The sequence below is a fragment of the Stutzerimonas nosocomialis genome, from assembly GCF_005876855.1.
Classification (GTDB): Bacteria; Pseudomonadota; Gammaproteobacteria; order Pseudomonadales; family Pseudomonadaceae; genus Stutzerimonas; species Stutzerimonas nosocomialis.
On the sequence record NZ_QLAE01000017.1, the window covers coordinates 1 to 57,671 of the forward strand.

A 57,671-nucleotide genomic window follows, 5' to 3' on the forward strand; every position below is an offset into this window, starting at 1 on the left:
GCTGCTGCTGTTGCTGGTCGGCCTGATGGCCTTGTCGCGTCGCAACGCGATGAAGGAAGCCGAGCTGCAGGACAGCTTCGCAGAAGACGAGCGTTCCAACTTCTACGCCTCCGAGCAGGCCTACCCGAACGGTAGCTTCGACAGCGTCGACGACCATGCGGCGCAGAAAGAGGCCGCCCCCGTTGCGCAAGCTTCCGAGCAGGTCACTGCGCAGACCGGCGATGCCCTCGGCGAGGCCGACATCTATATCGCCTACGGCCGCTTCAACCAGGCTGCCGAGCTGCTGCAGAACGCGCTGAACGACGAGCCGCATCGCAGTGAGCTGCGTCTGAAGCTGATGGAAGTCTATGCGGAGCTGGGCGATCGCGAAGGGTTCGCCCGTGAAGAAGCCGAGCTGCGTGAAATCGGTGGCGCCAATGCCGGTATCGAGCAGCTGAAGAGCAAGTACCCGACGATGGGCTTCGTTGCGCCTGCTGCCGCTGCTAGCGCCGGCTACGCCGCGGCGGCCTACCAGCAGAACGACCAGAACGACGATCTCGGTCTTGATGACCTGGACCTCGGCGAGCCCGCTGCGCAGTCCAATGCGACACTGGATACCGATGAGTTCGCATTGAGCCTGGACGAGCTGGATCTGGCCGACGAGCCCGTGAAGCAAGAGACCCAGGCGGCGCGTGCCGGCGATGAAATGGTCCTGGACAACGGCTCCTCCAGCCAGGAAGACGATTTCTCCTTCGACCTGGGGCTGAACGACGAGATCAAGCCGGCTGCCGCGTCGCAGGATGCCGGCTCCGACTTCTCGTTCGACCTGGAAGACGAACCCAAGGCCGCCGAGTCGACTTCGGGCGACGACTTCCTGCTCAGCCTCGACGACGACCTGAGCGAAGCGCCACAAACCAGCAAGGGTGCGGACGATTTCAGTTTCGATCTGCCGAAGACCGAGGCTGCGGATGCTTCGCTGCCGGATGACTTCGACCTGTCGCTGGACGATGAGCCGGCGGCCGAAGCCGCGTCGGAAGAAGATTTCGCAGCGCAGCTGGACGAGGTCGATGCCGAGCTCGACGCCCTGTCGCAGCGGATCGACGAATCCCGTAACGATGCGGCCGATCTGACGCCTGCTGCTGCGCCCGCCGTTGCGATGGACGATCTTGGCGAAGACTTCGACTTCCTGTCCGGAACCGACGAGACCTCGACCAAGCTCGATCTCGCCCGAGCCTACATCGACATGGGCGACGCCGAAGGTGCTCGTGACATTCTCGATGAAGTCATCGGTGAAGGTAATGACAGTCAGCAGCAAGAGGCGCGCGAAATGCTCGCCCGCCTGGCCTGATGTCTCAAGCAGTACCCGCAACGGCAGCCGATGAGGCTGCCGTTGGCGTTTCCAGAATCGCCCTCGGCGTCGAATACAAAGGCTCCCGTTATCGGGGATTCCAGCGGCAGCGAGCCGGTGTGCCTTCCATTCAGGAGTCGCTCGAGAAGGCCTTGTCGAAAGTCGCTGGCGGCCATCCCGTCGTGCTGAGCTGCGCGGGTCGAACCGATGCCCTGGTTCACGCCAGCGGCCAGGTGGTGCACTTCGACACGACGGTCGAGCGCAGCATGCACGCCTGGGTGATGGGGGCGAACATGAACCTGCCGCCCGATATCAGCGTCACCTGGGCGAAGGAGATGCCGGCCCATTTCGACGCACGCTTCAGTGCCATGGCGCGGCGATATCGGTACGTGATCTACAACGATCAGATCCGCCCAGCGCACATGGCCGAAGAAGTCACCTGGAATCATCGTCCTCTGGACGTGGCTCGCATGCAGGCGGCCGCGCATGCCTTGGTGGGAACCCATGATTTCAGTGCCTTCCGCGCACGGCAGTGCCAGGCGAAGTCGCCAATCAAGACGGTGCATCACCTCCAGCTGATGCAGTACGGGCGCTTCATCATCCTCGACATCCGCGCCAACGCCTTTCTGCATCACATGGTGCGCAATTTTGCCGGCGTGCTGATGACCATCGGCTGTGGCGAGCGTCCGATCGAATGGGCTGCCGAGGTGCTCGAGTCGCGGGTTCGGCGCACCGGAGGCGTGACGGCGCATCCTTATGGCCTTTATCTGGTGCAGGTCGAGTATCCGGCGGAGTTCGAATTGCCCGAGCGATACCTGGGTCCGCATTTCCTGTCCTGGCTACCTGATTGCGCCACTGATCGGTGATTTATGGCGCATGGGTTCCAGCGCCTGGAACTGGACCTTGCAGCGGGATGGTCTTTTGTTACCATCCGGTGCTTTGGTGCTCAGGTATCGGTTAATTGTCCATCGTTCGAAGCAAGATCTGCGGAATCACCCGCGTCGAAGATGCACTGGCGGCTGCCGACGCCGGTGCGGATGCCATCGGGCTGGTCTTCTATTCCAAGAGCCCGCGTGCCGTCGATATTCATCAGGCGCGGCGGATAATCGCCGCGCTCCCGCCGTTCGTCACCACCGTCGGGCTCTTCGTCAATGCCAGCCGTTGCGAACTCACCGAGATTCTCGAGGCCGTTCCGCTCGACGTGCTCCAGTTCCACGGGGACGAGGCGCCGCAGGCCTGTTCGGGTTTCCATCGCCCCTGGTACAAGGCCCTGCGAGTCGGTGCAGGGGAGGATCTGTCCGCGCAGATCGCCCAATACAGCGGCGCCAGCGCCATTCTGCTCGACACCTTCGTCGCCGGGGTGCCGGGCGGGACGGGCCAGGTGTTCGACTGGACACGCATTCCTTCGGATATGGACAAGCCCTTGATCCTGGCCGGTGGTTTGACGGTGGAGAACGTGGCTGACGCGGTCCGCCAGGTTCGACCTTACGCCGTCGATGTGAGCGGTGGCGTCGAAGAGTCCAAGGGGATCAAGGATGCCGAACGGGTCAGGGAATTTGTTCGGCGCGTACGTCAGGCATGTGACGACTGAGGTACGGCGACCGTCCAGTACGGGTCGTCGGAATGGACCGGCAGTTTTTTCGGCACCGCTCGGCGGTGCCGTTGATGCACTGCGCATGCAGTGCGCGAGCGGAAGGGTAATCCCGCCGCGACGAGAATCCGCTCTCGGGCCAAGGGGCTTCGAGTAGAAAGCATTTGGAGAACAAAAGCATGAGCAACTGGCTGGTAGACAAGCTGATCCCTTCGATCATGCGCTCCGAGGCGCAGAAAAGCTCCGTTCCCGAAGGGCTCTGGCACAAATGCCCGTCCTGCGAGGCGGTGCTGTACCGGCCGGAGCTGGAAAAGACGCTGGATGTCTGTCCGAAATGCCAGCATCACATGCGTATCGACGCGCGCACCCGTCTGGACATCTTCCTCGATGCCGAAGGGCGCGAGGAACTCGGCGTGGACCTGGAGCCGGTGGATCGACTCAAGTTCCGCGACAGCAAGAAGTACAAGGATCGCCTGGCTGGTGCGCAGAAGCAGACGGGTGAAAAGGATGCGCTGGTAGCGATGCGCGGCACGCTCACCGGCATGCCGGTGGTGGCTTGCGCGTTCGAGTTCTCCTTCATGGGCGGCTCGATGGGTGCGATCGTCGGCGAGCGCTTCGTGCGTGCCGCCAACGCCGCGCTGGAGCAGCGTTGCCCGCTGGTGTGTTTCTCCGCCTCGGGTGGTGCCCGCATGCAGGAAGCGTTGATCTCCCTGATGCAGATGGCCAAGACGTCGGCCGTCCTGGCGCGCATGCGCGAAGAGGGGCTGCCGTTCATCTCCGTGCTGACCGATCCGGTATACGGCGGCGTTTCCGCGAGCCTGGCGATGCTCGGCGACGTGATCGTTGCCGAGCCCAAGGCGCTGATCGGTTTCGCCGGTCCGCGGGTGATCGAGCAGACGGTTCGCGAAAAGCTGCCTGAAGGCTTCCAGCGCAGCGAATTCCTGCTGCAGCACGGCGCCATCGACATGATCATCCCGCGCACCGAGCTGCGTCCGCGTCTGTCCCGCCTGCTGGCGCAACTGCAGCAACTGCCGAGCCCGGCAGCCCCGGCGCAGGTCACGGCCAGCGCATGACCCGGAGGAGCCTCGGCCAATGGCTTGGCTACCTCGAACAGCTGCATCCCTCGGCCATCGACATGGGGCTGGACCGTGTCCGCACGGTGGCCGATGCGCTGGGCCTGACGAGGCCCGCGCCCCGGGTCGTCACGGTGACGGGCACCAACGGCAAGGGTTCGACCTGTGCATGCCTGGCCTCGTTGCTGGCTGCGCATGGTCTGAAGGTCGGGGTCTATAGCTCGCCGCACCTGCGTCGCTACAACGAACGTGTCCAGGTGTGCGGGGTCGAGGTCGAGGACGCCGCGCTCTGCGATGCCTTCGCTGCGGTCGAGGTGGCCAGGGGACCGGTTTCGCTGACCTATTTCGAGATGGGCACCCTTGCGGCCTTCTGGCTGTTCGAGCGCGCCGGGCTCGATGTCGCGGTGCTGGAAGTCGGTCTGGGCGGGCGGCTCGATGCGGTCAATCTGGTGGACGCCGATGTCGCGGTGGTCACCAACATCGGCCTGGACCACGCTGAGTGGCTCGGCGACAGCCGCGACAGCGTCGCGGTGGAAAAGGCGGGCATCTTCCGGGCTGGCCGGCCGGCCCTCTGCGGCGACCTCGAGCCCCCTCGGGCGCTGATCGACGCCGCGGTCGAGCGCCAGGCATCGCTTCTGCTGCGTGGGGTCGACTTCGATCTGCAGCAGGCGCCGTCGGGCTGGTCGTGGCGGGGCAGGTCTGCCGAGGGCCATTCGCTCAGCTTCGATCGTCTGCCTGCCTTGACCCTGCCTGTCGAAAACGCGGCGCTGGCGTTACAGGCCTTCATCCTGCTCGGGTTGCCGTGGCAGGCCGAGCGTATCGGGCCGGCGCTGGCCGCGGCCCGCGTCAGCGGGCGATTCGAACGCAGGCGCCTGTCCTGGAAGGGGCGTGCGCTGAGCCTGGTCCTGGATGTCGGACACAATCCCCACGCCGCTTCCTACCTGGCCACACGCCTTGCGCAAGAGCCGCTCGACGGGCGGCGCCTGGCCGTGTTCGGCCTGCTCGGCGACAAGGACCTTGTTGGTGTCGTTGATGCACTGCTACCCTCGGTCGACGCCTGGGCCGTGGCGCCGCTCGATTCGCCGAGATCGCGGCCCGCGGCGCAGTTGCAGGAAGAACTGCAGCGGCGCGGCGCCGAAGTCGAGTCATATCCGAGCGTCGCGGCGGCACTGGAGGCCCAGTGCGAGCGAGCCGAAGCAGCAGACGAGATTCTGCTGTTCGGATCTTTTTATTGTGTCGCCGAGGCGCTTGACTGGCTCGATCGGCACGCGGAATAGGAGGCATGGCTTTGCTGGACAAGGGGCTCAAGCAACGCATCATAGGCGCGCTGGTGCTGCTGGCACTGGCGGTGATATTCGTTCCGATGCTGTTCAACCGCGAGGAAAGTGGCAGGCAGGTCGCCGTCGAGGCACCGCCCATGCCGGAGACGCCCGCCGCGCCGACGATCGAGATGCAGCCCACGCCGGTCCCCGAGCCCGAGCCTGTGCCGGAGCACTACGAGATCATCGAAGAAGGAGCGTCGGACAGCACGCCGGTAATTGCCGAGACGCCCATCGCGCCGGCCGTCGAGCCACCCCCGCCGTCCGCTGCGGCACCCGCGCCGACCCCCACCCCAGCTCCGGCGGCACCCGCACCCGAGTCGGCCAAACCTGCGCCAGCCGAGCCGCGTCTGGATGCCAATTCGCTGCCGGTGAGCTGGTCGATCCAGCTGGCGAGCCTGTCCAGCCGTGAGAACGCCGAAGCCTTGCAGAAAAAACTGCGCTCGCAGGGCTACAACGCCTATATCCGCACTGCCGACGGCCTCAATCGCGTGTTCGTGGGGCCGCTGGTGGAGCGCAGCGAGGCGACACGCCTGCGCGATCAGTTGCACAACCAGCAGAAGCTCGACGGCTTCGTGGTGCGCTTCCAGCCGGAAAACGGCTGAGTCGATGTGCTTCATCCGGGGTGCGCAACGCGCGCTTACCGGCAGGGCGGCGCTCTGCTAAAATGCGCCGCCTTTCTTCTTTGCAGAACTTGACGTGACTTTCACCTGGGTCGATTGGGCCGCCATCGCCGTTATCGCCGTCTCCAGCCTGATCAGTCTGAGACGCGGCTTCGTCAAGGAAGCGTTGTCGCTGCTCACCTGGATCATCGCCGGAGTCATCGCCTGGATGTTCGGCGGCGCGCTTTCCCATTACCTGGCCGACTACATCAGTACGCCGTCTGCACGGGTCATCGCAGCCTGCGTGCTGTTGTTCGTGGCGACGCTGCTGGTCGGCGCGCTGGTCAATTTCCTGATCGGCGAGCTGATTCGCGTCACCGGTCTTTCCGGCACCGACCGCTTTCTCGGCATGGTCTTCGGCGCGGCGCGCGGCGGCCTGCTGGTGGTGATTGCGGTCGGGCTGTTGAGCCTGGCGCCGGTCCAGGAGGATATCTGGTGGCGGGAGTCGGTCCTGCTGCCGCATTTTCTGCTGGTCGCCGACTGGTCGAAGAATTTCATTCTCGGCTTAAGCGGCCAGTGGGGTTCAGGGACGCCTGGCGTCTCGGGTTGAGGGTCAAACGGGTCAGCGCTACGCGCCGCCCGGATCTGCCAGTAACATTTCAAGAGGTTGTCCTGCATGTGTGGCATCGTCGGCATCGTCGGTAAGTCGAACGTCAACCAGGCGCTTTATGATGCGCTTACCGTACTGCAACACCGCGGGCAGGATGCGGCCGGTATCGTCACCAGCCATGAAGGCCGGTTGTACCTGCGCAAGGACAACGGCCTGGTCCGTGATGTCTTCCAGCAGCGTCATATGCAGCGCCTGGTCGGCAACATGGGCATCGGTCATATCCGTTATCCCACGGCCGGCAGCTCCAGCTCCGCCGAGGCGCAGCCGTTCTACGTGAACTCGCCGTACGGCATCACCCTGGCGCACAACGGCAACCTGACCAACGTGGCGCAGCTGAACAAGGAAATCTACGAATCCGACCTGCGTCACGTGAACACCAGTTCCGACTCGGAAGTGCTGCTCAACGTGTTCGCCCATGAGCTGGCGGTGCTGGGCAAGCTGCAGCCCACCGAGGAGGACGTGTTCGCCGCCGTCACCAAGGTGCATGAGCGTTGCCGGGGCGGCTATGCGGTGGTGGCGATGATCACCGGCTATGGCATCGTCGGTTTCCGCGATCCCAACGCGATCCGCCCGATCGTCTTCGGTCAGCGTCATACCGACGAGGGCGTGGAGTACATGATCGCGTCCGAGAGCGTCTCGCTGGATGTGCTGGGCTTTACCCTGATCCGCGATCTCGCACCGGGCGAGGCGGTCTACATCACGTCCGACGGCAAGCTTTTCACCCGCCAGTGCGCGGCCAATCCCAAGTACGCGCCGTGCATTTTCGAGCACGTCTACCTGGCGCGCCCCGACTCGCTGATGGATGGCATTTCGGTCTACAAGGCCCGTCTGCGGATGGGCGAGAAGCTTGCCGACAAGATTCTGCGCGAGCGCCCGGATCACGACATCGACGTGATCATCCCTATCCCCGACACCAGCCGTACCGCGGCGCTGGAGCTGGCCAACCGGCTCGGGGTGAAGTTCCGTGAAGGGTTCGTCAAGAATCGCTACATCGGTCGGACCTTCATCATGCCCGGCCAGGCGGCGCGCAAGAAATCGGTGCGTCAGAAGCTCAACGCCATCGACCTGGAATTCCGCGGCAAGAACGTGATGCTGGTGGATGACTCCATCGTGCGTGGCACCACCTGCAAGCAGATCATCCAGATGGCGCGCGAAGCGGGCGCCAAGAGCGTCTACTTCTGTTCGGCGGCGCCGGCGGTGCGTTACCCGAATGTCTATGGCATCGACATGCCCAGCCCGCACGAGCTGATCGCCCACAACCGCACCACGGAAGAGGTGGCCAACCTGATCGGCGCCGACTGGTTGGTTTATCAGGACCTGCCGGACCTGATCGAGGCGGTCGGTGGTGGCAAGGTGAAGATCGACAACTTCGATTGCGCGGTGTTCGACGGCCAGTACGTCACCGGCGACGTGGACGCGGCGTACCTGAACAGCATCGAGCAGGCCCGCAACGACGCCAGCAAGAGCAAGGCGCAGGTGGTGAACGCGATCATCGACCTGTACAACGATTGAAACCCGGCCTGCCGGTCGGCAGGCGGGACCGCAGGGTGTGAACGACTATGACGATTGAATGGGATGCCGGACGGCTCGACAGTGATCTCGAAGGCGTAGGCCAGGACACCCTGGCGGTGCGCGCCGGCCAGCGTCGTTCGCCCGAGGGCGAGCACGGCGAAGCGCTGTTCTTCACCTCCAGTTACGTGTTCCGCACCGCGGCCGACGCCGCCGCCACGTTTGCCGGCGAGGTGCCCGGCAACGTCTACTCGCGTTACACCAATCCGACCGTGCGGGCGTTCGAAGAGCGCATCGCCGCGATGGAGGGCGCGGAGCAGGCCGTGGCCACGGCTTCCGGCATGTCCGCCATCCTGGCGACGGTGATGAGCCTCTGCTCGGCCGGCGACCACGTGCTGGTGTCGCGCAGCGTCTTCGGTGCGACCGTTTCGCTGTTCGAGAAGTACCTCAAGCGCTTCGGTCTCCAGGTCGACTATGTGCCTCTGACCGACTTTTCCGCCTGGCAGTCGGCGTTCCGTGACAACACCCGGCTGGTGTTCGTCGAGTCGCCTTCCAACCCGCTCGCCGAGCTGGTCGACATTCCGGCGCTGGCCGAGCTCTGTCATGCCAAGGGCGCGATGCTGGCGGTCGACAACTGTTTCTGCACACCGATCCTGCAACAGCCGCTGGCGCTGGGGGCGGACATCGTCATCCACTCGGCGACCAAGTACATCGATGGCCAGGGTCGTTGCCTCGGCGGCGTGGTTGCCGGGCGCAGCGAGCAGATGAAGGAAGTGGTCGGCTTTCTCAGGACGGCGGGCCCGACCCTGAGCCCGTTCAACGCCTGGGTGTTCCTCAAGGGCCTCGAAACCCTGCGCTTGCGCATGCAGGCCCACTGCGCCAGCGCCCAGCAGCTGGCCGAATGGCTGGAGCAGCAGCCGGGCGTGGAAAAGGTCCACTACGCGGGCCTGCAAAGCCACCCCCAGCACGAGCTGGCCCGGCGGCAACAGAAAGCCTATGGCGCGGTGGTGAGCTTCGAGGTGAAGGGGGGCAAGGAGGGTGCCTGGCGGTTCATCGATGCGACGCGCCTGATCTCGATCACCGCCAACCTGGGCGACAGCAAGACCACCATCACCCATCCCGCCTCCACGACCCACGGGCGTCTCTCTCCCGAGGAGCGGGCCAAGGCCGGAATCCGCGACAGCCTCGTTCGGGTGGCGGTTGGCCTGGAGGACATCGAGGATCTCAAGGCGGACCTCGGTCGAGGGCTCGGCGCGCTCTGATCGAAAGAACGAAAAGCCCGGAGCATGCTCCGGGCTTTTTTTTGCCTGCTTGAGGAGGTTACTGGCGCAGGTCGATCGCTGGCGCCGGCTCGCCTTGTCCGTCGAACAGCTGCTCGGGGTACGCCGGCAGGATGGTCGGGCTCTCCGAGGCGGTCTCGATGACGCGGATGTCGCTGTATTTCTTCCCGGAAAGCGCGGCGATACCGGCGCCGTCGCGTATCACCGTGGGACGCAGGAACACCATCAGGTTGCGTTTGGTGTGGGTTTCCTGCGTCGAGCGGAACAGCCCGCCGAGCACCGGAATGTCGCCGAGCAGCGGTACCTTGGATGCCGTGCGGGTCACGTCGTCCTGGATCAGGCCGCCCAGCACGATGACCTGGCCGTCCTGCGCGAGGATGGTGCTCTTGATGGAGCGCTTGTTGGTGATCAGATCGACGGCCTGGGCGGTGAGGGAGGCCGACGGCGCGATCGAGGAAATCTCCTGTTCGATCTTCAGGCGCAAGGTGGCGCCTTCGTTGATGTGCGGCGTCACTTTCAGGGTGACACCCACGTCCTGGCGCTCGATGGTGGTGAACGGGTTGCTCGCCCCGGTTCCGTCGGTGGTATAGGAGCCGGTCTGGAAGGGCACGTTCTGGCCCACCAGGATTTCCGCCTCCTGGTTGTCGAGGGTCAGCAGGCTCGGGGTGGACAGCAGGTTGCTCTTGCTGTTGGACGAAATGGCGGTGATCAGCGCGCCGAAGCTGCTGGTGCCCAGGCCGATGATCGCGCCATCGGGCAGGTTGGCCGGGATTTCGTTGTCGTTGATCGCGTTCAGCACGCTGCCGATGGAGAGCCCGGTGTTGCCGAAGCTGACGCCGCCGACACCACCTCGTCCGCCGCGCGCATCGACCGCCCACTGCACGCCCAGGGCGTCGGTGATATCGCCGGAGACTTCGACGATGGCCGCTTCGACCATCACCTGGGCGCGCGGGACGTCGAGCTGGCGGACGATGCTTTCCAGCGTCCCCACCAGCTCGGGGTCGGCCAGCAGGACCAGCGCATTGAGGCTTTCGTCAGCGCGGATCAGGATGTTCTGGGTGCGCGTGGTGGTGCCTTCGCCCTCGGGTGCCGCCAGCCCTTCGGAAATGTCGCCCAGCGTCTCGGCAAGCGCCTTGGCGTCGTTGTGGCGCAGGCGGATCACACGGGTGTTGGCCGAGCGAGTGGCCGGGGTATCGAGGCTCTGGGCCAGATGGGAAAGCTTGGTGCGGGCATCGGCGGGCCCCATGAAGATCAGCCGGTTGGTGCGCGAGTCGGCGATGATCTGGGTGCCGGTGGTGCCCTTGGCCTCGCCGCGCAGCATGGTGTTCCTCAGGACCTCGGCAATGTCCACGGCCCAGCCGTTCTTCAGTGGCAGCACGGTGTAGTCGTTGCTTTCGGCGCGATCGAGCTGGCGCACCAGATCCTGAATGCGGGCGATGTTGGCGCTGCGGTCGCTGATGATCAGCGCGTTGGCCGAGGTCACCGCGGCGAGATGGCCGTATTGCGGGACCAGGGGGCGGATCAGCGGAATGAGTTCAGCCGCCGAGCTGTGCTGGACCTGGATGACGCGGGTTTCGAGCTGGTCGCCCCCGGTCGGACCGCCACCCGCTTCGGCCTTGGCCTCGGCGTTGGGCACGATGCGGGCGACTCCGCCCTGGGTCAGCACGCTGAAGCCGTGGGTGGCCATCACCGACAGGAAGAGTTGATAGACCTCGTCGGTCGACAGCGTGGCGCTGGAGACGACGCTGACCTGGCCCTTCACACGCGGGTCGACGATGAAGGTCTGTCCGGTGAGCTGGCTGACCTGATCGACGAACGCGCGGACATCGGCATCCTTGAGGTTGATCGTCCAGCCATCGCCCTGTTGCGTGGCGGTGGGCTCGATACCCTGTTCCTGGGCGGCCAGCGGAAGAGGCGCGGAGGCGGCAAGGCCGACGGCGATCAGGGCAATGAGCGGGCGTGAGAAGAGCGGCGGCATCGTTCAGTTGTTTTCCATGGTCTGTTCGTCGGGAGGGCTGTTGTCGGCCTGGTTTACGGTCTCTTCCATTTGTTGGCGCAGGGCCTCCATCTGCTGCTGGAGCTGCGCTGCATCGGGTTCCTGGGGCTCCTGGGTGACACCAGGCTGTTCGGCGCCATAGTCGGGGTATTCGGGCTCGGGAATCGGCTCGGGCACGTAAGTGGAGGTGCGCACGCGGGGGAAGGTCAGTGATTCCAGCTGGCCGTCGCGCAGCACCTCGACTCGATCAGGATAGACCTGTTGCAGGCGGATGCCGGACGCCACCTCGGCACCGGCCTGGAACAGCTGTGGTGGGCTGCCCTCGCGCTGGATGATGGCGGTGGAACGCTGCGGATCGCGATGGACGAAGCTGCCGAGCAGGGTCAGCCCGAGCTGCTGACTGGGGGCGGAATTCGTCGCGACTGCGGGAGGTGGTCCGAACAGTGCTTCCATGCGGCGCATGTCCGGCGCGGTGGCGACCGTTGCGGCCTGGCCCTGCTGTCCGGTGACAGGGGCACGCTGCAGCTGGATCCACTCATTGATCTGCCAGGCGAGATAAAGGGCGAACAGGGCGATGAGGGCTGCGGCGGCAACCACCGGGAGGCGATGACGGTACTTTTTCAGGATACCTGGCGCAGGCAAGCGAGACACTCCGTGGTGCTTGTAGTTATGTCCGTGAGGTCTTTCACGATCATATCAGCATAAATCTGTGACACCGCAAGCCGGACGGGATGACCGATACCGCGAGGCGGGTTCGGTGAATGATCAAATTTGGCTGCGGCGGACAGGTGACCGCGTGCGGATGAATTAGTTGCCCTCAGGAGCGCAGGGGAGGGGATTTTCCGGCGAATGGCGGCTTCAACAAAAAAACTTCATATTTCTTATTGACTTGCCTCGGGTGCATCAGTAAATTGCGCGCCTCGCAAGGCGATCGGCTGATTAGCTCAGCTGGGAGAGCACCTGCATCACACGCAGGGGGTCGGCGGTTCGATCCCGTCATCAGCCACCAACCCTTGTGAATTCGGACGAAAGTCCGGCCGACGCGCAGCGGTAGTTCAGTCGGTTAGAATACCGGCCTGTCACGCCGGGGGTCGCGGGTTCGAGTCCCGTCCGCTGCGCCATATATCTCCACCTTCGCAAGAATGGATGGAACAAGGAAAGCTGCCTCGAGCAGCTTTTTTTGTGCCTGTCGAAAAGGCACCCGAAGCGCCTGGCTTGCTGGGACGGCAGCCGAGGGAGCCGGTGTGCTCGGGTCGATCGCTTGCCAGCGGTCGCTCGGCTAGCGGCCGTTCGCGGCTTCGAACGCCTCGAGGTAGGCCTGCAGGGCGCGCGGCATCTCGCCGGTCAGGATCGGCTCGCGCAGTGCTTCATCGCTTTCGAGCAACATCTCCTTGATCATCCCGAACGGCAGGCTGAACAGAGTTACGGCGTAGGCCTGTCGGGCCAGTTCGCTGGCGCCGGGCAGTCGCACGGCGATCACCCGTTCCATCAGCCCGAGCATCCGCGCCTTCAGTTCCCGGTGATCGGTGTCGGGCGTGGCGTGCGTCAGGTGCAGGAAATCCGGATGGCCCACGAAATAGTCCAGGAACGGGCATAGCAGGTGACGGACCACCTGCGCCGAGCTGAAGCCGGCCCATGCCGCATCGGAGATCGGCTCGATGCGTTCGAAGATCGTGCGGACCACGCCCAGGTGGCGATCGCCCAGTGCCTTAAGCACGCTCTGCTTGTCGGGAAAGAAGTGGTAGAGCGAACCGATGGACGTGCGGGCCTCGCGGGCGAGGCCGTGCATGGTCAGCGCGGCTTCGCCCTGGGCGCACAGCAGCCGCCCACAGGCATCGAGAATGGCATCGACGCGCTGCTGGCCGCGCGCCTGCTGTGGCGCGCGCGCGGCGCGTGAGGTACCGGCCAGGCCCGCATTCTGCGCGGCGTCTTCCGGTGTGTCGGGGGAAGCGATCATGGCGCCATCCTAGCAAACTGCGCCTGGCTTCACGCGATGCGCTCACGGCCGGGCCGGCTAGACCTGATTGCTCGGGGTGCCGGCCTGCCAGGCGGCCACGTTGCTCAGGGTGGTGGAGGCGATGGCGGCCAGCGCTTCCCGGGTGAGAAAGGCCTGATGCGCGGTGATGATGACGTTGGGGAAGGTCAGCAGTCGGGCCAGTACGTCGTCCTGCAACGGGCGCTCGGAATGGTCTTCGAAAAACAGCCCTGCCTCTTCCTCGTAGACATCCAGCGCCAGGTTCCCGAGGTGGCCGCTCTTGAGCGCCTCGATCAGCGCCGGCGTGTCGATCAGCGCGCCGCGCCCGGTGTTGATCAGCATCGCGCCGGGTTTCATCTTCGCCAGGCTGGTGCGGTTGATCAGGTGATGGGTGTCGGGTGTGAGCGGACAGTGAAGACTGATGATGTCGTTCTCGGCGAGCAGGCGATCGAGTTCGCAGAGTTCGACGCCGAGCGACCGCAGTTCTTCGCTGGGTTTTGGATCGTGCACCTGAACCTTGCAGCCGAAGCCGAGCATGATGCGGGCGAAGACGATGCCGATCTGGCCGCCGCCGACCACGCCCACATGCTTGCCGTGAACGTCGAAGCCCGTGAGCCCGTGCAGCGAGAAGTCGCCTTCGCGGGTGCGGTTGTAGGCCCGCGGCAGACGGCGGTTGAGTGCCAGCATCAGCGCGACCGTGTGCTCGGCGACCGCATGCGGCGAATAGGCGGGCACCCGCACCACGGGCAACCCCAGGCGGTGGGCGGCGACCAGGTCGACGTGGTTGTAACCCGCCGAGCGCAGCGCGATCAGCCGGGTTCCGCCCAGGTGCAGGCGCTCGAGCACCGGTGCGCTGAGGTCGTCGTTGACGAAGGCGCAGACGACCTCGCCTTCCTCGGCCAGCGCCGCGGTGTCGATGTCCAGGCGCGGTTCGAGAAAGTGCAGGTCGTAGCCTTGCCGCTGGTTGGCCAGCACGAAGCTGGCGCGGTCGTAGGGCTTGCTGCTGAACAGGGTGATGCGCATGAGGTCTCCTGGTGCAGTGGCGATACGGGCCTTGGCAGCTTAGACGGTGATCGCCGGGGCAGGGCATCCGTGCCGCTCGGCGGGTGGCCTGAGGTCGAGCTGAACCGCTGCGAAAGCTGTCCGGTCGGACATTGGGAAGCCCGTCGTAGCGCCGCTACGCATGGAAACCAGAGGGCCTTCGTCGCCCGTCGATTCCGGAGGACACCATGACCGATTACCCACGCCCACCCTTTCCCGAACAGCCCCAGGCCGTCCCCGGTTCGCAGCAGAAGATGGACCCGACGCCCGACTGCGGCGAGCAGAGCTACAAGGGCAGTGGCCGCCTGGCCGGAAAGGTCGCACTGATCACCGGCGGCGACAGCGGCATCGGGCGTGCCGTGGCCATCGCCTATGCCCGTGAAGGCGCCGATGTCGCGATCGGCTATCTGGACGAGCACGAGGATGCCAAGGAGACCGCGCGCTGGGTGGAAGAGGCCGGACGCAAGGTGCTGCTGTTGCCCGGCGATATCGCCCAGCGCCAGGTCTGTCTGGATCTGGTCAGCAAGACAGTGGAGGCGTTCGGCCGGATCGACATCCTGGTCAACAACGCCGCCTTCCAGATGAGCCACCCCACGTTCGAGGAAATCACCGACGAGGAGTGGTTGCGCACCTTCGATACCAACATCACCGCGATGTTCAGGATCTGCCAGGCGGCGCTGCCGCACATGCGCGCCGGCAGTTCGATCATCAACACCTCGTCGGTCAACTCCGACATGCCCAAGCCGACCCTGCTGCCCTATGCGACCACAAAGGGCGCGATCGCCAACTTCTCCGCCGGGCTTGCGCAGCTGCTGGGCGAGAAGGGCATCCGGGTCAACAGCGTCGCGCCGGGGCCGATCTGGACGCCGCTGATTCCCTCGACCATGCCGCCGGAGGAAGTCTCCGAGTTCGGCGGCAGCGTTCCGCTGGGGCGGCCGGGACAGCCTGTGGAACTCGCACCGGTCTACGTGATGCTGGCGTCGGACGAAGGCAGCTACATCAGCGGTGCGCGCATCGCTGTTACCGGCGGCAAGCCGATCCTGTGAGCCCACGAGGCATCCGGCCGCGGCCGGGTGCCTCAGACCACCAGCAGCACGATCGCGTAAGCGGTGGCGCCACCGATGAAGGCGCCGACGTGGCCGTTGTTTTCTTCCGGCAACTCTTCCTTCAGCACGTTCAGGATGATGCCTCCGGCGACGAACGCGGCCAGCGCGGCGACCGCGAGCTCCGAGACCTCGGTGGCGATGCCCAGCGCCCAGCCGACCAGCACGGAGGCGGCCAGCACCCAGCGGCCGCAGCGCCGGTAGAGCTTGTTGTGGGCGCTCTGCAGGGCGAAATCGTTGACCAGAAGGTGAAGTCCCATGGCGATGGTGAACCACACGAGTTCAAGGGCCGCCGGTGAGTCGCGATGCACGAGGAGGTAGCCGATCAGCGCGTTGTAGCCGGCAAAGGAGGCGACGTGCAGCCAGAACACGCCGCCATGGGATTCAGCCTGATCGGGTAGTCGGTCACGGTGCTTCTTGATCAGGCACTCCAGGCCGTAGAAACACATCAATCCGGCCAGTGCCAACAGGTAGGCGTGGTGCTCCAGGTAGTCGAGCAGATCGAACTCGGCGCTGCTCATCACATCCTGGCCGGCCGCCAGCAGGGGAAGCAGATGGATGAAGACGTAGGCGACCGATACGCCGCCGGCGGCCGAGAGCCAGCGCCTGCGTGGCAGGTCGTCGAGGACCTTCAGCCGACCGGTGAAGAAATGGACCGCCGCCAGCACCAGGGCGGCCAGCAGCGAAAGGATCATGGGGGCGATGCGTTCCGTTGGCGGCAAGGCTTCACTGGTCCGACTGCACCCTGGCGGGGTTCGTTCACACGGCGAGTGGCGGGCCTGTGACACTAGGCCCCAGGGCTCGCAGGCTGTTTGCGCTTCTAAGGGGGCACCCTTTCTGTTTTCCTGTTGTCCCTAATTGCAGCGTGCACCTGCATACCTTGCGTAGCGGTTATAAGAAGAGGAAGTGTCCATGTTCGGTTTGGAGGCATTAGACCTCGCGCGAATACAGTTCGCGTTCACCATCTCGTTCCATATCATCTTTCCTGCCATCACCATTGGTCTTGCCAGCTACCTCGCGGTGCTCGAAGGGCTGTGGCTGAAGACCAAGCAGGAGGTCTATCGCGATCTCTACCATTACTGGCTGAAGATCTTCGCGGTCAATTTCGGGATGGGCGTGGTCTCCGGGATCGTCATGGCGTATCAGTTCGGGACGAACTGGAGCGGCTTTTCGGAGTTCGCCGGGAGCGTGACCGGGCCGCTGCTGGCCTATGAGGTGCTCACGGCCTTCTTCCTCGAGGCGGGCTTCCTCGGCGTGATGCTGTTCGGCTGGAACCGGGTCGGTCCGGGGCTGCACTTCTTCTCCACCGTGATGGTGGCGGTCGGCACGCTGATTTCCACGTTCTGGATCCTGTCTTCGAACAGCTGGATGCACACCCCGCAAGGTTACGAGATCGTCAACGACGTGGTGATTCCGGTCGACTGGTTCGCCATCGTCTTCAACCCTTCGTTCCCCTACCGGCTGCTGCACATGGCGACCGCGGCCTACCTGGCGACCGCGTTCTTCGTCGGCGCCGCTGCGGCCTGGCACCTGCTGCGCGGACGCAACACGCCACCGGTGCGCAAGATGCTGTCGATGGCGATGTGGATGGCCCTGTTCGTCGCACCGATCCAGGCGGTCATCGGCGATTTCCATGGCTTGAATACCCTCAAGCACCAGCCGGCGAAGATCGCCGCGATGGAAGGCCATTGGGAAAACAGGCCGGGCGAAGCCACCCCGCTGATCCTCTTCGGCTGGCCGGACATGGAGCGGGAAGAAACCCGCTTCAAGGTCGAGATTCCCTACCTGGGCAGTCTGATCCTCCAGCACAGCCTCACCGAGCAGGTGCCGGCGCTCAAGGAGTTCGCGCCCGAAGACAGGCCCAATTCCACCATCGTCTTCTGGACCTTCCGCGTCATGGTGGCGATGGGGCTGCTGATGATCCTCTGCGGCCTGTGGAGCCTGGTGCTGCGTTTCAAGGGCACGCTGTTCACCTCACGCCCGTTCCTGACCATGGCCATGTGGATGGGGCCGTCGGGGATCATCGCGATCCTGGCGGGCTGGTTCACCACCGAGATCGGGCGCCAGCCCTGGGTCATCTACAACGTCATGCGCACCGCCGACGCGGTGACGCCCCATAGCGCGACCCAGCTGAGCGTGACGCTGGCGATGTTCGTGGTCATCTATTTCGCCGTGTTCGGCGTGGGCTTCGCCTATGTCATGCGCCTGGTCCGCAAGGGTCCCGTGGTGCACGAAGGCAAGGAAAAGGGTGCAGGCGGGCCGGGCGAGAAGCGCACGCCGATGCGTCCGCTCTCCGCGGCCGACGAGGACATGCACGAAAACAAGGGCGACGAACTGGGCGAGAGGAACTGACATGGGCGTTGATCTTTCCTTAATCTGGGCCGTCATCATCATCTTCGGCCTGATGATGTACGTCGTCATGGACGGCTTCGACCTGGGCATCGGCATCCTCTTTCCGTTCGTGCAGGAAGAGAGCAAGCGCGATGTGATGATGAACACCGCCGCGCCCATCTGGGACGGCAACGAGACCTGGCTGGTGCTCGGCGGGGCGGGGCTGTTCGCTGCCTTTCCGCTGGCCTATTCGGTGGTGCTGCCGGCGCTCTACCTGCCGATCATCTTCATGCTCATGGGGCTGATCTTCCGGGGCGTGGCCTTCGAGCTGCGCTTCAAGGCCACCCAGCTCAAGCGGCACATCTGGGACAAGTCGTTCATCGGCGGCTCGATCTGCGCGACGTTCTTCCAGGGCGTGGCGCTGGGAGCCTTCATCAGCGGCATGCCGGTGGAGGATCGGCGTTTCGCCGGTGGCGCACTGGACTGGTTCACGCCGTTCTCGCTGTTCTGCGGGGTGGCGCTGATCGTCGCCTACGCCTTGCTCGGCTGCACCTGGCTGATCATGAAGACCGATGGCGAGTTGCAGGAGCGCATGCGCAAGCTGGGCAAGCCGCTGGTGCTGCTGTTGTTGCTGATGATCGGCATCGTCAGTATCTGGACGCCGCTGACCCACCCGGATATCGCCGACCGCTGGTTCACCACGCCGAACCTGTTCCTGTTCATGCCGGTGCCGGTGCTGGTCCTGCTGTGCACCTTCTTCCTGCTGCGCTCGATCCGCAGCGAGGCGCACTACACGCCGTTCCTGCTGACCCTGGGGCTGATCTTCCTCGGCTACAGCGGCCTTGGCATCAGCCTCTGGCCGAACATTATCCCGCCGTCGGTGACGATCTGGGAGGCGGCCGCGCCGCCCGAAAGCCAGGGCTTCGCCCTGGTGGGTGCGCTGCTGATCATTCCCATCATCCTGGTGTACACCGCCTGGAGTTACTACGTGTTCCGCGGCAAGGTGACGGCCGATGACGGCTATCACCACTGACGGCCAGGCCGGGGAGGGCGCGCCATGGATATGAAGCCCGACGACAAGGGTTCGAAGGAGCAAAAGCCGCTGTGGCAGCGCATGGCCTGGCTGGTGGGCCTCTGGGGCGCCAGTGTGCTGGCGCTCGGGACGCTGGCCTATGTGATCCGCCTGTTCATGTCGGCGGCCGGACTGACCACCTGATCCGGCTCGGCATTCATCCAGGCCGCGCGCCCTCTCGTGAGGCGTCTGCGGCCCTCAGCCGGCCTGCCGCTGCGCGCGACGGAATTCCCCGGGTGTCTGTCCGCTCCAGCGCTTGAACGCCCGCTGGAACGCCTCGGCCGAGGCGAAACCCAGCAGCCAGGCGATTTCCCCGAATGCCGCTTCGGTGTCGCGAATGTAGGCCATCGCCAGGTCGCGCCGGGTGTCGTTGAGGATGCTCCGGTAGCTGGTGCCTTCCTCGGCGAGTTTCCGGCGCAGCGTCCAGGTCGGCGTCTGCAGGCGCTGGGCGATCTGTTGCAGGTCCGGTTCCTGACCCTTGAGCAAGGGCCCGAGAATCTGCGTGATGCGCTCGCGCAGGCTGCGTGTGCGGGTGCGCTGCTCCAGTTCCGCTTCGCAGAGCTCGAGCAGGTGGCGCCAGGTGCCGGGACAGTGCTCGGGGTTGCGCAGCGCCAGAGCGGGCTGGTCCAGGCGCAGGGCATTGTCGGCGGCGCCGAAGATCAGCGTCGGCCCGAAGAGCGGCTCGTAGCGCGGCGCGTACGCCGGTGCCGGGAATTCGATGTGCACCGCCGCGGGCATCAGCCCATGGCCGGCGATGGCGCCGAGCTGGGTGATCCAGCTCGCCAGCACGGTGTCGACCACGAAGCGGTTGTAGGCGTTGTAGGGGCTGATCGAGTAGAAGCGCAGCCAGGCGCCGCGGCTGTCTTCCTCGAAACGGGAATGGCCGCGGTAATTGGCGGCGTACAGCGGTTCGTAGCGCGTCAGGGCGCGTGCCGCCTCGCGTACCGTCGGGGCCTGGGCCGCGGTGATGCCGGCCAGACCCATGTGGCTGGCCTTGCGCAGCCGGCCCATGTCCAACCCCAGCGCGGGGTCGTCGGCGAGCTGGATGGCCGCATGGCCCAGGCGCATGTAGCGGGGAATCGACAGCTGGGCACGCGGATCGGCCAGGCGTGCCGCGTCCAGCCCGTAGCTTTCCAGCAGCGGGGAGGCATCGATGCCTTTTTCCGCCAGCGCGGCGCCGAGGCTGTGCACGAAGCCTACCGAGAGGTCGCCGAGCTTGACCCGGGCCGCCGTCATGGGCGTTCGGACAGCCAGTGGTTGACCAGACGCACCGGCATCTGGTGGTTGGGCGCCTGCGCCCTGCGCGGCGAGCCCAGCAGGTTCCAGGGCAGGCCGAGGGTGGTCACCGCGATCTGTGGCAGCTCCTGCGGCAGTGGCGCGGCGTCGGGGCCGCAGGTCTCGATCGTCACGGCTCCGGGAATCGCCAGGATATCGGTGCGCTCGTCGACGCCGGCATAGGCATCGCAGCCGAGAGCGACCTGCAGCCGTCCGGCCGGCGTTTCGACCGGCGCCGGTCGGGGCTGCTCCGAGGCGTCGCTGTAGCGCCGCTCGTAGCGGCTGACCGAGTGCTTCTGCCAGAGGCCATCGAGTGGCTGCCCGCTGGCGTCGAACACCAGGCTGATCTGGCGCAAGGGGCCGTCACCGACTTTCAGGGTGCGGTCTTCGAGCCGTGGCTCGGGCAGCACCACGGAGCCGGCGACCAGCGTCACGCCGAATTCGGCGGCCAGCTGGCCGAAGATTTCCTGGTAGGCCTCGGCCATCTGCGAGGCCTTCATCCGCAGCACGGCATCGGTGCGCCGGTCGTCGCCCTCGTTGGCGAGCAGGGCGCCGAGGTAGCGAAACGGGTTGCTCATGGCCATCAGCTGCATGGCGTCGCGCAGGGTCCTGGCCTGTTGCACCTCGGCCTTCTCGCCGAGGGCGAACAGGCCGGTGCCGACGTGTTCGGGCAGCACGACGATGGTCTGCGGGCCGAGCATGCCAGCCTGGCGCGCCTGTTCCAGGTAGGTGGCGAACTTCAGGTGCAGCCGCTCGTGGCTCTGATAGTCGGCGGGCATCAGGCGCGTCTCCACGCCGAGCAGGTTGGGGCCGGCGCCCGGTTCGCCCTCGCTGGTGATGGGGAGCAGGCGCAGGTCCGAGAGCAGCGGGCCGCTCGCCCGGTCGCGTGTCCACTGCAGGTAGAGCAGCAGGGCCGCAAGCGACAGCAGAACGACAAGGACGAGCCTGAGAAGACGACGCATGAAAGGCCACGAGGTTGGATGACCGGGCCAGCCTAGGGCGGTCGCGGCAAAAAGCCAAGTCGAGGTGCGCAAAACGATCATTAAGTTGTGTGTTTCGATCATTGAGCGAGGCGTTGAGCCTGACTATCGTTCGGCGCATACCGACCGCGGCCCCACGAGGCGCGGCAGCTCGATGAGGATCGATCAATGACTGCTTACCCACACCTGCTGGCCCCGCTGGACCTGGGCTTCACCACGTTGCGCAACCGCACGCTGATGGGCTCGATGCATACGGGCCTTGAGGAAATGCCCAACGGCTTCGAGCGCATGGCCGCCTATTTCGCCGAGCGTGCGCGCGGTGGCGTCGGTCTGATCGTCACCGGCGGCGTCGGGCCGAACGAAGAGGGGGCGGTGCGCGCGGGCGCGGCCAAGCTGTCGACGCCCGAGGAGGCCGATGAGCACAAGGTGGTGACCCAGGCGGTACACGAGGCGGGTGGCAAGATCTGCATGCAGATCCTCCATGCCGGGCGTTATGCCTATAACCCCCAACTGGTGGCGCCGAGCGCGATCCAGGCGCCGATCAATCCGTTCACCCCGCGGGCGCTGGACGAAGAGGGCATCGAAAAGCAGATCCGAGACTTCGTCAATTGCGCGAGCCTGGCCCAGGTGGCCGGCTACGATGGCGTCGAGGTGATGGGGTCCGAAGGTTATTTCATCAACCAGTTCCTGGTCGCCCACACCAACCAGCGTGACGACCGCTGGGGCGGCAGCTACGAGAACCGCATGCGTCTGCCGGTGGAGATCGTGCGGCGGGTGCGCGAAGCGGTCGGCCGCGATTTCATCATCATCTACCGCTTGTCGATGCTCGACCTGGTCGAGGGCGGCAGCAGCTGGGAAGAGATCGTGCAGCTGGCGCGGGCCATCGAGCAGGCCGGCGCCACGCTGATCAACACCGGCATCGGCTGGCACGAGGCGCGCATCCCGACCATCGCCACCAAGGTGCCCCGCGCGGCCTTCACCAAGGTGACCGCCAAGCTGCGTGGCGAGGTGTCGATTCCGCTGATCACCACCAACCGCATCAACATGCCGGAGGTCGCCGAGCGCGTGCTGGCCGAGGGGGATGCCGACATGGTGTCCATGGCGCGGCCGTTCCTGGCCGACCCGGATTTCGTCAACAAGGCGGCCGCCGGACGCAGCGAGGAGATCAACACCTGCATCGGCTGCAACCAGGCCTGCCTCGATCACACCTTCAGCGGCAAGCTGACCACCTGCCTGGTCAACCCGCGCGCCTGCCACGAAACCGAGCTCAACTACATTCCCACCGTGCAGACCAAGCGCGTCGCCGTGGTCGGCGCCGGCCCGGCCGGCCTGGCGGCGGCCTCGGTCGCAGCCGAGCGTGGCCATCAGGTGACGCTGTTCGATGCGGCGGACGAGATCGGCGGCCAGTTCAACGTCGCCAAGCGGATACCCGGCAAGGAAGAGTTCTACGAAACCCTGCGTTATTTCGAGCACCGGTTGCAGCGCACCGGTGTCGACGTCCGGCTCGGCACGCGGGTGGAGGTCGGCACGCTGGTCGAGGGCGGTTTCGACGAGATCGTCCTGGCCACCGGCATCGCTCCGCGTACGCCCGACATTCCCGGCGTCGAGCATCCGAAGGTCATCGGGTACCTGGACGCCATCCTGGGCCGCAAGCCGGTGGGGGCGACCGTAGCGGTCATCGGCGCGGGCGGTATCGGCTTCGATGTCAGCGAATTCATCACCCACCAGGGCCAGAGCACCAGCCTGGACCGCGAAGCCTTCTGGAAAGAGTGGGGCATCGATCCGCAGCTGTCCGTGCGCGGAGGCGTTGCCGGGGTGCAGCCACAGCCGCAGCCGGCGGCGCGCCAGGTCTATCTGCTGCAGCGCAAGGCGTCCAAGGTGGGCAACGGGCTGGGCAAGACCACCGGCTGGATCCACCGTGCCGGGTTGAAGCACCGCAACGTGAAGATGGTCAGCGCGGTGGAGTACCTGAAGATCGACGACGCCGGCCTGCACGTGCGTATCGCCGGTGGCGAGCCGCAGGTGCTGCCGGTCGAGACCATCATCCTCTGCGCCGGCCAGGACCCGTTGCGCGAGCTGCAGGCGGGCCTCGAGGCGGCTGGCTGCCGGGTGCACCTGATCGGTGGCGCCGACGTCGCGGCCGAACTCGATGCCAAGCGTGCGATCGACCAGGGATCGCGCCTCGCGGCAGCGATCTGAGCCCCAAGCCCCGCCCCGCAGCGGGGCTTTTCGTTCGAAGGAGCTGCGCCATGCCCGCACTGATGCTGCAAACCCCGGTAGCCGACAGCCTCGACCACTGGCACCGGATGGTCGCTGCACGCGACCTCTCGTCCCTGCCGGTCCTGCTCGCCGACGACGCGGTGTTCCGCTCGCCGATGGCGTTCAAACCCTACGAGGGGGCGAGGGCGGTCAACCTGATCCTGAACTCGGTGCTGGGCGTCTTCGAGGACTTCCGCTACCACCGGCAGCTCGCCTGCGCCGACGGGCTGAACGTGGTGCTCGAATTCAGCGCCCGGGTCGGTACGCGAACGCTCAAGGGCATCGACATGATCGCCTTCGACGAGGCCGGGAAGATCCGCGAGTTCGAGGTGATGATCCGTCCGATGAGCGCGCTGCAGGCGCTCGGCGACGAGATGGGCCGACGCCTGGCCAACCCCGGGGCGTGAGGGATTTGACCAGACCATCACAGTTTCCCGGCTCCACCTATCGAAGCCTCGGGAGGCGCCCGGGCCACTGCCAACCCAGTCACACTGCCCCCTCGGGCTTTTCCCCTAGACTTGCGCGACAATGAGATAGCGTGGTTTTCGCAGGTACCATGCCATCTTTGAAAAAGCGCTGGCCCGGCCATGCCCGGGTCACAGAGGACGTCCGAGGATGCAGAACAAACCGCAGATAGCCGAAGCAGTGCTGTTCTTTGGTGAGCATGGCATCTGCAAGGAAATGCTCTATCCCGAATTCGAAGCCTTGCTGGACGGCGTGGTCGACATGCCCGAATTCGCCGATCAGCAGATGCGCGTCGCTTACGTGCTGATCAACCCTCGGCTGCTGATCCGCGGCGTGGTGTTCTTTTATCTCGATTTCAACGAAGACGGGTCCGCCGACAGCGGCTGGAACATCCCGCTGCGCCATCTGGCCGAGCGCGCCGGACGTGGTCCTGACCTGGGCGCCGGTCCGATCCGCCTGGCTTGCCGCAGCCAATGCCCGGTGGCATGGCACCAGATGCACCTGTGGGACCCCAGCCTTGCGCCGGGCAAGAACGACCTGGTGCTGTTGCGCGACCAGATCAAGCGCAACCAGATGGGCCTGCTGGTCGATGACGAAACACCCGCCAGCGTGCCGGCCGAGCGCCTGCAGATGGCCGCCGAGGATCGCTGGGTGGCGGCCGACCCGGCCAAGGACGAAGCGGCCAAGCAGGCGGAGAAGCTCGAGCAGGAGCACCGTCTCAAGACCGCCCAGCTGATCAAGCAGCAGCGTCTGCGGATCGCCAGCCTCAGCCAGCAGCGCGAGGACGAGATCGCCCAGCTCAGGCAGATCAGCGAGTCCCAGCAGAACCAGCTGCGCGAAGAGCTGCGCCAGTTGCAGCAGAAGCTGCGCCAGCAGGAAGACCTCAACGCCAGTCTCAAGAACCAGCTGGCTACCCAGGTCGAGAGCTTCCAGAAAGCACGCGAGGAGATGAGCGAGCAGGTCCGCTCGCTCGAGCGCCACGGGCGTGCCGAGGTCGACGTTGCCCGGGCGCAGTTCGAGCGCGAAGTGGAAGCGCGCGTGGCGGCGGCTGTCGTGGAGTACAAGGAGCAGATCGCCATTCGCGACGTCGAGCTGTCGTACCGCAACGAGCTGGACACCGCGCTGGAGGAGGAAATCGAGCGGCTCAAGCGCGAGCGCGAAGAGCTGGTGCGCCAGGGGAGCGACAACATCCTGGAAAAGCTTTCGCGCCTGGGTGTGGTGTTCGTCGTCTACCACCCCGGCGCCGGCCACCTGACCATCGCTCTGCAGGACATCGCCCGTTACCAGGAAAACCCGATGGCCTACGCCGCGTCCAAGTGCTTCGTCTCCGAGGAGCAGTACCGGCAGTGGCTCAAGCACTACCAGGACCCGTCCTGCGAGGCAAGCCTCTCCAGCGGAGAGCGCTGCGCCATTCCGCTGGACCGGGTGGACACGCCGGCGCGCTTCGTCGTGAACGAGTCCAACTGCTGCTCGCGGCACAAGTCCGAACACCGCTTGCGTACCGGTAGCTGATGCCCGGACCGCTGTCGCTGCCTGGCCGGGCTCCCTTGCACGGGCTCGATCTGGACTGGGTCCGGCGCGCAGGCATCGAGCTCGCCGTGCTGCGGCTCGATCGGGTCGACCCGGAGCTGTCGGGCAACAAGTGGTTCAAGCTGTCTCATCATCTGCAGGCCGCGGCGGCTTCAGGTGCGTCGGGGCTGATCAGCCTCGGCGGCGCTCACTCCAATCATCTGCATGCACTGGCCGCCGCCGGGCGCCGTTTCGGTCTTGCCACGGTCGGCCTGTTGCGCGGGCACGCCGTCGAGACGCCCACCGTGGCTGATCTGCGCCGCTTCGGCATGACGCTGCACTGGCTCGGCTACGACGGCTACCGCCAGCGCCATCGCCCCGACTTCTGGACGCCCTGGCTCGACCGTCATCCCGGTCATCATCCGATTCCCGAGGGAGGCGGTGGGCTTGCCGGTGCGCGGGGTTGCGCTGCGCTGGTCGAGCAGGTGCGTGGCCAGTTGGGCGAAGTGGGTCTCGACGACTACGACGGCTGGTGGCTCGCCGCGGGGACGGGTACCACCCTGGCCGGTCTGGCCATCGCCGAAGCCGGCCAGCGCATGGTCTACGGCGCACTGGCGGGGCCGCCTTCGCACGGCGTTGTCGAGGGCGTCGACGCGCTCCTCGCCCAGACCGGCCAGGTGCGGCGCCCGTACAGGTTGATCGAGGCGAGCCGCGGCGGCTTCGGTCGGTTCGACCAGACCCTGGCACGTTTTCTTTTCGAGACCGAAGCAGCCTCGGGCGTGCCACTGGAGCCGGTCTACACCGCCAAGGCGCTGCTGGCGTTGCGCGAGTTTCTGCAGCACGGCGGCCTCGAGCCCGGCACGCGCCTGGTGTTCGTTCATACCGGCGGTCTGCAGGGGCGCCGCGCGGCCGACGCCGAACTGCGTCGGCTGGCCACCTGAGATGGACTTTGGAATCCCTCGGATGAACAAACCTCTACACCCCGATCAGCTGCGCAGCCTGGTGCCTCTCAATGCCCTGTCGCGCCGCCAGTTGCGTGAGTTGCAGGATCAACTGACGCCACGGCCACTGCTCGCCGGGGAGCTTCTGTTCGGCGTGCAGGACAATGCCGCGACGCTGTTCTTCCTGCTCTCCGGCGAGTTGCTGCTGCAGGCGGGCGACGGGCGGGAGCGGCGTCTGGTGGCCGGTACCGCCGCAAGTTGCTATTGCGTCGGCCCGGGCCCGCGCTGGCGGCGGGCACATGCGTTGTCCGACTGCAGCGTGCTGGCCATCGACAGCGCCCAGCTCGACCGCCTGCTGACCTGGCGCCAGGCCTATCAGGACCTGCTCGTGCAGTTGTCGCTCGAAGGCCATTCGCCCGAGTGGCTCGAGCTGCTGCTGGAAAACCCCTTGTTCGCCAAGGTGCCGCCGGCCAACGTGCGACGCATGCTCGATCGGCTGGAAAGCCTGGCTGTCGTCGCCGGGCAGACGCTGATCCAGCAGGGCGATGTCGGCGATGGCTGTTTCTTCCTCAAGGCCGGGCGCGCCGAAGTCGTCCGGGACGCCGAGAGCGGGCGACAACTGGTCGCCGAACTCGAGGTCGGCGCCTGTTTCGGCGAAGAGGCGCTGCTCGCCGACCGCCCGCGCAATGCGACGGTGACCATGCTCGAGGACGGGGTCGTGCTGCGTCTGGCCCGTGCCGATTTTCACGCGCTGCTGGAGGCGCCGGTGGTTGCCGACGTGTCCCTGGCCCAGGCGGCGCGCCTGCTCGACTCGGGCGCGCAGTGGCTGGATATCCGCTTGCAGGAGGAATACGAACGCGGGCACGCGCTGCAAGCCTTGCACATGCCGCTGGACCTGCTGCGGCTCAAGGCGCGCCTGCTCGATCGCAGCCGTACCTACCTCTGCTACTGCGACAGCGGCAAGCGCAGCGCCAGCGCGGTGTTCCTGCTGACCCAGCTGGGATTCAGCGCCTTCGTTCTGCGCGATGGGGTCCAAGGCCTGCCGGCGGTCCAGCACGATGCGCTGCTGTGCCAGAGCGGCTCCGGCTACCTGGCCCGCTCGGGTGGGCGCATCGAGCGCAGCCGCGACTAGTCGCGGGCGTCGAGGGCGGGCCAGCGGTCCGGTACCACGAACACCCGTTGCGCCTCTTCCCAGACACTACCCGTACCTTGCAGCCGCGCCATCAGCCGTGCGGGCGACTGTTCGTCGAGCGTCGGGCGAGCCTGCGTGTCCGCTGCGCTTGTGTCGGGCTCGCGTTCCTGCCGGGCCGGCGAAAGCCAGACCTGGCGAGGCAACATCAGCCAGTGGCTTTCGCCGGCCTGCTGGTGCAGCGCCGGCCAGTCTCGCTGGCGCACCCAGAGCCCACGCAGGTGCGCCGGATTCGCCCCGGCAGGTGACGAGCAGCCGCCAGCCCACGGCTCGAACAGGTATCCGCCGAGCCAGAGAGCCGGCCGGATGGGGCTGCCGGTGAGTTCGGCGAGCGCCGGCCGGGCCTGCTCGCGGGTGCTCAGACTCAGTTGATGATGCAGCAGGTGGTCCAGCTTGAGGTCCAGGCGATCATGGCCGCCGGGGCCGATCCAGTGACGGGGCGCGTCGTCGCCGCGCGTGCCGTTGCCCAGGTAGAACTTCACCGCCAGCTCGAGGTGATGCACGCCCTCCGGATCGCGTAGCAGCAGGTCCAGCTCGCCGAGGGTATTGCCGCCTACGCGGATCGGCAGGTTGGCGACGATCAGGTCGATGTCCGGCGCGTGGTTAAGGGCGTACTGCCAGAGGCGCTCGTAGTACAGCCCCAGGCGCCGGTTGCTGCGCTGGGCGAGCCATTCCTGCAGCCCTTCGGCGGCGCTGTCCTGATGGAGCAGCCAGTCGGCGAGCAGATCGGGCTGGCTGTACCAGCGGCTGGCCGAGAGCGGGTGACGCAGCGCGGGCGAAGCCTCCAGCAGCGACGGCGACAGAATCGCCCAGGCCAGATCGCGCACCTGGGGGTGCCTGAGGGTTCGCATGAGGTCGGCGTACAGGGCGGCTGTCATCCGCCAAGCATAGTCGACCCTGGTTTGCCGCTGCCGTGGCCTTCGCCCATAATCGCGCAGACCCGCCTCGGCCCTCTCGGGAGTTCTATGGAGCAGTTTCGCAACATCGGCATCATCGGACGCCTGGGCAGTTCCCAGGTACTGGACACCATTCGCAGGCTCAAGCGATTCCTGGTCGAGCGCCACCTTCACGTCATCCTCGAAGAATCCATCGCCGAGGTGCTGCCGGGGCACGGCATGCAGACCTCGTCCCGCCAGCGGCTGGGCGAGTCCTGCGACCTGGTGATCGTGGTCGGCGGCGACGGCAGCCTGCTCGGCGCGGCGCGGGTCATGGCGCGGCATCGGGTGCCGGTCCTCGGCATCAACCGTGGCAGCCTCGGCTTTCTCACCGACATTCGTCCGGACGAGCTCGAAGAGAAGGTCGCCGAGGTGCTGGCCGGGCAGTACACCCTGGAGAACCGCTTTCTGCTCGAAGCCCAGGCGCGGCGCCTCGACGAGGCGATAGGCGAGGGCGACGCGCTCAACGACGTGGTGCTGCATCCGGGCAAGTCGACGCGGATGATCGAGTTCGAACTCTACATCGACGGCCATTTCGTCTGCAGCCAGAAGGCCGACGGGCTGATAATCGCCACGCCGACCGGTTCCACCGCCTATGCGCTGTCGGCGGGCGGGCCGATCATGCATCCCAAGCTCGATGCCATCGTCATCGTGCCGATGTACCCCCACACGCTTTCGAGCCGGCCGATCGTCGTCGACGGCAACGCCGAGCTGAAAATCGTTGTCTCACCCAACATGCAGATCTATCCACAGGTCTCCTGCGACGGCCAGAACCACTTCACCTGCGCGCCAGGCGACACGGTGACCGTCCGCAAGAAGCCGCAGAAGCTGCAGCTGATCCATCCCCTGGACCACAATTATTACGAGGTTTGCCGCACCAAGCTCGGCTGGGGCAGCCGCCTCGGCGGAGGAGACTGATGCGGCTCGACCCCGAGCGCAGTTACGACCTGATCGGCGATGTTCACGGCTGCGCTCGCACACTGGCCCGGTTGCTCGACAGCCTGGGCTACAGCCAGCACGGAGGCGTCTGGCGGCATCCGCGGCGGCAGGTGATCTTCCTCGGCGACATCATCGACCGTGGCCCGCGTATACGCGAGGCGCTGCACCTGGTGCGCGACATGGTCGACGCCGGGCAGGCCTGGTGCATCATGGGCAACCACGAATTCAACGCGCTGGGCTGGTACATGCCGGCGCCGCCGGAGAGTGGCAGACAGTTCGTGCGCGAGCACAGCCCGCGCTACGCCCGGCTGCTGCAGGAGACCTTCAGCCAGTTCGAAGCCTACCCGCAGGAATGGCAAGCCTTCCGCGAGTGGTTCTACCAGCTGCCGCTCTACCTCGACGGCGAGCGTTTCCGGGTGGTACATGCCTGCTGGGACAAGGCGGTGATCGCCCGGTTGCGCGAACGTCTGGATCAGGGGCGCCTGGACCCGGACTTCCTGCGCGAGGCGGCGTTCGACGGCAGCTTCGCCTGCAGGGCGCTCGATCGCCTGTTGCGCGGCACCGACATGCCCCTGCCCAACGGCATCGAGCTGACCTCGGACGAAGGGTTCGCGCGCGCCTCGTTCCGTACCAAGTTCTGGGAAGAGAATCCGCGCACCTACGGCGACATCGTGTTCCAGCCCGATGCGCTGCCCGAGCAGGCGGCGCGCCTGCCGCTGACCGACAGCCAGAAAAGCCGGTTGTTTCTCTACGGGCCCGAAGAGCCGCTGCTGTTCGTCGGCCATTACTGGCGCAGCGGGCATCCGAGGCCGATCCGCGCCAATCTCGCCTGCCTGGATTACAGCGCGGTGAAGTACGGCAAGCTTGCCGCGTATCGGCTGGACCAGGAGACGCGCCTGGATCCTGCGAAATTCGTCTGGGTCGAGGTCGAGCGGCCCGAGCATTGAGGTGATCGAGTGGAAGTATTGCGGGTACCGGCGTCCCAGGATCTGAGCGGCTTCGTCGCCATGCTGCAGCGGATGCAGCTGCCGTTCCGGGTTTCGGAGGAGGCCGGCGAACAGGTGTTGCGCGCGCCCGCGGAGGTCGCCGAGCACCTGCGCAAGCTGTATGCGGAGTTTCCCGACGGCAACGCACCGCTCGACGCCATGCCCGCGCCGGCGGCGCCCCGCGTCGCGATGTTCGCGACGCCGCTGCGCAGCGTGCCGCTCACGGTGGCGATGCTGCTGGTCACGCTGGTCGTCGCGCTGATCACCCACGTCGGCGAGAACTTCGAGACAATCCGCTGGTTCAGCTTCACCGATTTCCGCATCCAGGGCGGCTACGCCTATTTCGCCAGCCTCGAGCAGTCGCTCGACGCCGGCCAATGGTGGCGCCTGGTCACCCCCATGTTCATCCATTTCGGCTGGCTGCACCTGGCGATGAACAGCCTCTGGTACTGGGAACTGGGGCGTCGCATCGAGACGCGCCAGGGCCTGGTGGCGTTGCTGGGGCTGACGCTGCTCTATTCGCTGGTGTCCAATTTCGCCCAGTACGCCTATGGCGGAACGGGCATCTTCGGTGGGTTGTCCGGCGTGCTTTACGGACTCTTGGGGCATTGCTGGCTGTACCAGAAGCTCGCGCCTGGCGAGGCCTATCGTCTGCCGCCGGGCGTGATCGTGCTGATGCTCGCCTGGCTGGTGATCTGCCTGACCGGCGTGATCGAGGTGGTGAGCTTCGGCGCCCTGGCGATCGCCAATGCCGCCCATGTGGGCGGCCTGGTCGCCGGCTGCCTGACCGGCGTGCTCGGCGGTCTGCTGGCCCGCTCGCGCCGGCGCTAGATAGGCGCACTGTTGCGGCGCGATAGCGAGGGCGTCGGGACTCGCCTCCCACAAGACCGGCCGGCCCGGTAGAATGGTCGTTCGTTCTACTGGGAGCCGGCCATGTCGTCGTTCAACGAAGCCATCGAAAACATCACCCCCGAAATCTACGAGAACCTCAAGCTGGCCGTGGAGCTCGGCAAATGGGGCGATGGTCGCAAGCTGACCACCGAGCAGAAGGAGCTCTGCCTGCAGGCGATGATCGCCTGGGAAATGCAGAACCTGCCCGAAGAGCAGCGCACCGGCTACATGGGCGCCCAGCAGTGCAGCTCCAAGTCCGAGCCGATTCCCAATCTGCTGTTCACCTCCGGCTCGGAAACCCGTCACTGATGCTCGAGCTCGGACGTGGTGCGCTCAACAAGATGTCCGTCCAGCTGGGCGCACCGGTCGACTACGCGTTCCGCCTGGACGACCAGACGGTGCCGGTCAATCCGCTGATCGGCAAGACGGTCCGCCTGCAGTACCTGGGCGCCATCCACTGCAGTCATTGCGGCCGCAAGACCAACAAGAGCTTCAGTCAGGGCTATTGCTACCCCTGCTTCAAGAAACTGCCGCAGTGCGACATCTGCATCGTCAGCCCGGAACGCTGCCACCATGAGCTGGGCACCTGCCGCGATGCCGACTGGGGGCAGGCGTTCTGCATGACCGATCATGTCGTCTACCTGGCCAACTCGTCGGGCGTGAAGGTCGGCATCACCCGGGCCACCCAGCTGCCGACCCGCTGGCTGGACCAGGGCGCCAGCCAGGCATTGCCGATCCTGCGTGTCGCGACGCGTCAGCAGTCGGGGCTGGTGGAAGATCTGCTGCGCAGCCAGGTGGCCGATCGCACCAACTGGCGCGCCCTGCTCAAGGGAGACGCCGAGCCGATCGACCTGCTGGAGATCCGCGAGATGCTGTTCGACCGCTGCGCCGAGGGGCTCACCGCCCTGCAGCAGCGCTTCGGCCTGCAGGCGGTGCAGCCGCTGGCGGACGCCGAAGTGGTGGAGATGCGCTACCCGGTGGAGCGCTACCCGACCAAGATCGTCAGCTTCGATCTGGACAAGACGCCAGTGGTCGAGGGCACGCTGATGGGAATCAAGGGTCAGTATCTGATCTTCGACACGGGCGTGATCAACGTTCGCAAGTACACGGCCTACCAGTTGGCCGTGCACGCCTGAGGCCCGATGCGCCGGCTCGCCGAGCCGGCCGCGTCGCCTAGACTGAATCAAACCCAACGCGCTGCCCCGATCCGGCGCAGCGCCTGAAGAAGGGCCAAATCCTATGCGCACCGACCAACCGAAAGTCATCCACCTCAAGGACTATCAGGCTCCTGACTACCTGATCGACGAGACCCACCTGACCTTCGAACTGCACGAGGACCACACGCTGGTCCATGCGCAGCTGGTGATGCGCCGCAACCCGGACCGGTCCTCGGGCGACCTCCCGCCGCTGGTGCTTGACGGCCAGCAGCTGGAACTCCTGAGCGTGGCGCTGGACGACACCGCGCTGCAGGTCGGCGACTACCAGCTCGATGCCGATCACCTGACGCTGCAGCCGAAGGCCGAGCGCTTCGTCATCGACAGCACGGTGCGCATCCATCCGGAAACCAACACGGCGCTCGAGGGGCTCTACAAGTCCGGCAAGATGTTCTGCACCCAGTGCGAGGCCGAGGGGTTCCGCAAGATCACCTATTACCTCGACCGCCCGGACGTGATGAGCAGGTTCACCACCACGGTCAGCGCCGACAAGCAGGCCTATCCGATCCTGCTCTCCAACGGCAACCCGCTCGCCAGCGGCGAGGAAGAAGACGGCCGTCACTGGGCGACCTGGGAAGACCCGTTCAAGAAGCCGGCCTACCTGTTCGCGCTGGTCGCCGGCGACCTCTGGTGCGTGGAGGACAGCTTCACCACCCTGAGCGGGCGCGAGGTGGCGCTGCGCATCTACGTCGAGCCGGAAAACATCGACAAGTGCCAGCACGCCATGGACAGCCTCAAGCGCTCCATGCGCTGGGACGAGGAGGTCTACGGCCGCGAGTACGATCTGGACATCTTCATGATCGTCGCGGTGAACGACTTCAACATGGGCGCGATGGAGAACAAGGGCCTCAACATCTTCAACTCCAGCGCCGTGCTGGCGAAGGCCGAAACCGCCACCGACGCCGCGCACCAGCGGGTCGAGGCGATCGTCGCGCACGAATACTTCCACAACTGGTCGGGCAACCGGGTGACCTGCCGCGACTGGTTCCAGCTGTCGCTCAAGGAAGGCTTCACGGTACTGCGCGATTCGCAGTTTTCCGCCGACATGAACTCGCCGACGGTCAAGCGCATCGAGGACGTCGCCTACCTGCGCACCCACCAGTTCGCCGAGGACGCCGGCCCCATGGCGCATTCGGTGCGCCCGGAATCCTTCATCGAGATTTCCAACTTCTACACCCTGACCGTCTACGAGAAGGGTGCCGAAGTGGTGCGCATGATCCAGACGCTGATCGGGGCGGAAAACTTCCGCAAGGGCACCGACCTGTATTTCGAGCGCCACGATGGCCAGGCCGTGACCGTCGACGATTTCGTCAAGGCGATGGAAGAGGCTTCCGGCGTCGACCTGACCCAGTTCAAGCGCTGGTACAGCCAGGCCGGCACGCCCCGCTTGCAGGTCAGCGAAGCGTTCGACGAGGGGGCTGGCCGCTACAGCCTGACGTTCCGCCAGAGCTGCCCGCCGACGCCCGGCCAGAGCGAGAAGCTGCCTTTCGTGATTCCCGTGGCGCTGGGGCTGCTGGGTGCCGACGGGGCAGACCTGCCGCTGCGCCTGGAAGGCGAGGCGCAAGGCGCCGCGGGTACCCGGGTGCTGGCCATCACCGAGGCCGAGCAGACCTTCACCTTCGTCGACCTGCCGAAAAAGCCGCTGCCTTCGCTGCTGCGCGGGTTCTCCGCGCCGGTCAAGCTGGACTTCCCCTACAGCCGTGACCAGCTGATGTTTCTCATGCAGCACGATGCCGATGGCTTCAACCGCTGGGAGGCCGGGCAGCAGCTGTCGGTGCAGGTGCTGAGCGAGCTGATCGGCCAGCAGCAGCGCGGCGAGACGCTGGCGATGGACGACCGACTGATCCAGGCGCTGCGCACGCTGCTCGAAGACGACTCGCTGGACCAGGCGATGGTCGCCGAGATGCTCTCGCTGCCCAGCGAGGCCTACCTCACCGAGATCAGCGAGGTGGCTGACGTCGATGCCATCCACCAGGCCCGCGAGCATGCGCGCCGGGCCATCGCCCAGGCGCTGTTCGAGCCGCTCTGGCAGCGTTACCAGACCAATCGCGAGATTTCCCGCCGTACGCCCTACGTCGCCCAGGCCGAGCATTTCGCCCGTCGCGCGTTGCAGAACATCGCGCTGTCCTACCTCATGTTCAGCGAGCGCGACGCCGTCGTGCAGGCGTGCCTGGAGCAGTTCGAGCATTGCGACAACATGACCGAGCGCCTGAACGCGCTGGCGGTGCTGGTCAATTCGCCGTTCGAGGCCGAGCGGGCCAAGGCCCTGGAAGCCTTCGCCGAGCACTTCAAGGACGATCCGCTGGTCATGGACCAGTGGTTCAGCGTGCAGGCCGGCAGCCCGCTTCCCGGTGGCCTGGAGCGGGTGCAGGCGCTGATGGGGCATCCGGCGTTCACCCTGAAGAACCCGAACAAGGTACGTGCCCTGATCGGCGCCTTCGCGAACCAGAACCTGGTGAACTTCCACCGTGCCGACGGCGCCGGTTATCGCTTCCTGGCCGAGCAGATCATCACGCTCAACGCGCTCAATCCGCAGATCGCATCGCGGTTGCTGGCGCCGCTGACGCGCTGGCGCAAGTACGACGGTGGGCGACAGGCGCTGATGAAGGGCGAGCTGGAACGCATCCTGGCGTCCGGCGAACTGTCCAGCGACGTCTACGAAGTGGTCAGCAAGAGCCTGGCCTGAATGCGCGGGCCGGCCGCACCAGTGGCCGGCCCGACACCCCGTCCCAGAGCCTTCGCGCGCTGTCGAAATGCAGGGACATAACCCTCGCTGATCGTCCGCCAATCACAGGGGCGCGCTTTAACAAAACATAACGTCCGCTCGATTGCAGCCCCTTTCCAAAGCTGGCTAGGATGGCCGAGCCTTCCGAAACGGCAGGCCCTACCTATAAGAATAAAGGGGGTTTTGTATGAGTGAGCCCGTTCTGTGGCGCACCCAGTCCGGCCGCGCGGTGGATGCTTCCCACCCGCTGGCGCTCCGCTTCCGCACTCCGCTGTCACGCCTGTTCACGTTCTGTGCCGTGCTCTCGCTTCTGCTGGCCCCGGCGGTGTCCGTCCAGGCGCAGAACGCTTCCGATCCCGAGATCCGCTATTCGATCGAGTCCGCCCGCGCGGCAAGCAGCCTGCTGCTGGACATCACCCGTGCCGGCCAAAGGCTGGTGGCGGCCGGCGATCGTGGTCACATCCTCTATTCCGACGATGACGGCAAGCGTTGGCAGCAGGCCAGGGTGCCCACCCGGCAGATGCTGACCGCCCTGTATTTCGTCGATGACAGGAAGGGCTGGGCGGTCGGCCACGACGCGCTGATCCTTGCTACCGAAGACGGCGGCCAGACCTGGACGCGGCAGTACGAGGAGCGCGAGCGCGAGTCGCCACTGCTGGACGTCTGGTTCGAGAACGAGCAGCACGGGCTGGCGGTCGGCGCCTATGGCGCGCTGCTGGAAACCCTCGATGGCGGCGTGAGCTGGGAAGACGTCAGCGATCGCATGGACAACGAGGATACCTACCACCTCAACGCGATCACCCATATCGAGGGTTCCGGCCTGTTCGTGGTCGGCGAGATGGGAAGCATGTTCCGCTCGCCGGACATGGGCGAGACCTGGGAGACGGTCGAGTCTCCCTATCAGGGCTCCTTCTTCGGCGTGATCAGCGGCTCCGAGCCCGGCGTCGTGGTGGCGTTCGGCCTGCGTGGCCACCTGTTTCATTCGACTGACTTCGGCGACAGCTGGGAGCAGGTTTCCCTCGCCGATGGCGGGCACCCGCTGGAGGCCGGGCTGGCCGATGGCAGCCTGCTTCCGGATGGGCGGATGGTCGTCGTCGGGCACGCCGGTGCGGTGCTCAGCAGCAGCGATCAGGGGCGGACCTTCAGCCTCTATAGCCGTCCCGACCGGCGTTCCCTGGCCGGCGTGACCGCGACGGCCGACGGCAATCTGATCCTGGTGGGGCAGGGCGGTGTGCGCACCGTCTCGCCAACGGGCGCCGATTTGGCCCAACAACAATAAGAGCCGGGAGTAGTCGTCGCATGAACAAGCATCAACAGAAACCGGCCTCGTTCCTCGAGCGCCTGATCTTCAACAACCGGCCGGCGGTGATCCTGATCTGCCTGCTGGTCAGCGTGTTCCTGTTCTACCAGGCCGCGCAGGTCCGCCCGGAAACCAGCTTCGAGAAGATGATTCCGCTGGGCCATCCCTATATCCAGAACATGCTCAAGCACCAGAACGACCTGGCCAACATGGGCAACACGGTGCGCATTTCCGTGGAGGCGGTGGAGGGGGACATCTTCACCAAGGAGTACATGGAGACGCTGCGCCAGATCCATGACGAGATCTTCTACATCCATGGCGTCGACCGCTCCAACATGAAGTCGCTGTGGAGTCCCAGCGTGCGCTGGACGGAGGTGACCGAGGAGGGCTTCGCCGGTGGCGAGGTGATTCCGCAGACCTACAACGGTTCGCCCGAGAGCCTCGACGACCTGCGCGACAACATCCTCAAGTCCGGTCAGATCGGTCGCCTGGTGGCCAACAACTTCAAGTCCACCATCATCGACGTGCCGCTTCTGGAGTCCTATCCCGATCCGGAAGACCAGGGCCGCCAGATCCGCCTGGATTACCAGAAGTTCTCCCACGAGCTCGAGGAGAAGATTCGCCAGAAGTACCAAGAGCAGAACCCGAATGTGAAGGTTCACATCATCGGCTTCGCCAAGAAGGTCGGCGACCTGATCGACGGCCTGGTCAACGTCGCGCTGTTCTTCATCGTCGCGATCGCCGTCACCTTCTTCCTCCTGCTGTGGTTCACCCGTTGCCTGCGCAGCACCATCGCCGTGCTGGTCACCACGCTGATCGCCGTGGTCTGGCAGCTCGGCCTGCTGCATACGATCGGCTTCGGGCTCGACCCCTATTCGATGCTGGTGCCCTTCCTGGTCTTCGCCATCGGTATTTCCCATGGGGTACAGAAGATCAACGGCATCGCCATGGCCTCCGGCGAGCAGAGCAACCCGCTCACCGCGGCGCGCATGGCCTTCCGCCAGCTGTTCATTCCGGGGATGGTGGCGCTGCTGTCCGACGCGGTCGGCTTCGTCACCCTGCTGCTGATCGACATCGGGGTCATCCGCGAGCTGGCCATCGCCGCGTCGCTGGGCGTGGCGGTGATCATCCTCACCAACCTGATCCTGCTGCCGGTTGCGATTTCCTACCTGGGCATCAGCAAGCGGGCCATCCGCCAGAGCCGGGAAGACGCCGAGCGCGACCATCCGTTCTGGCGCGCGCTGTCCCGGTTCGCCAGTCCGACCGTGGCGCCGATCTCGGTGGTCATCGCCGTGCTCGCGCTGGCCGGCGGGCTCTGGTACGGGCAGAACCTGAAGATCGGCGACCTCGACCAGGGCGCTCCGGAGCTGCATCCGGACTCGCGCTACAACCTGGACAACGACTTCGTCATCCGCAACTACTCGACCAGCTCCGATGTGCTGGTGGTCATGGTGCGTACCGCGCCGGAAGGCTGCTCGAGCTACGACACGCTGTCGGCGATGGACGAGCTGATGTGGAAGATGCAGAACACCGCGGGCGTGCAGTCGACGGTGTCGATGGTCACGGTCGCGCGGCAGGGCATCAAGGGCATGAACGAGGGTAGCCTCAAGTGGGAGACGCTGTCGCGCAACACCCATGTGCTCAACAGTTCGATCGCACGCGCCGAGGGGATGTACAACACCGACTGCTCGCTGGCGCCGGTGATGGTGTTCCTCAACGACCACAAGGCCGAAACCCTGCAGCACGTGGTCGACGCGGCGCGCGAATTCGCCGAGGAGAACAACCGCGAAGGGCTGGAGTTCGTCCTGGCGGCCGGGAACGCGGGTATCGAGGCGGCCACCAACGAGGTCATCGCCGCGTCGGAGACCACCATGCTGCTGGCGGTGTACGCGGCCGTGAGCATCATGTGCCTGCTGACCTTCCGTTCGCTGGCGGCGACGCTCTGCATCGTGCTGCCGCTGGTGCTGACCTCGGTGCTGGGCAACGCGCTGATGGCCTTCATGGGCATCGGCGTCAAGGTGGCGACGCTGCCGGTCATCGCGCTGGGCGTGGGTATCGGTATCGACTACGGCATCTACATCTACACCCGCCTGGAGAGTTTCCTGCGCCAGGGGCTGTCGCTGCAGGAGGCCTACTACGAGACGCTCAAGTCCACCGGCAAGGCGGTGCTGTTCACCGGCGTCTGCCTGGCCATCGGCGTGGTGACCTGGGTGTTCTCGGCCATCAAGTTCCAGGCGGACATGGGGCTGATGCTGACCTTCATGTTCCTCTGGAACATGATCGGCGCGATCTGGCTGCTGCCGGCGCTGGCGCGCTTCCTGATCAAGCCGCGCAAGCTGGCCGCCGAGGCCCGGACATCCGTGGCGGGTTGATCACGTAGACGAGGGAACGACCGCGGCCTGAGGGCCGCGGTTTTTTTTGCCCGTTCGCGGGCCGGCGAGGGCCGGGCTGGCACCGGCACTCGAGGCAGGCCGCGGTCAGCGAGCGGTGTGCTCAGCGAGGATAAAGCGGTGGCAGCGCCTGCGGCTCCTGTTCGCCGGCGTTGCCCCCGAGCGGTGGCAGGGCCTGGATCGCCTGCCACAGGGCGCTGCCCTGCCAGTGCTGGCCGGTCTCGCTGTAGAGTGCGCCGTTGAGCCCGTCCAGCGCATCGGAGAGCGGTACGAAGCGGGCGGCCATGTCGGCCAGGGTTTCCGGTTGCTGGCGTGCCCAGGCGTCGAGGGCCTGGCGCGTGGCCTGCGAGTCGTTCGCCAGACAGGCGCGCCGCAGGTCGTCGAGCAGGCTGCGTGGGCTGGGGCCGGCCGGCGCGCTGCGTTGCACCGCGGGCTGCCGGCGGGCGCGCCACCAGAGGCCGAAGCCGATCAGGCTGGTGCAGGCGAGCAGGGCGGTGCTCAGTTGCCAGGGCCAGAGCGCGGGCTGTTCCTCCAGCGGTAGCGCCTCGACCTGTTGTATCGGCGGTTGGCGCAACTCGGGATTGTCGGCGACCTGGATCTGCCGGCTCGGCAGTTCGATGCGTTCGAGGCGATCCTCCAGGGTGTTCCACCAGACCAGCTCGTAGCCTGGCACCTCGATCGCGCCGGGCTGGCTCGGCACCAGCGCCTCGCGCTGCTCGCGGCTGCCGGTCAGGCCGGTCGCCGTGACTTCGTTGGCCAGCTTGGGCTGGTCCGGGTAGCGCCGAATGCCTGCGGGAACCGGCGGGGTGATGACCGGAAGCTGATTGCCGGAGAGCCCTTCGGCGCGGATCAGCAGGCTGCGGGTCAGCGAGTCGCCCATTCGGGCGTTCTCCGGCTCCGGGGTCCAGGCTTCGACCAGGCTCAGGCTCCGGGCCGGCAGCCAGGGCGCGTCGGCGGGGTATTCGGCGGGCTTGGGGCGTACCGTCAGCGGAATCGACGGCGACTTGACCTGGGTGGCCCGCCCGGGACGGGCGCCGAACAGCGAGTGGCCATCGCTTGCCGCGGCCACGGTGGTGGCGCTGAACAGCTGCGAGGGCACGGTCAGCTCGCCGCTCTTCTGCGGAAACAGGGCGTAGCGCACCTCGATCACGCCATGGCGCACGCCGTTGATGTTCTTCTCGTAGGTACGCGGATCGCCGAGCCGCTCGACCAGCGCGTCGTCCATCTGCAGTGGCGACAGGGTGCTGTCGTCATACAGTGAAACCGAATGGTAGATGCGCAGGGTCAGCGTCACCTGGGCCTGCACATAGACGCTGTCCTGATCCAGGCTGGCGTCGATGAACACCGGGGCGAGCTGGGCCACTTCGTCGCGCGGCGCGCTTTCCAGCACCCGCAGGGTGACCGGCTCGCTGCGGGCATCGCCCAGGCTCAGCGGCGGCACGACGACATAGCCGGTCTGCCGCGGCTGCAGGGTCACCAGCCAGCGGGTGACGGCACGGGTCTCGCCGCGCACGGTGGCCAACTGGTTGACCTGGCGCGTCGCCACGACCTCGAACAGCTCGTTGAGCGGCTCCAGGTCCGGCTTGCCGAACAGGGTGCGATCCTGCACCTCGAGGGCCAGTTCGACGGTCTCGCCCAGGGTCAGCTGGTTGCGGTCGACGCTGGCGATCAGCGAAGCCGCGCCGGCCTGCCAGCTCAGCAGGGTCATGAGAAAAAGGACCATCAGGCGGGTCATGGACGGGTTCCCTGGCGCATGCGTTGTTCGTAAAGGAATTTGCGGCGCAGCAGCTCGCCCGGGTCGTCGGGAATCTGCCGCAGCCATTGTTCGGTGGCCTGGCGGACCTCGCCGTCGCCCGGCAGGCGATCGGCGTTCGCAGCGCCCGATGCAGCCTGGTCGGGGTCCTCGGCCCGGGCCCGCTGTTCGGGAGTGGCGGGCGATGCATCGGCGGGATCGTCCGGCTGGCCGGCTTCGGGGGGCGGAGCCGTGCTGTCCTGGCTGTTGCCGCTCTGTGCCGGGGCATTCTGCGCCGGACTCTTGTCGGACTCGCTGTCCGGGTCGTCGGACTGGCCGGGTTGCTGCTCCTGGGCCGCCTGCTGCTCCTTGCGCTGGCGCAGCAGCTCTTCGACCAGCGCCTTGTTCCGTTGCGCCTGGGCCAGGTCCGGCTGGCGCTCCAGGGCCTGGTCGTAGGCTTCGATGGCCGCTTCGAGCGCGTCGCTGCGGGCCAGTGCGTTGCCTCGGTTGTAATGATCGGCAGCGCTGTCGCCTAGGGCGAAACCTTCGATCGCCGCCGCGTAGTCTCCGGCCAGGTAGTGGGCCAGGGCCCGCCAGCGCGGGTCGGCGAAGCGCTCGGCGGCTTCGGCCGGACGCTGCTGTTCGAGCAGGTGCTGACCCTGCTGGTCCGGGCGCAGCCAGAGATCGTTCCATTCGAAGGCCTGGGCCGGCGCTGGGTTGAACAGGAGCAGCGGCAGGCAGAACAGCCAGCCGCGCCGTCCGCCCAGGGCGGCGAGCAGCAACAGCGGCAACAGCAGCCAGTAGCCCTGGTCCGACCAGGCGCTCAGGCGGGTGGTTTCGGTCTGCCGCTCCAGGCTTCCGCTCGCCTCGAGCAGCCCGAGGGCGGCAAGATCGGCATCGTCGATGCGGGCCTGCTGGTAGCCGCCGCCGAGGCTGGAGGCGAACTGGCGCAAGCCGTGGCTGTCCAGTCTCGGCACCAGGATCGAGCCCTGGGCATCCTTGAGGAAACTGCCGTCGGCCTGGGCGATCGGCGCGCCTTCTTCGGTGCCGACGCCGAGAATCGCGAGGCGGGCGCCCTTGCCGCCGAGGAGGGCGGTGATGGCCGTGCGTTCATCGGCGTCGAGTCGGCTGCCGATCAGCAGCAGCCGCCCCTGTGGCTGGCCGCCTTGCTCCAGCAGCTCGAGGCCACGCGCCACGGCAGCGTCGGCGCGGTGGCCCGGTTCGGGCATCAGCGAAGGTTGCAGCGCACCGAGGAGGTTGCGGGTCGTCGCAAGGTCATCCGACAGCGGTACCAGCGTGTGGGCGCTGCCGGCGAACACCACCACTGCCGTCTGCGCCCCCCGGCGCGCTTCGAGCAGGTCGAGCAGCTTGCGCTTGGCCTGCTCCAGCCGGTTGGGGGGCACGTCGGCGGCGAGCATCTCGGGGCTGACTTCGAGCAGCACCACCAGCGGATCGGCGCGCTTGAGCGTCGGCTGTTCGAGCAGCTGCCAGCTCGGCCCGAGCAGGGCGAGCACGGCGAGCAGCCAGGCGGCGCCCAGCAGTACCCATGGCAGGCGGCTGTCATGCAGGCGGCCCTGGGTCAGCAGCGGGGCGTGGAAGCGTTCGGGGAGCAAACGTTGCCAGCGTCCTGTCCGGCGCTGGCGCTGGCACAGCCGCCAGAGCAGCCAGCCCAGGAGCGGCAGGATCAGCAGCCAGCCGGGGCGCAGCAGGTGGGGAAGCAGGTCGCTCATCGTGACCCCCGGCGTGCGAACGCGGCCTGCAGCGGCGCCTGCCAGAGCCGAGCGATCACCAGCAGCAGGCTGATGAGCAGCGCGGCGGCCAGCGGCCAGTAATACAGCTCGTCGGTCAGCCGGGCCTGGGTCGGCTGTTGCGCCGCCGGATCGATCCGATCGAGGGTCCGGCCGATGTCCCGCAGCTCTTCGCTGGAGCGGGCACGGAAATATTCGCCGCCGGTGCGCTCGGCGATCAGGCGCAGCGTCGGCTCGTCGAGGTCCAGGCCCGTGCTGAAGCCGAAGCGGCCCAGCGCGCCGTCGTTCTGCGGATCGGCGCCGATGCCGATGGTGTGGATCTTGACGTGCTCATCGGCGGCCAGGCGCGCCGCCACCAGTGGTTCGATCTCGCCGCCGTTGTTGGCTCCGTCGGTGATCAGGATGAGCACCCGGCTGTCGGCCGGCCTTTCGCGCAGGCGCTTCACGGCAAGCCCGATGGCGTCGCCGATGGCGGTGGTGTTGCCCGCGATCCCGACCATGGACTCCTCGAGCCAGGTCCGCACGGTGCGCCGGTCGAAGGTCAGCGGGGCCTGCAGGTACGCCTTGCTGCCGAACAGGATCAGGCCGACCCGATCGCCGCGACGCCCTTCGATGAATTCGCCGAACAGCTGCTTGACCAGCTCCAGGCGGGTGATGTCTTCGTTCTGCCAGCGCATGTCGGGGTAGTCCATCGAGCCCGACACGTCCACGGCGAGCAACAGGTCGCGGCCGGTGGTGGCCTGGGGCAGCGGCTCACCGAGCCACTGGGGCCGCGCAGCGGCGAACAGCAGCAACAGCCACAGGGTGAGGTAGGGCAGCTGCTGTATCAGCGGGGGCAGGGCGATGCGGGCACGCTGGCCGGAGAGCTGCTCGAGTTCGTCGATGAAACTCACCCGGAGCGCGGCCTCGCCGCTGTCGGCGCGCGGCAACAGGCGGCGCATCAGCCAGGGCAGGGGCGCCAGCAGGAAGATCCACGGCCAGGCGAGTTCAAACATGTTTGCGAATCCAGATTTCGACAGCCTGGTTCAAGCCGTCGATCGCCTTGTTTTCCATGCGGCATTCGGCGCGGTAGGGACCATCGACCAGCACCATCCAGCGTGTCAGCCCGGCGGCCGGGCAACGGTTGTCGAGGAAGGCGAGCCAGGCGCGGCCGCTCATGGTGTGTGGGTGCGCCTGGGGATACTGGGCGCGACAGAGCCGCTTGAGCAGGGCGTTGAGCTGTTGCAGCCACTGGCTGGCGGGGGCGCCATCGTAGGGGCGGCTCAGGCGGGCAAGTTCCTCCAGCGCCGCCACGCGCTGCGGTGCCAGTGCCGGCGCGGGCTCCGCGCGTGGCTGCCTGCGCCGCGAAAAGAGCCGGTGGCGGTAGCGCCACAGCAGGCCGATGCCGAGCAGAAGCAGCAGTGCCAGCAGCCACCAGCCGGGCGCGGGCGGCCACCAGGGCACGGGAGCCGGCTGGATCGGCGGCGCCAGCTGTTCGAGGGGGTTCATCGGTTGTTGACCCTGTCCCGGACGCTGAGGTGCTCGCGCAACTGATCGACCAGTTCGGCGGACGTGCTGAGCGGCAAAAGCGGTACGCAGAGCCGTTTCGCCAGCCGTTGCCAGCGCGCCGTGCGAGCTTCGCCGAGGCGTCGATAGCGCTGGCGCAGTTCGGCATCGCCGCTGTCGAGCCCGAGCCGGGCGCCCCGGCTGGCGAACCTCAGCAGGCCGGCGGCGGGCAGGGCATGGTCCAGCGGGTCGGACAGCGGCAGCAGGAGCAGGTCGATGTGGCGTGCCAGCAGGCTGAGCTGTCGTTCGGCGGCGTCGTTCAGCGATCGCTCGTCGCACAGGACCACCACCAGGCTGCCCGGTCGCAGCACTTCCCGGGCGCGACGAAGCGCCATGCCGAAGGCTTCGGGGTTGGGCTCGATGTCGCAATCGAGGCGCTGATTGGCGCGCGCCAGGCGATCGAGCAGCTGCAGCAGGCTCTGCTTGCGCCGTCGTGGCCTGATCTCGTGATGCTCGTTGCAGCCGAATACCAGCCCGCCGACGCGATCGTTGTGGCTCAGGGCCGCCCAGGCGATAAGCCCGGCGGCCCTGGCCGCGAGTACCGACTTGAAGGCGAGCCCGGTGCCGAAGAACAGCGCGTGGCTCTGCTCGACGAGGATATAGATGGGCCGTTCGCGCTCCTCGTGGAAGAGCTTGGTATGGGGCTCCTGGGTGCGTGCGGTGACGCGCCAGTCGATGGTGCGGACGTCATCGCCGGGCTGATAGACCCGTACCTGGTCGAAATCCACCCCGCGACCGCGCAGCTTGGAGTGGTGCAGGCCCACCAGCGGGCTGCGCCGGTGCGGCAGCGAGAACAGCGGAACCTCGCGAACGCGGTGGCGGATGTCGATGAGCTCGGCCAGGGTCACGTGAATGCCGTCGGCCGTGCTCGCTTCCCCGGCATCCGGCATGCCGTTGGCGGCCTGGTGCATCAGGCCACCGCCACCACGTCGAGAATGCGCTGGATGACCCGGTCCTGGTCGATCCCCGCCGCCTCGGCTTCGAAGGAGAGGATCAGGCGATGGCGCAGGACATCGAAGGCCACGGCCTGAATGTCTTCGGGGCTGACGAAATCGCGTCCGGCCAGCCACGCATGGGCACGTGCGCAGCGGTCCAGCGAGATGGAGCCGCGCGGGCTCGAGCCGTAGGCGATCCACTCCGCCAGCTCCGCGTCGAACTTGGCCGGCGTGCGCGTGGCCATCACCAGCTGCACCAGGTATTCCTCCACCGCATCGGCCATGTAGAGGCCGAGGATTTCCTTGCGTGCGGCGAAGATAGACTGCTGGCTGACACGGTGCTCCGGCGCGGTTTCGCCATTGATGGCCTCGCCGCGTGCCTGCTGGAGGATGCGGCGCTCGACCGAGGCGTCGGGGAAGCCGAGCTTGACGTGCAGCAGGAACCGGTCGAGCTGGGCTTCGGGCAACGGGTAGGTGCCTTCCTGCTCGATCGGGTTCTGCGTCGCCATCACCAGGAACAGCGGAGAGAGGTCGTAGGTGCTGCGCCCCACGCTGACCTGGCGCTCGGCCATGGCTTCGAGCAGGGCCGACTGCACCTTGGCGGGCGCGCGGTTGATCTCGTCGGCCAGCACCAGGTTGTGGAAGATCGGACCCTGCTGGAACACGAAGCTGCCGGTTTCGGGACGGTAGATCTCGGTGCCGGTGATGTCCGCCGGAAGCAGGTCGGGGGTGAACTGGATGCGGTGGAATTCCGCTTCGAGGCCCTCGGCGAGCTCCTTGATGGCGCGGGTCTTGGCAAGGCCGGGGGCGCCTTCGACGAGCATGTGGCCGTCGGCGAGCAGGGCGATGAGCAGACGTTCGATCAGCCGGTCCTGGCCAAGAATCTGCGTGGAGAGAAACTGTCGCAGCGAGACGATCGCTTCACGGTGGTCCATCGTTTCGTCACTTCCAAAGGGGCTACGGGCAATCGGCGGTGCGCTGACGCGGCGGGGTGGTCGACGCTGCGGTCGGGCGCCCGGTCGTGCGGTTCCAGGCAACGTAAAAAGGCGTGAAAAAGAGTGTCACTTTACTGCATCTGCCGCCGTCTAGACTAACGTGGAACCATCGTCCTGTGGGGTCAGTCACTACCGGGGACCTCTTTTCAGCAAGCCAAACGGAGTTGATCAATGGCGTTCTTTACAGCGGCCAGCAAAGCCGACTTTCAGCACCAACTGCAAGTGGCACTGGCGCAGCATGTCGGTGAGGAGCTACTGCCACAAGTAGGGCTCTTCGCCGAACAGTTCTTTGGCATCACATCCCTCTCCGAACTCACCGAGCGCCGCATGACCGACCTGGTCGGCTCGACCCTGGCAACCTGGCGACTGCTCGAACGCTTCGACCCGGCGACCCCCGAGGTCAGTGTCTTCAACCCCGATTACGAGAAGCATGGCTGGCAATCGACCCACACGGTGGTCGAGGTCCTGCATCCGGACATGCCGTTTCTGGTCGACTCCGTGCGCATGGAGCTGACCCGCCGCGGCTTCAGCATCCACACCCTGCAGAACAGCGTGCTCAAGGTCCGCCGCGATGACGATGGCGTGCTCCAGGAAGTCCTGCCCCGGGGCGCCGACAGCGCCGGTAGCCGTGCCGAATCGGTGATTTTCATCGAGATCGACCGCTGCGCCGGTGCCGCCGCGCTGCGCGAGCTGGAGCAGGCGCTGCTCAGCGTGCTGGCCGATGTCCGCCTGGCGGTTGGCGATTTCGCCGCGATGAAGGCCAAGGCGGCGCAACTGCAGCAGCTGGTGGACGGCAGCTCGCTGCAGATCGAGGGCGTCGAGCTGGCCGAGATCAAGGCATTCCTCGACTGGCTGGTGGATAACAACTTCACCTTCCTCGGTTACGAGGAATTCACCGTCGAGCCCCGTGACGACGGTGGGCGCCTGGTCTATGACGAAGGTTCGCTGCTGGGCCTGTCCAAGCGGCTTCGCACGGGCCTGGCCGAGACCGACCTGCACATCGAGCCAAGGGCGGTGGCCTACCTGAACGAGCCGCTGCTGCTGTCATTCGCCAAGGCGGCGATTCCCAGCCGGGTGCACCGTCCGGCCTATCCGGATTTCGTCTCGATCCGGCAGATGGACGAGCAGGGGCGGGTGATCCGCGAATGCCGCTTCATGGGGCTGTTCACCTCGGCGGTCTATACCCAGAGCGTGCGCCACATTCCCTATATACGGCGCAAGGTCGAGGTCATCGTGCACCGCGCGGGCTTCGATCACTCGGCGCACCTGGCCAAGGAACTGGCCCAGGTGCTCGAAGTGCTCCCGCGCGACGAGCTGTTCCAGACGCCGATCGACGAGCTGTTCGACACCGCCATCGCCATCGTCCAGATCCAGGAGCGCAACAAGCTGCGCCTGTTCCTGCGCACCGATCCCTACGGCCGCTTCTGCTACTGCCTGGTCTACGTGCCGCGCTTCAGCTATTCCACCGAAACGCGCCTGCGCATCCAGCAGGTCCTGATGGATCGCCTCAAGGCGAGCGACTGCGAGTTCTGGACCTATTTCTCCGAGTCGGTGCTGACGCGGGTGCAGTTCATCCTTCGCATCGACCCCTCGCAGCCGCTCAACATCGATACCGCGCGGCTGGAGCAGGAAGTCATACAGGCCTGCCGCACCTGGCAGGACGAATACACCAGCCTGGTCGTCGAGCGGTTCGGCGAGGCCCAGGGCACCATGCTGCTGGCCGATTTCCCGAAGGGCTTCCCAGCCGGCTACCAGGAGCGCTTCACGCCCAACTCCGCTGCCGTCGACATGCAGCACGTGCTCAGCCTGAGCGATGAGCGCCCGCTGGTGATGAGCTTCTACCAGCCGATCACGGCGGTGGAGAACCGCCTGCACTGCAAGATCTACCGCATCGACAACCCGCTGGCCCTGTCGGACATGCTGCCGATCCTGGAAAACCTCGGGCTGCGCGTGCTCGGCGAATTCCCGTACCGCCTGCGCCACCGTAATGGCCGCGAGTACTGGATTCACGATTTCGCCTTCACCTATGCCGAAGGGCTCGAGATCGACCTGCTGGAGATCAACGAGCCGCTGCAGGACGCCTTCATCAATATCAGCAACGGGCTGGCCGAGAACGACGCGTTCAACCGGCTGATCCTGACCGCTGGCCTGACCTGGCGCGAAGTGGCTCTGCTGCGGGCCTATGCGCGTTATCTCAAGCAGATCCGCATCGGCTTCGACCTGGGCTACATCGCCAGCGCGCTGCTCAACCACACCACGGTGACCCGCGAGCTGGTGCGTCTGTTCAAGATGCGCTTCTACCTGGCGCGCAAGCTCGGCGAAGAAGACCTGGCTGACAAGCAGCAGCGCCTCGAGCAGGCCATTTTGGCCGCCCTCGACGATGTCGCGGTACTCAACGAAGACCGCATCCTGCGCCGCTACCTGGCGCTGATCAAAGCCACGCTGCGCACCAACTTCTACCAGCCGGATGCCGAAGGCAAAGCCAAGAGCTACATCAGCTTCAAGTTCGATCCGCGCGCCATCCCGGAGATGCCGAGGCCGGCGCCGAAGTTCGAAATCTTCGTCTATTCGCCCCGGGTCGAGGGTGTGCACCTGCGTGGCGGCAAGGTGGCGCGCGGCGGCCTGCGCTGGTCCGATCGCGAAGAGGATTACCGCACCGAAGTGCTCGGCCTGGTCAAGGCCCAGCAGGTCAAGAACGCGGTGATCGTCCCGGGAGGCGCCAAGGGCGGATTCGTTCCGCGTCGGCTGCCAGCCGCCGGCTCGCGGGATGAGATCCAGGCCGAGGCCATCGCCTGCTACCGCATCTTCATCAGCGGGCTGCTGGACATCACCGACAACCTCAAGGAAGGCATGGTCGTTCCGCCGGCCAACGTGCTGCGCTACGACGAGGATGACCCCTATCTGGTCGTCGCGGCCGACAAGGGCACCGCGACCTTCTCCGACATCGCCAACGGCATCGCCGCCGAGTACGACTTCTGGCTCGGCGATGCCTTCGCCTCCGGCGGATCGGCCGGTTACGACCACAAGAAGATGGGCATCACCGCCAAGGGTGCCTGGGTCTCGGTGCAGCGGCATTTCCGCGAGCGCGGCATCAACGTGCAGACCGACCCGGTGACGGTGATCGGCATCGGCGACATGGCGGGCGACGTGTTCGGCAACGGCATGCTGCTGTCCAGCACGCTGCAGCTGGTGGCTGCGTTCAACCACCTGCATATCTTCATCGACCCGAATCCGGACGCCGCGCGCAGCTTCCTCGAGCGCCAGCGCCTGTTCGACCTGCCGCGCTCCGCCTGGACCGACTATGACGCCTCGCTGATTTCCGAAGGAGGCGGGGTGTTCTCGCGCTCGGCCAAGAGCATCGCCATCACCCCGCAGATGAAGGAGCGCTTCGATATCAGCGCCGACCAGCTGACGCCCACCGAGCTGCTCAATGCGCTGCTCAAGGCGCCGGTGGATCTGCTCTGGAACGGCGGCATCGGCACCTACGTCAAGAGCAGCGAAGAAACCCACGCCGATGTGGGCGACAAGGCCAACGATGCCCTGCGCGTCAACGGCAACGAACTGCGCGCCAAGGTGGTGGGAGAGGGCGGCAACCTCGGCATGACCCAGCTGGGCCGCGTCGAGTACGGCTTGCACGGCGGCGCCAGCAATACCGACTTCATCGACAACGCCGGTGGAGTCAACTGCTCCGACCATGAGGTGAACATCAAGATTCTCCTCAACGAGGTGGTCAGCGCGGGCGACATGACCGAGAAGCAGCGCAACCAGTTGCTGATGGAAATGACCGACTCGGTCGCCGAGCTGGTGATCCACGATAACTACAAGCAGACCCAGGCGCTTTCCCAGGCCGAACACCATGCGCATGAGCGGGCCGGCGAGTACAAGCGTCTGATCGCCGCGCTCGAGGCCGACGGGCTGCTCGACCGCCACCTCGAGTTCCTGCCCTCGGACGAGGCGCTGGATGAGCGGGCGGCGCAGGGCAAGGGGCTGACGCGTGCCGAGCTGTCGGTGCTGATCTCCTACAGCAAGATCGACCTGAAGAACGCGCTGCTCAAGTCCAGCGTGCCGGACGATGCCTATTTCGCCCGGGAGATGGAAACGGCATTCCCGCCGCTGCTGGCCGAACGCTTCGGCGAGGCCATGTACCGGCATCGCCTCAAGCGGGAAATCGTCGCGACCCAGATCGCCAACGACCTGGTGAACAACATGGGCGTCACCTTCGCCCATCGCCTGAAGTCGGCTACCGGCATGAGCCAGGCGGCCGTGGCCAGTGCCTATATCGTGGTGCGCGACGTGTTCCGCCTGCCGCACTGGTGGCGGCAGATCGAGGCGCTCGACCATCAGGTCCCCGCGCAGCTTCAACTCACCCTGATGAACGAGCTGACCCGGCTCGGGCGGCGTGCCACACGCTGGTTCCTGCGCAACCGCCGCGACGAACTCGACGCCGCGCGCGACGTGCAGCACTTCGGTCCGCGGGTCGAGGCGCTGTCGATCCGCCTGGACGAGCTGCTCGAAGGCCCGCCCCACGAGCTGTGGCAGGCACGCTATGGTCAGTACGTCGAGGCGGGCGTCCCCGAGGAGCTGGCGCGCATGGTCGCAGGCACCAGCCACCTCTACACGCTGCTGCCGATCATCGAGGCGGCCGAGGTCACCGGCGAAACCCTGGAGAATGTCGCGTCGGCCTACTTCTCGGTGGGCGGTGCGCTCGATCTGTCCTGGTACATGCACCAGCTGACCAACCTGCCGGTACGCAACAACTGGCAGGCGCTGGCGCGTGAAGGCTTCCGCGACGACCTGGATAACCAGCAGCGCAGCATTACCGTCTCGGTACTGCGCATGTCCGACGGTCCCGAGGAGTTCGATGCGCGCGTGGCGCTGTGGCTCGCACAGCGTCCGGCGCTGGTCGAACGCTGGAAGGCGATTCTCGGAGAGCTGCGCAGCGCGGGGGACGTCGACTACGCGATGTACGTGGTCGCCAGTCGCGAGCTGCAGGATCTGGCGCAAAGCGGTAGCCGACCCTGAAGGTTGACCGCATGAAAAGCCCCGCTTCGGCGGGGCTTTCTTTTTTACGGCTCGGCGGTGCCCAGCGGCACATGAGGCTCGCCTGCCATGAAGGCTCGGTTCGGCATTGCTTGCGTGATCGAAGCGGCTACGACGGCTGCGGCCTTTTGCCAGGCCCTGAAACGCAAACACCCGATGCAATGCACCGGGCGTTCGAGGGAAGCGGCCCGGGAAGCTGCAAGGCGGTCCCGGGTGGGTGCGGCTTAGCGCGGCATGTCGCGCTGAGGATGCCCGGTGTACAGCTGGCGCGGGCGGCCGATCTTGTACGGGCCGGAGAGCATTTCCTTCCAGTGGGAGATCCAGCCCACGGTGCGCGCCAGGGCGAAGATCACGGTGAACATGCTGGTCGGAATGCCGATCGCCTTGAGGATGATGCCCGAGTAGAAGTCGACGTTCGGGTAGAGGTTGCGCTCGACGAAGTAGGGGTCGTTGCGCGCGATTTCCTCGAGCTTCATCGCCAGTTCCAGCTGGGGATCGTTGATGCCCAGCTCCGCCAGGACCTCGTCGCAGGTCTGCTTCATGACCTTGGCGCGTGGGTCGAAGTTCTTGTAGACACGGTGACCGAAGCCCATGAGCTTGAACGGGTCGTCCTTGTCCTTGGCCTTGGCCACGAACTTCTCGATGTTCGAGACGTCGCCGATCTCGTCGAGCATGGTCAGTACGGCTTCGTTGGCGCCGCCGTGGGCCGGGCCCCAGAGCGCAGCGATGCCGGCGGCGATGCAGGCGAACGGGTTGGCCCCCGAGGAGCCGGCCAGGCGGACGGTGGACGTCGAGGCGTTCTGCTCATGGTCGGCGTGGAGGATAAAGATCCGGTCCATCGCCTTGGCCAGCGTCGGGCTGATCGGTTTGATCTCGCACGGCGTGTTGAACATCATGTGCAGAAAGTTTTCCGCGTAGTTCAGGTCGTTACGCGGATACATCATCGGCTGGCCCATGGAGTACTTGTACGTCATGGCGGCGATGGTCGGCATCTTGGCAACCAGGCGCATCGCGGAAACTTCGCGATGCTGCGGGTTATTGATGTCGAGCGAGTCGTGATAGAAGGCCGAGAGCGCGCCGATCACGCCACACATGATGGCCATCGGGTGTGCATCGCGGCGGAAGCCATTGAAGAAGGTCTTCAGCTGCTCATGAACCATGGTGTGGTTCTTGATCGTGCTGACAAAAGCAGCCTTTTCCTCTGCGCTGGGAAGTTCGCCATTGAGCAGCAGGTAACAGGTCTCGAGATAGTCGGACTTCTCGGCGAGCTGCTCGATGGGGTAGCCACGGTGGAGGAGGACGCCCTTGTCACCATCGATATAGGTGATCTTGGACTCGCAAGAGGCGGTCGACATGAAGCCCGGGTCGAAGGTGAACTGACCCGTGGAGGTCAGGCCTCGAACATCGATGACATCAGGGCCTACGGTGCCGGATAAAACGGGCAGTTCGACGGGGGCTGCGCCCTCGATGATCAACTGCGCTTTTTTGTCAGCCATGTATGGCCTCCTGTCTTATGCTTGGAATCATCAGAAGCCCCCCACGCAGGGCCCGCATCACTATAGTGAGATAAATCTCAAAGTCAATTTGCGAGAAGCCTCTGCGCAGACGCCTTCATCGCGTCTGTTCTGTGTGTTTGCTCCGCTGTTTACGACATTTATATAGGTGCCGCAATCGGCACTTGGTGGCACTTCACCACATTGTCATTAGCGACCTAACTGTTTATACTCGGCGACCGACCGGCAGGGGCCTTGCCAGCCGATAACTGCAGGTTGTCACTCGTGGGTAGCGGGCACATTCCAGTGCTCATCCCAACAACTTTGCCCTGCGTCTTTTGGGGCTCTCAAGTGTGAAAAACGCCGTGAAAAGCCAAAGACCTGTAAACCTCGATCTTAGGACTATCAAACTCCCCATCACTGCCTACACGTCGATCCTGCATCGTGTATCCGGTGTGATCCTGTTCCTTGGTATCGCCATACTGCTGCTTGCGCTGGACACCTCCCTGTCTTCCGAGGAAGGCTTCGGGCGCGTTCAGGATTACCTTGCCAGTCCGCTCGCCAAGCTCGTGATCTGGGGACTTCTGTCCGCACTGCTGTACCACCTGGTGGCGGGTATCCGTCACTTGATCATGGACACCGGCCATGGCGAGACGCTCCAGGGCGGCAAGCTGGGCTCGAAAATTGTTCTCGCCGTCTCCGCGGTGCTGATCGTTCTGGCGGGAGTGTGGATATGGTAACCAACGTCACCAACCTGTCGCGTTCGGGTCTCTATGACTGGATGGCTCAGCGCGTTTCGGCAGTGGTTCTTGCGGCTTATTTCCTGTTTCTTCTCGGATACCTCGTTTCTAACCCGGGCCTCGGCTACGCGGAATGGCATGCGCTCTTTTCCAACAACTGGATGCGCATCTTCAGCTTGCTGGCGCTTGTTTCCCTGAGCGTGCACTCGTGGGTCGGCATGTGGACCATTTCCACCGACTACCTGACCACGATGGCCATCGGCAAGTGGGCGACCGGTGTGCGTTTCCTGTTCCAGGCGGTATGTGGCATCGCGATGTTCACATTCTTCGTCTGGGGCGTGCAGATTCTCTGGGGTATCTGATTCATGGCTAATATTCGTACGCTTTCCTTCGACGCCATCATTGTGGGCGGCGGCGGTGCCGGTATGCGCGCAGCATTGCAGCTTGCCCAGTCCGGCCACAAGACTGCCGTAGTAACTAAGGTTTTCCCGACTCGCTCGCACACCGTTTCCGCGCAGGGTGGCATCACCTGCGCCATCGCTTCGGCCGACCCGAACGACGACTGGCGCTGGCACATGTACGACACCGTCAAGGGCTCCGACTACATCGGTGACCAGGACGCCATCGAGTACATGTGTTCCGTCGGTCCCGAGGCGGTCTTCGAGCTCGAGCACATGGGTCTGCCGTTCTCCCGTACCGAGCAGGGTCGCATCTATCAGCGTCCGTTCGGCGGTCAGTCCAAGGACTTCGGCAAGGGCGGCCAGGCTGCCCGTACCTGCGCCGCAGCCGACCGTACCGGTCACGCGCTGCTGCACACCCTCTATCAGGGCAATCTCAAGGCCGGCACCTCGTTCCTCAACGAGTGGTACGCCGTGGACCTGGTCAAGAACCAGGACGGCGCCATCGTCGGCATCATCGCCATCTGCATCGAGAATGGCGAAACCGTCTACATCCGCTCCAAGGCCACTGTCCTGGCCACTGGCGGTGCGGGCCGCATCTATGCGTCGACCACCAATGCGCTGATCAATACCGGTGACGGCGTCGGCATGGCCCTGCGTGCGGGCGTGCCGGTGCAGGACATCGAAATGTGGCAGTTCCACCCGACCGGCATCGCCGGCGCGGGCGTCCTCGTCACCGAGGGTTGCCGCGGCGAGGGTGGCTACCTGATCAACAAGCACGGCGAGCGCTTCATGGAGCGTTACGCGCCGAACGCCAAGGACCTGGCCGGTCGCGACGTGGTCGCCCGTTCGATGGTCAAGGAAATCATCGCCGGCAACGGCTGTGGCCCGGATGGCGACCATGTGATGCTCAAGCTCGATCACCTGGGCGAAGAAGTGCTTCACAGCCGCCTGCCCGGCATTTGCGAACTGTCCAAGACCTTCGCTCATGTCGATCCGGTGGTGGCTCCGGTTCCTGTTGTTCCGACCTGCCACTACATGATGGGCGGCGTGGCCACCAACATCCATGGCCAGGCGATCACCCAGGATGCCAACGGCAACGACGCCATCATCGAAGGCCTGTTCGCCGTGGGCGAGGTCGCCTGCGTGTCGGTACATGGCGCCAACCGCCTGGGTGGCAACTCGCTGCTCGACCTGGTGGTCTTCGGTCGTGCTGCCGGGCTGCACCTGGAAAAGGCGCTCAAGGAAGGCATCGAATACCGTGGCGCCAGCGAGACCGATCTGGACGTCGCGCTCAACCGTCTGGCTTCGCTCAACGAGCGCAGCACCGGTGAAGACGTCGCGCCGCTGCGCAAGGAACTGCAGAGCTGCATGCAGAACTACTTCGGTGTGTTCCGCACCGGCGAGTACATGCAGAAGGGCATCGCCCAGCTCGAAGATCTGCGTCAGCGCATCGCCAACGTGAAGATCGCCGACAAGAGCCAGTCCTTCAATACCGCTCGTATCGAAGCGCTGGAACTACAGAACCTTCTGGAAGTCGCAGAGGCTACCGCCATCGCCGCGGAAAATCGCAAGGAGTCGCGCGGTGCCCATGCTCGTGAAGACTTCGAGGAGCGTGATGACGAGAACTGGCTGTGCCACACCCTCTACTTCCCGGGTGAGAAACGCGTAGCCAAGCGTGCTGTGAACTTCGCTCCGAAGACCGTTCCGGCATTCGAACCCAAGGTTCGGACTTATTAAGGGTGGCCGATATGTTGAAAGTGAGCGTTTATCGCTACAACCCGGATCAGGACGAAAAACCGTTCATGCAGGACTTCCAGGTCAATACCGATGGTAAAGACGTGATGGTTCTGGATGTGCTGGCACTCATCAAGGAGCAGGACCAGGGTTTCTCCTACCGCCGGTCTTGCCGTGAAGGTGTCTGCGGCTCCGATGGCATGAACATCAACGGCAAGAACGCGCTGGCCTGCATTACCCCGCTGTCCGCAGTGGTCAAGGGTGACCGGCTGGTGGTTCGTCCGCTGCCGGGTCTGCCGGTCATCCGCGACCTGGTCGTGGATATGGGCATCTTCTACAAGCAGTACGAAAAAGTTCGTCCTTACCTGATGAACGATACCCCGGCTCCTGCTATCGAACGACTGCAGTCGCCGGAAGACCGGGAGAAGCTGGACGGTCTGTACGAGTGCATCCTGTGCGCGTGCTGCTCCACCAGCTGCCCTTCGTTCTGGTGGAATCCCGACAAGTTCCTCGGTCCGGCGGCCCTGCTGCAGGCTTACCGCTTCCTGGCGGACAGCCGTGACACCCGCACCGAAGAGCGTCTGGCGTCGATGGACGACCCGTTCAGCGTCTTCCGCTGCCGTGGCATCATGAACTGCGTCAGCGTTTGTCCGAAAGGGTTGAACCCGACCAAGGCCATTGGTCACGTGCGTAACATGCTGCTGCAGAGCGGTACTTGATAGCCTCTGCGGATGTCGTGGCGAATCTCGCCGTGGCCTCCAGTAAGAGGTGAATGTAACACCTGCGGCGCCGATGTCCTCGGCGCCGTAGTTTTAGCCGGAAACCGGGCTCAAAAAGCTCGGAATTCGCCTTGAAATCGATGACCAGCAGGGGCATCCGGGCTGGTACCCGGACTATCTGCGGGGCCCGTGGTGGCTTGGTCGAGTCGCTGCCTCAGCACTCAGGCAAGTCATGCTGCGGTTTCCACGCCGGTGGTGTCCCCTTATAGAGGGTGACCAAGCATGCAAGAAAGCGTAATGCAGCGCATGTGGAACAGTGCCCACCTATCCGGTGGAAACGCTGCCTATGTGGAAGAGCTTTATGAGCTCTACCTGCACGATCCCAACGCTGTGCCAGAGGAATGGCGCACCTACTTCCAGAAGCTCCCCACCGATGGCGGCTCCGCGACCGACGTGTCGCACTCCACCATTCGCGATCATTTCGTCCTGCTGGCCAAGAACCGCAACCGTGCCCAGCCGATATCGGCCGGCAGCGTCAGCAGCGAGCACGAGAAGAAACAGGTCGAAGTGCTGCGACTGATCCACGCCTATCGTCTGCGTGGTCATCAGGCTGCCCAGCTCGACCCTCTTGGCCTCGCCCAGCGTCCCGTTCCCGCCGACCTGTCGATCAACCATTACGCGCTCACCGACGCCGATCTCGACACGGTATTCCGTACCGGTGATCTGGCCCTCGGCAAGGACGAAGCGACCCTGCGTGAAATCCACCAGGCGCTGAAGGAAACCTACTGCTCGACCATCGGCGCGGAATTCACCCACATCGTCGATTCCGAGCAGCGCAGCTGGTTCCAGCAGCGTCTCGAGAGCGTGCGGGGTCGTCCGTCCTTTTCCGGTGAGGCGAAGAGCCATCTGCTCGAGCGCCTGACCGCCGCGGAAGGCCTGGAAAAGTACCTGGGCACCAAGTACCCGGGCACCAAGCGCTTCGGCCTGGAAGGCGGCGAGAGCCTGATCCCGCTGCTCGACGAAGTCATCCAGCGTTCCGGGTCCTACGGCACCAAGGAAATCGTCATCGGCATGGCCCACCGCGGCCGCCTGAACGTGCTGGTCAACACCTTCGGCAAGAACCCGCGCGACCTGTTCGACGAGTTCGAAGGCAAGAAGGTCGAAGGCCTGAGCTCCGGTGACGTCAAATATCACCAGGGTTTCTCCTCCAACGTCATGACCGCAGGTGGCGAAGTGCACCTGGCGCTGGCGTTCAACCCGTCCCACCTGGAAATCGTGTCTCCGGTGGTCGAGGGGTCCGTTCGCGCCCGCCAGGATCGCCGCACCGACGCCGTCGGCGACAAGGTCCTGCCTGTGACCATTCACGGCGACGCGGCCGTGGCCGGGCAGGGCGTGGTGATGGAAACCTTCCAGATGTCGCAGACCCGTGCGTACCGCACCGGCGGCACCATCCGGATCGTGATCAACAACCAGGTCGGTTTCACCACCAACAAGCAGGAAGACGCGCGTTCGACCGAATACGCGACCGACGTCGCGAAGATGATTCAAGCGCCGATCCTGCACGTCAACGGCGACGACCCGGAAGCGGTGCTGTTCGTCACCCAGCTGGCGGTCGACTACCGCATGCAGTTCAAGCGCGACGTGGTCATCGATCTGATGTGCTATCGCCGTCGTGGCCACAACGAGGCCGACGAGCCGAGTG

47 protein-coding genes and 2 tRNA genes (1 of these 49 running past the window's edge) are annotated in these 57,671 nt (G+C 65.6%); 34 read left to right on the forward strand and 15 right to left on the reverse strand.

Features of this window, described 5'->3' with window-relative positions; translation table 11 throughout:
• From DN824_RS12050 to DN824_RS12090, 9 genes are all read left to right on the forward strand, one after another.
• On the forward strand, window positions 1–1,327 hold a 1,327-nt coding region (locus DN824_RS12050), incomplete at its 5' end, for a motility hub landmark protein FimV (protein WP_138408651.1).
• Complete coding sequence (gene truA, locus DN824_RS12055) at window positions 1,327–2,193, forward strand: tRNA pseudouridine(38-40) synthase TruA (RefSeq protein WP_138408652.1); 867 nt, start codon at window positions 1,327–1,329, stop codon at window positions 2,191–2,193. The genes DN824_RS12050 and truA, both read left to right, overlap by 1 nt.
• Window positions 2,194–2,288: 95 nt before the next feature.
• Window positions 2,289–2,918 carry a phosphoribosylanthranilate isomerase gene (locus DN824_RS12060; RefSeq protein ID WP_138408653.1) on the forward strand — a complete coding sequence of 210 codons (630 nt, stop codon included), beginning with the start codon at window positions 2,289–2,291 and terminating at the stop codon, window positions 2,916–2,918.
• 179 nt (window positions 2,919–3,097) lie between these two features.
• Window positions 3,098–3,991: an acetyl-CoA carboxylase, carboxyltransferase subunit beta gene (accD, locus tag DN824_RS12065; protein WP_138408654.1), complete on the forward strand. Its 894-nt coding sequence runs from the start codon at window positions 3,098–3,100 to the stop codon at window positions 3,989–3,991.
• On the forward strand, window positions 3,988–5,268 hold the full coding sequence (gene folC / locus DN824_RS12070) for a bifunctional tetrahydrofolate synthase/dihydrofolate synthase (protein WP_138408655.1): 1,281 nt from the start codon (window positions 3,988–3,990) through the stop codon (window positions 5,266–5,268). Before accD ends, folC begins: the two co-directional genes overlap by 4 nt.
• Window positions 5,269–5,273: 5 nt before the next feature.
• Complete coding sequence (locus DN824_RS12075; RefSeq protein ID WP_138408656.1) at window positions 5,274–5,915, forward strand: SPOR domain-containing protein; 642 nt, start codon at window positions 5,274–5,276, stop codon at window positions 5,913–5,915.
• Between the two features lie 94 nt (window positions 5,916–6,009).
• On the forward strand, window positions 6,010–6,522 hold the full coding sequence (locus DN824_RS12080) for a CvpA family protein (protein ID WP_138408657.1): 513 nt from the start codon (window positions 6,010–6,012) through the stop codon (window positions 6,520–6,522).
• A gap of 66 nt (window positions 6,523–6,588) precedes the next feature.
• Window positions 6,589–8,094, forward strand: a complete 1,506-nt coding sequence (purF, locus tag DN824_RS12085) for an amidophosphoribosyltransferase (RefSeq protein WP_138408658.1) — start codon at window positions 6,589–6,591, stop codon at window positions 8,092–8,094.
• Window positions 8,095–8,141: 47 nt separating this feature from the next.
• Entirely contained in the window at window positions 8,142–9,353 is a 1,212-nt protein-coding gene (locus DN824_RS12090) for an O-succinylhomoserine sulfhydrylase (protein ID WP_138408659.1), read from the forward strand.
• A gap of 58 nt (window positions 9,354–9,411) precedes the next feature.
• Here the strand turns inward: DN824_RS12090 and gspD are convergent, their stop codons facing one another.
• Entirely contained in the window at window positions 9,412–11,349 is a 1,938-nt protein-coding gene (gspD, locus tag DN824_RS12095; RefSeq protein ID WP_138408660.1) for a type II secretion system secretin GspD, read from the reverse strand.
• A gap of 3 nt (window positions 11,350–11,352) precedes the next feature.
• Window positions 11,353–12,009: a type II secretion system protein N gene (locus tag DN824_RS12100; protein ID WP_138408661.1), complete on the reverse strand. Its 657-nt coding sequence runs from the start codon at window positions 12,007–12,009 to the stop codon at window positions 11,353–11,355.
• Window positions 12,010–12,300: 291 nt separating this feature from the next.
• Here DN824_RS12100 and DN824_RS12105 point away from each other — a divergent pair.
• A tRNA-Val gene (locus DN824_RS12105) sits at window positions 12,301–12,376 on the forward strand.
• A gap of 35 nt (window positions 12,377–12,411) precedes the next feature.
• Window positions 12,412–12,488: transfer RNA gene (locus tag DN824_RS12110), tRNA-Asp, on the forward strand.
• A gap of 158 nt (window positions 12,489–12,646) precedes the next feature.
• Here the strand turns inward: DN824_RS12110 and DN824_RS12115 are convergent.
• Window positions 12,647–13,324: a TetR/AcrR family transcriptional regulator gene (locus DN824_RS12115; protein WP_138408662.1), complete on the reverse strand. Its 678-nt coding sequence runs from the start codon at window positions 13,322–13,324 to the stop codon at window positions 12,647–12,649.
• 57 nt (window positions 13,325–13,381) lie between these two features.
• Window positions 13,382–14,365 (reverse strand): 2-hydroxyacid dehydrogenase, encoded by a 984-nt coding sequence (locus DN824_RS12120; RefSeq protein WP_138408663.1) that lies wholly within the window; start codon window positions 14,363–14,365, stop codon window positions 13,382–13,384.
• 206 nt (window positions 14,366–14,571) lie between these two features.
• Between DN824_RS12120 and DN824_RS12125 the strand changes: the two genes are divergently transcribed.
• Entirely contained in the window at window positions 14,572–15,429 is an 858-nt protein-coding gene (locus tag DN824_RS12125; protein ID WP_138408664.1) for an SDR family oxidoreductase, read from the forward strand.
• Window positions 15,430–15,461: 32 nt separating this feature from the next.
• Here the strand turns inward: DN824_RS12125 and DN824_RS12130 are convergent, their stop codons facing one another.
• Window positions 15,462–16,178, reverse strand: a complete 717-nt coding sequence (locus DN824_RS12130) for a hypothetical protein (RefSeq protein ID WP_138408727.1) — start codon at window positions 16,176–16,178, stop codon at window positions 15,462–15,464.
• A gap of 220 nt (window positions 16,179–16,398) precedes the next feature.
• On the opposite strand from DN824_RS12130, the gene DN824_RS12135 reads away from it, so the two are divergent.
• The 3 genes from DN824_RS12135 to DN824_RS12145 are packed head-to-tail and all read left to right on the forward strand — an operon-like array spanning window position 16,399 to window position 19,033.
• Window positions 16,399–17,838 (forward strand): cytochrome ubiquinol oxidase subunit I, encoded by a 1,440-nt coding sequence (locus tag DN824_RS12135; RefSeq protein WP_138408665.1) that lies wholly within the window; start codon window positions 16,399–16,401, stop codon window positions 17,836–17,838.
• Between the two features lies 1 nt (window position 17,839).
• Window positions 17,840–18,850: a cytochrome d ubiquinol oxidase subunit II gene (gene cydB / locus DN824_RS12140; protein WP_138408666.1), complete on the forward strand. Its 1,011-nt coding sequence runs from the start codon at window positions 17,840–17,842 to the stop codon at window positions 18,848–18,850.
• A gap of 30 nt (window positions 18,851–18,880) precedes the next feature.
• Window positions 18,881–19,033, forward strand: coding sequence for a DUF2474 domain-containing protein (locus tag DN824_RS12145; RefSeq protein WP_414718301.1), 153 nt, complete (start codon window positions 18,881–18,883; stop codon window positions 19,031–19,033).
• A 54-nt stretch (window positions 19,034–19,087) separates the two neighbouring features.
• On the opposite strand, the gene DN824_RS12150 is transcribed toward DN824_RS12145, so the two are convergent.
• Together DN824_RS12150 and DN824_RS12155 are read right to left on the reverse strand one after the other, a co-directional pair.
• Window positions 19,088–20,125 (reverse strand): AraC family transcriptional regulator, encoded by a 1,038-nt coding sequence (locus DN824_RS12150; protein ID WP_138408668.1) that lies wholly within the window; start codon window positions 20,123–20,125, stop codon window positions 19,088–19,090.
• Window positions 20,122–21,126 (reverse strand): carbon-nitrogen hydrolase family protein, encoded by a 1,005-nt coding sequence (locus tag DN824_RS12155; RefSeq protein ID WP_138408669.1) that lies wholly within the window; start codon window positions 21,124–21,126, stop codon window positions 20,122–20,124. Before DN824_RS12155 ends, DN824_RS12150 begins: the two co-directional genes overlap by 4 nt.
• 186 nt (window positions 21,127–21,312) lie before the next feature.
• Between DN824_RS12155 and DN824_RS12160 the strand changes: the two genes are divergently transcribed.
• The 5 genes from DN824_RS12160 (at window position 21,313) to DN824_RS12180 (ending at window position 27,450) form a co-directional block, all read left to right on the forward strand.
• Entirely contained in the window at window positions 21,313–23,343 is a 2,031-nt protein-coding gene (locus DN824_RS12160; RefSeq protein WP_138408670.1) for an NADPH-dependent 2,4-dienoyl-CoA reductase, read from the forward strand.
• Between the two features lie 50 nt (window positions 23,344–23,393).
• On the forward strand, window positions 23,394–23,810 hold the full coding sequence (locus DN824_RS12165; protein WP_138408671.1) for a nuclear transport factor 2 family protein: 417 nt from the start codon (window positions 23,394–23,396) through the stop codon (window positions 23,808–23,810).
• Window positions 23,811–24,018: 208 nt separating this feature from the next.
• The gene (locus DN824_RS12170) at window positions 24,019–25,380 is read left to right on the forward strand and encodes a chromosome partitioning protein ParA (RefSeq protein ID WP_138408672.1); all 1,362 of its coding nucleotides are present in this window, start codon (window positions 24,019–24,021) and stop codon (window positions 25,378–25,380) included.
• Window positions 25,380–26,318: a 1-aminocyclopropane-1-carboxylate deaminase/D-cysteine desulfhydrase gene (locus DN824_RS12175; RefSeq protein WP_138408673.1), complete on the forward strand. Its 939-nt coding sequence runs from the start codon at window positions 25,380–25,382 to the stop codon at window positions 26,316–26,318. Before DN824_RS12170 ends, DN824_RS12175 begins: the two co-directional genes overlap by 1 nt.
• 22 nt (window positions 26,319–26,340) lie before the next feature.
• Window positions 26,341–27,450 carry a cyclic nucleotide-binding domain-containing protein gene (locus DN824_RS12180; RefSeq protein ID WP_138408674.1) on the forward strand — a complete coding sequence of 370 codons (1,110 nt, stop codon included), beginning with the start codon at window positions 26,341–26,343 and terminating at the stop codon, window positions 27,448–27,450.
• Here DN824_RS12180 and DN824_RS12185 read toward each other — a convergent pair.
• Window positions 27,447–28,385 (reverse strand): DUF1853 family protein, encoded by a 939-nt coding sequence (locus DN824_RS12185; RefSeq protein WP_138408675.1) that lies wholly within the window; start codon window positions 28,383–28,385, stop codon window positions 27,447–27,449. The two genes, DN824_RS12180 and DN824_RS12185, sit on opposite strands and share 4 nt — an antisense overlap.
• A gap of 87 nt (window positions 28,386–28,472) precedes the next feature.
• Between DN824_RS12185 and DN824_RS12190 the strand changes: the two genes are divergently transcribed.
• From DN824_RS12190 to DN824_RS12225, 8 genes are all read left to right on the forward strand, one after another.
• Window positions 28,473–29,360 carry an NAD(+) kinase gene (locus tag DN824_RS12190; protein WP_138408676.1) on the forward strand — a complete coding sequence of 296 codons (888 nt, stop codon included), beginning with the start codon at window positions 28,473–28,475 and terminating at the stop codon, window positions 29,358–29,360.
• Window positions 29,360–30,328, forward strand: a complete 969-nt coding sequence (locus DN824_RS12195) for a metallophosphoesterase (protein WP_138408677.1) — start codon at window positions 29,360–29,362, stop codon at window positions 30,326–30,328. The genes DN824_RS12190 and DN824_RS12195 overlap by 1 nt, the downstream gene beginning before the upstream one ends.
• A gap of 60 nt (window positions 30,329–30,388) precedes the next feature.
• Window positions 30,389–31,198 carry a rhomboid family intramembrane serine protease gene (locus tag DN824_RS12200; protein ID WP_241663873.1) on the forward strand — a complete coding sequence of 270 codons (810 nt, stop codon included), beginning with the start codon at window positions 30,389–30,391 and terminating at the stop codon, window positions 31,196–31,198.
• A 102-nt stretch (window positions 31,199–31,300) separates the two neighbouring features.
• Window positions 31,301–31,567 carry a YeaC family protein gene (locus DN824_RS12205; protein WP_138408678.1) on the forward strand — a complete coding sequence of 89 codons (267 nt, stop codon included), beginning with the start codon at window positions 31,301–31,303 and terminating at the stop codon, window positions 31,565–31,567.
• Window positions 31,567–32,394, forward strand: a complete 828-nt coding sequence (locus DN824_RS12210) for a DUF2797 domain-containing protein (RefSeq protein WP_138408679.1) — start codon at window positions 31,567–31,569, stop codon at window positions 32,392–32,394. The genes DN824_RS12205 and DN824_RS12210 overlap by 1 nt, the downstream gene beginning before the upstream one ends.
• Window positions 32,395–32,497: 103 nt before the next feature.
• A complete protein-coding gene (pepN, locus tag DN824_RS12215; RefSeq protein WP_138408680.1) occupies window positions 32,498–35,158 on the forward strand; it encodes an aminopeptidase N in 2,661 nt (886 codons plus the stop codon).
• A 226-nt stretch (window positions 35,159–35,384) separates the two neighbouring features.
• Window positions 35,385–36,476, forward strand: a complete 1,092-nt coding sequence (locus tag DN824_RS12220) for a YCF48-related protein (RefSeq protein WP_138408681.1) — start codon at window positions 35,385–35,387, stop codon at window positions 36,474–36,476.
• 20 nt (window positions 36,477–36,496) lie between these two features.
• Window positions 36,497–38,869, forward strand: a complete 2,373-nt coding sequence (locus tag DN824_RS12225) for an efflux RND transporter permease subunit (protein ID WP_138408682.1) — start codon at window positions 36,497–36,499, stop codon at window positions 38,867–38,869.
• Window positions 38,870–38,990: 121 nt separating this feature from the next.
• On the opposite strand, the gene DN824_RS12230 is transcribed toward DN824_RS12225, so the two are convergent.
• From DN824_RS12230 to DN824_RS12255, 6 genes are read right to left on the reverse strand one after another with little or no spacing between them, the layout of a single operon-like run.
• On the reverse strand, window positions 38,991–40,622 hold the full coding sequence (locus DN824_RS12230; RefSeq protein WP_138408683.1) for a BatD family protein: 1,632 nt from the start codon (window positions 40,620–40,622) through the stop codon (window positions 38,991–38,993).
• Window positions 40,619–42,349 carry a VWA domain-containing protein gene (locus tag DN824_RS12235; RefSeq protein ID WP_138408684.1) on the reverse strand — a complete coding sequence of 577 codons (1,731 nt, stop codon included), beginning with the start codon at window positions 42,347–42,349 and terminating at the stop codon, window positions 40,619–40,621. The genes DN824_RS12230 and DN824_RS12235 overlap by 4 nt, the downstream gene beginning before the upstream one ends.
• Window positions 42,346–43,362, reverse strand: a complete 1,017-nt coding sequence (locus DN824_RS12240) for a vWA domain-containing protein (RefSeq protein WP_138408685.1) — start codon at window positions 43,360–43,362, stop codon at window positions 42,346–42,348. Before DN824_RS12240 ends, DN824_RS12235 begins: the two co-directional genes overlap by 4 nt.
• Window positions 43,355–43,855: a DUF4381 domain-containing protein gene (locus tag DN824_RS12245; RefSeq protein ID WP_138408686.1), complete on the reverse strand. Its 501-nt coding sequence runs from the start codon at window positions 43,853–43,855 to the stop codon at window positions 43,355–43,357. The genes DN824_RS12240 and DN824_RS12245 overlap by 8 nt, the downstream gene beginning before the upstream one ends.
• Complete coding sequence (locus DN824_RS12250; protein ID WP_138408687.1) at window positions 43,852–44,823, reverse strand: DUF58 domain-containing protein; 972 nt, start codon at window positions 44,821–44,823, stop codon at window positions 43,852–43,854. The genes DN824_RS12245 and DN824_RS12250 overlap by 4 nt, the downstream gene beginning before the upstream one ends.
• Window positions 44,823–45,782, reverse strand: a complete 960-nt coding sequence (locus tag DN824_RS12255; RefSeq protein ID WP_138408688.1) for an AAA family ATPase — start codon at window positions 45,780–45,782, stop codon at window positions 44,823–44,825. The genes DN824_RS12250 and DN824_RS12255 overlap by 1 nt, the downstream gene beginning before the upstream one ends.
• A 231-nt stretch (window positions 45,783–46,013) precedes the next feature.
• Here DN824_RS12255 and DN824_RS12260 point away from each other — a divergent pair, with 231 nt between their 5' ends.
• Window positions 46,014–50,864, forward strand: coding sequence for an NAD-glutamate dehydrogenase (locus DN824_RS12260; RefSeq protein WP_138408689.1), 4,851 nt, complete (start codon window positions 46,014–46,016; stop codon window positions 50,862–50,864).
• Window positions 50,865–51,106: 242 nt separating this feature from the next.
• On the opposite strand, the gene gltA is transcribed toward DN824_RS12260, so the two are convergent.
• Window positions 51,107–52,378, reverse strand: coding sequence for a citrate synthase (gene gltA / locus DN824_RS12265; protein ID WP_138408690.1), 1,272 nt, complete (start codon window positions 52,376–52,378; stop codon window positions 51,107–51,109).
• Between the two features lie 350 nt (window positions 52,379–52,728).
• On the opposite strand from gltA, the gene sdhC reads away from it, so the two are divergent.
• The 5 genes from sdhC to DN824_RS12290 form a co-directional block, all read left to right on the forward strand.
• Window positions 52,729–53,115: a succinate dehydrogenase, cytochrome b556 subunit gene (gene sdhC / locus DN824_RS12270; protein WP_174236501.1), complete on the forward strand. Its 387-nt coding sequence runs from the start codon at window positions 52,729–52,731 to the stop codon at window positions 53,113–53,115.
• Window positions 53,109–53,477 (forward strand): succinate dehydrogenase, hydrophobic membrane anchor protein, encoded by a 369-nt coding sequence (sdhD, locus tag DN824_RS12275; protein WP_138408691.1) that lies wholly within the window; start codon window positions 53,109–53,111, stop codon window positions 53,475–53,477. The genes sdhC and sdhD overlap by 7 nt, the downstream gene beginning before the upstream one ends.
• 3 nt (window positions 53,478–53,480) lie before the next feature.
• Window positions 53,481–55,253 (forward strand): succinate dehydrogenase flavoprotein subunit, encoded by a 1,773-nt coding sequence (gene sdhA / locus DN824_RS12280; RefSeq protein ID WP_138408692.1) that lies wholly within the window; start codon window positions 53,481–53,483, stop codon window positions 55,251–55,253.
• 11 nt (window positions 55,254–55,264) lie between these two features.
• A complete protein-coding gene (locus DN824_RS12285; RefSeq protein ID WP_138408693.1) occupies window positions 55,265–55,969 on the forward strand; it encodes a succinate dehydrogenase iron-sulfur subunit in 705 nt (234 codons plus the stop codon).
• A 282-nt stretch (window positions 55,970–56,251) separates the two neighbouring features.
• On the forward strand, window positions 56,252–57,671 hold the 5' portion of the coding sequence (locus DN824_RS12290) for a 2-oxoglutarate dehydrogenase E1 component (protein ID WP_138408694.1). It continues 1,412 nt past the right edge of the window; only the first 1,420 of its 2,832 coding nucleotides appear in the window; the start codon lies at window positions 56,252–56,254; its stop codon lies off the right edge, out of view.

Bases quoted from the DNA above. Each gene is read 5' to 3' on its own strand.
- DN824_RS12245 (WP_138408686.1), bottom strand. From the start codon at position 43,855: ATGAACCCCCTCGAACAGCTGGCGCCGCCGATCCAGCCGGCTCCCGTG.
- DN824_RS12230 (WP_138408683.1), bottom strand. From the start codon at position 40,622: ATGACCCGCCTGATGGTCCTTTTTCTCATGACCCTGCTGAGCTGGCAG.
- DN824_RS12145 (WP_414718301.1), top strand. From the start codon at position 18,881: ATGAAGCCCGACGACAAGGGTTCGAAGGAGCAAAAGCCGCTGTGGCAG.
- DN824_RS12235 (WP_138408684.1), bottom strand. From the start codon at position 42,349: ATGAGCGACCTGCTTCCCCACCTGCTGCGCCCCGGCTGGCTGCTGATC.
- cydB (WP_138408666.1), top strand. From the start codon at position 17,840: ATGGGCGTTGATCTTTCCTTAATCTGGGCCGTCATCATCATCTTCGGC.
- DN824_RS12170 (WP_138408672.1), top strand. From the start codon at position 24,019: ATGCAGAACAAACCGCAGATAGCCGAAGCAGTGCTGTTCTTTGGTGAG.
- DN824_RS12285 (WP_138408693.1), top strand. From the start codon at position 55,265: ATGTTGAAAGTGAGCGTTTATCGCTACAACCCGGATCAGGACGAAAAA.
- sdhD (WP_138408691.1), top strand. From the start codon at position 53,109: ATGGTAACCAACGTCACCAACCTGTCGCGTTCGGGTCTCTATGACTGG.
- gspD (WP_138408660.1), bottom strand. From the start codon at position 11,349: ATGCCGCCGCTCTTCTCACGCCCGCTCATTGCCCTGATCGCCGTCGGC.
- DN824_RS12090 (WP_138408659.1), top strand. From the start codon at position 8,142: ATGACGATTGAATGGGATGCCGGACGGCTCGACAGTGATCTCGAAGGC.
- gltA (WP_138408690.1), bottom strand. From the start codon at position 52,378: ATGGCTGACAAAAAAGCGCAGTTGATCATCGAGGGCGCAGCCCCCGTC.
- DN824_RS12115 (WP_138408662.1), bottom strand. From the start codon at position 13,324: ATGATCGCTTCCCCCGACACACCGGAAGACGCCGCGCAGAATGCGGGC.
- DN824_RS12180 (WP_138408674.1), top strand. From the start codon at position 26,341: ATGAACAAACCTCTACACCCCGATCAGCTGCGCAGCCTGGTGCCTCTC.
- DN824_RS12255 (WP_138408688.1), bottom strand. From the start codon at position 45,782: ATGGACCACCGTGAAGCGATCGTCTCGCTGCGACAGTTTCTCTCCACG.
- DN824_RS12250 (WP_138408687.1), bottom strand. From the start codon at position 44,823: ATGCACCAGGCCGCCAACGGCATGCCGGATGCCGGGGAAGCGAGCACG.
- sdhA (WP_138408692.1), top strand. From the start codon at position 53,481: ATGGCTAATATTCGTACGCTTTCCTTCGACGCCATCATTGTGGGCGGC.
- DN824_RS12210 (WP_138408679.1), top strand. From the start codon at position 31,567: ATGCTCGAGCTCGGACGTGGTGCGCTCAACAAGATGTCCGTCCAGCTG.
- truA (WP_138408652.1), top strand. From the start codon at position 1,327: ATGTCTCAAGCAGTACCCGCAACGGCAGCCGATGAGGCTGCCGTTGGC.
- DN824_RS12225 (WP_138408682.1), top strand. From the start codon at position 36,497: ATGAACAAGCATCAACAGAAACCGGCCTCGTTCCTCGAGCGCCTGATC.
- purF (WP_138408658.1), top strand. From the start codon at position 6,589: ATGTGTGGCATCGTCGGCATCGTCGGTAAGTCGAACGTCAACCAGGCG.
- DN824_RS12150 (WP_138408668.1), bottom strand. From the start codon at position 20,125: ATGACGGCGGCCCGGGTCAAGCTCGGCGACCTCTCGGTAGGCTTCGTG.
- accD (WP_138408654.1), top strand. From the start codon at position 3,098: ATGAGCAACTGGCTGGTAGACAAGCTGATCCCTTCGATCATGCGCTCC.
- DN824_RS12190 (WP_138408676.1), top strand. From the start codon at position 28,473: ATGGAGCAGTTTCGCAACATCGGCATCATCGGACGCCTGGGCAGTTCC.
- DN824_RS12240 (WP_138408685.1), bottom strand. From the start codon at position 43,362: ATGTTTGAACTCGCCTGGCCGTGGATCTTCCTGCTGGCGCCCCTGCCC.
- DN824_RS12185 (WP_138408675.1), bottom strand. From the start codon at position 28,385: ATGACAGCCGCCCTGTACGCCGACCTCATGCGAACCCTCAGGCACCCC.
- DN824_RS12195 (WP_138408677.1), top strand. From the start codon at position 29,360: ATGCGGCTCGACCCCGAGCGCAGTTACGACCTGATCGGCGATGTTCAC.
- DN824_RS12200 (WP_241663873.1), top strand. From the start codon at position 30,389: ATGCTGCAGCGGATGCAGCTGCCGTTCCGGGTTTCGGAGGAGGCCGGC.
- DN824_RS12135 (WP_138408665.1), top strand. From the start codon at position 16,399: ATGTTCGGTTTGGAGGCATTAGACCTCGCGCGAATACAGTTCGCGTTC.
- DN824_RS12260 (WP_138408689.1), top strand. From the start codon at position 46,014: ATGGCGTTCTTTACAGCGGCCAGCAAAGCCGACTTTCAGCACCAACTG.
- DN824_RS12220 (WP_138408681.1), top strand. From the start codon at position 35,385: ATGAGTGAGCCCGTTCTGTGGCGCACCCAGTCCGGCCGCGCGGTGGAT.
- DN824_RS12120 (WP_138408663.1), bottom strand. From the start codon at position 14,365: ATGCGCATCACCCTGTTCAGCAGCAAGCCCTACGACCGCGCCAGCTTC.
- DN824_RS12125 (WP_138408664.1), top strand. From the start codon at position 14,572: ATGACCGATTACCCACGCCCACCCTTTCCCGAACAGCCCCAGGCCGTC.
- DN824_RS12155 (WP_138408669.1), bottom strand. From the start codon at position 21,126: ATGCGTCGTCTTCTCAGGCTCGTCCTTGTCGTTCTGCTGTCGCTTGCG.
- folC (WP_138408655.1), top strand. From the start codon at position 3,988: ATGACCCGGAGGAGCCTCGGCCAATGGCTTGGCTACCTCGAACAGCTG.
- DN824_RS12160 (WP_138408670.1), top strand. From the start codon at position 21,313: ATGACTGCTTACCCACACCTGCTGGCCCCGCTGGACCTGGGCTTCACC.
- DN824_RS12175 (WP_138408673.1), top strand. From the start codon at position 25,380: ATGCCCGGACCGCTGTCGCTGCCTGGCCGGGCTCCCTTGCACGGGCTC.
- pepN (WP_138408680.1), top strand. From the start codon at position 32,498: ATGCGCACCGACCAACCGAAAGTCATCCACCTCAAGGACTATCAGGCT.
- DN824_RS12165 (WP_138408671.1), top strand. From the start codon at position 23,394: ATGCCCGCACTGATGCTGCAAACCCCGGTAGCCGACAGCCTCGACCAC.
- DN824_RS12075 (WP_138408656.1), top strand. From the start codon at position 5,274: ATGGCTTTGCTGGACAAGGGGCTCAAGCAACGCATCATAGGCGCGCTG.
- DN824_RS12205 (WP_138408678.1), top strand. From the start codon at position 31,301: ATGTCGTCGTTCAACGAAGCCATCGAAAACATCACCCCCGAAATCTAC.